This is a genomic window from Amycolatopsis sp. NPDC114503, assembly GCF_055633655.1.
In genome coordinates, this window is sequence record NZ_JBVKDT010000012.1 from 214,356 (window position 1) to 254,734 (window position 40,379).

At 70.5% G+C, this 40,379-nt stretch carries 38 protein-coding genes (1 of these 38 only partly in view); 22 read left to right on the plus strand and 16 right to left on the minus strand.

Translation table 11 applies throughout. The features are described 5' to 3' along the window. From ACZ7OI_RS38965 to ACZ7OI_RS38985, 5 genes are all read right to left on the minus strand, one after another. A protein-coding gene (locus ACZ7OI_RS38965; RefSeq protein WP_470269132.1) for a 3-methyladenine DNA glycosylase crosses the window boundary here: on the minus strand, positions 1-619 show its 5' portion. The gene continues 287 nt to the left of window position 1, outside the view; only the first 619 of its 906 coding nucleotides appear in the window; its start codon is at positions 617-619; its stop codon lies beyond the left edge, outside the window. Between the two features lie 82 nt (positions 620-701). Further along, the gene (locus ACZ7OI_RS38970; protein ID WP_470269133.1) at positions 702-1,745 is read right to left on the minus strand and encodes a hemolysin family protein; all 1,044 of its coding nucleotides are present in this window, start codon (positions 1,743-1,745) and stop codon (positions 702-704) included. Next, positions 1,742-3,064 carry a hemolysin family protein gene (locus ACZ7OI_RS38975; protein WP_470269170.1) on the minus strand — a complete coding sequence of 441 codons (1,323 nt, stop codon included), beginning with the start codon at positions 3,062-3,064 and terminating at the stop codon, positions 1,742-1,744. Before ACZ7OI_RS38975 ends, ACZ7OI_RS38970 begins: the two co-directional genes overlap by 4 nt. A gap of 365 nt (positions 3,065-3,429) precedes the next feature. Continuing rightward, entirely contained in the window at positions 3,430-3,996 is a 567-nt protein-coding gene (locus ACZ7OI_RS38980; protein ID WP_470269134.1) for a TIGR03086 family metal-binding protein, read from the minus strand. A 40-nt stretch (positions 3,997-4,036) separates the two neighbouring features. After that, positions 4,037-4,627, minus strand: a complete 591-nt coding sequence (locus tag ACZ7OI_RS38985; RefSeq protein ID WP_470269135.1) for a TetR/AcrR family transcriptional regulator — start codon at positions 4,625-4,627, stop codon at positions 4,037-4,039. Positions 4,628-4,824: 197 nt separating this feature from the next. Here ACZ7OI_RS38985 and ACZ7OI_RS38990 point away from each other — a divergent pair, with 197 nt between their 5' ends. Genes ACZ7OI_RS38990 through pip form a run of 4 tightly spaced genes read left to right on the plus strand, consistent with a single transcriptional unit; the run spans position 4,825 to position 7,712 of the window. Continuing rightward, a complete protein-coding gene (locus tag ACZ7OI_RS38990) occupies positions 4,825-5,157 on the plus strand; it encodes a hypothetical protein (protein WP_470269136.1) in 333 nt (110 codons plus the stop codon). A 33-nt stretch (positions 5,158-5,190) separates the two neighbouring features. Next, on the plus strand, positions 5,191-5,976 hold the full coding sequence (locus ACZ7OI_RS38995; RefSeq protein ID WP_470269137.1) for a WXG100 family type VII secretion target: 786 nt from the start codon (positions 5,191-5,193) through the stop codon (positions 5,974-5,976). Positions 5,977-6,000: 24 nt separating this feature from the next. Further along, complete coding sequence (locus ACZ7OI_RS39000) at positions 6,001-6,729, plus strand: ESX secretion-associated protein EspG (protein WP_470269171.1); 729 nt, start codon at positions 6,001-6,003, stop codon at positions 6,727-6,729. An 11-nt stretch (positions 6,730-6,740) separates the two neighbouring features. Continuing rightward, a complete protein-coding gene (gene pip / locus ACZ7OI_RS39005; RefSeq protein ID WP_470269138.1) occupies positions 6,741-7,712 on the plus strand; it encodes a prolyl aminopeptidase in 972 nt (323 codons plus the stop codon). A gap of 292 nt (positions 7,713-8,004) precedes the next feature. Here pip and ACZ7OI_RS39010 read toward each other — a convergent pair whose 3' ends face one another. Continuing rightward, a complete protein-coding gene (locus ACZ7OI_RS39010; protein WP_470269139.1) occupies positions 8,005-9,204 on the minus strand; it encodes a Glu/Leu/Phe/Val dehydrogenase dimerization domain-containing protein in 1,200 nt (399 codons plus the stop codon). Between the two features lie 120 nt (positions 9,205-9,324). Between ACZ7OI_RS39010 and ACZ7OI_RS39015 the strand changes: the two genes are divergently transcribed. The 10 genes from ACZ7OI_RS39015 to ACZ7OI_RS39060 all read left to right on the plus strand — a co-directional run bounded on the left by ACZ7OI_RS39015 (position 9,325) and on the right by ACZ7OI_RS39060 (position 21,501). After that, positions 9,325-10,251, plus strand: a complete 927-nt coding sequence (locus ACZ7OI_RS39015) for a LysR family transcriptional regulator (protein ID WP_470269140.1) — start codon at positions 9,325-9,327, stop codon at positions 10,249-10,251. Positions 10,252-10,577: 326 nt separating this feature from the next. After that, the gene (locus ACZ7OI_RS39020; protein WP_470269141.1) at positions 10,578-11,840 is read left to right on the plus strand and encodes a glutamate-cysteine ligase family protein; all 1,263 of its coding nucleotides are present in this window, start codon (positions 10,578-10,580) and stop codon (positions 11,838-11,840) included. A gap of 58 nt (positions 11,841-11,898) precedes the next feature. Then, the gene (gene egtB / locus ACZ7OI_RS39025; protein ID WP_470269142.1) at positions 11,899-13,248 is read left to right on the plus strand and encodes an ergothioneine biosynthesis protein EgtB; all 1,350 of its coding nucleotides are present in this window, start codon (positions 11,899-11,901) and stop codon (positions 13,246-13,248) included. Between the two features lie 4 nt (positions 13,249-13,252). Next, entirely contained in the window at positions 13,253-14,017 is a 765-nt protein-coding gene (gene egtC, locus ACZ7OI_RS39030) for an ergothioneine biosynthesis protein EgtC (RefSeq protein WP_470269143.1), read from the plus strand. After that, positions 14,014-14,985 carry an L-histidine N(alpha)-methyltransferase gene (gene egtD, locus ACZ7OI_RS39035; protein WP_470269144.1) on the plus strand — a complete coding sequence of 324 codons (972 nt, stop codon included), beginning with the start codon at positions 14,014-14,016 and terminating at the stop codon, positions 14,983-14,985. Before egtC ends, egtD begins: the two co-directional genes overlap by 4 nt. Beyond that, positions 14,978-15,448, plus strand: coding sequence for a nitroreductase family deazaflavin-dependent oxidoreductase (locus ACZ7OI_RS39040; RefSeq protein WP_470269145.1), 471 nt, complete (start codon positions 14,978-14,980; stop codon positions 15,446-15,448). The genes egtD and ACZ7OI_RS39040 overlap by 8 nt, the downstream gene beginning before the upstream one ends. A gap of 384 nt (positions 15,449-15,832) precedes the next feature. Next, a complete protein-coding gene (locus ACZ7OI_RS39045) occupies positions 15,833-17,467 on the plus strand; it encodes an alpha/beta hydrolase (protein WP_470269146.1) in 1,635 nt (544 codons plus the stop codon). A gap of 106 nt (positions 17,468-17,573) precedes the next feature. Further along, positions 17,574-18,722 carry an EfeM/EfeO family lipoprotein gene (locus ACZ7OI_RS39050; protein WP_470269147.1) on the plus strand — a complete coding sequence of 383 codons (1,149 nt, stop codon included), beginning with the start codon at positions 17,574-17,576 and terminating at the stop codon, positions 18,720-18,722. Then, complete coding sequence (locus ACZ7OI_RS39055; protein ID WP_470269148.1) at positions 18,719-19,879, plus strand: Dyp-type peroxidase; 1,161 nt, start codon at positions 18,719-18,721, stop codon at positions 19,877-19,879. The genes ACZ7OI_RS39050 and ACZ7OI_RS39055 overlap by 4 nt, the downstream gene beginning before the upstream one ends. Positions 19,880-19,896: 17 nt before the next feature. Then, a complete protein-coding gene (locus ACZ7OI_RS39060; RefSeq protein WP_470269149.1) occupies positions 19,897-21,501 on the plus strand; it encodes a phospholipase C in 1,605 nt (534 codons plus the stop codon). Here ACZ7OI_RS39060 and ACZ7OI_RS39065 read toward each other — a convergent pair. Both ACZ7OI_RS39065 and acnA read right to left on the minus strand, forming a co-directional pair. Then, a complete protein-coding gene (locus ACZ7OI_RS39065) occupies positions 21,498-22,286 on the minus strand; it encodes an alpha/beta fold hydrolase (RefSeq protein ID WP_470269150.1) in 789 nt (262 codons plus the stop codon). The genes ACZ7OI_RS39060 and ACZ7OI_RS39065 overlap by 4 nt on opposite strands. Before the next feature lie 104 nt (positions 22,287-22,390). Further along, entirely contained in the window at positions 22,391-25,198 is a 2,808-nt protein-coding gene (gene acnA / locus ACZ7OI_RS39070) for an aconitate hydratase AcnA (RefSeq protein ID WP_470269151.1), read from the minus strand. Positions 25,199-25,563: 365 nt separating this feature from the next. On the opposite strand from acnA, the gene ACZ7OI_RS39075 reads away from it, so the two are divergent. Continuing rightward, positions 25,564-26,952 (plus strand): NlpC/P60 family protein, encoded by a 1,389-nt coding sequence (locus tag ACZ7OI_RS39075; RefSeq protein ID WP_470269152.1) that lies wholly within the window; start codon positions 25,564-25,566, stop codon positions 26,950-26,952. Here ACZ7OI_RS39075 and ACZ7OI_RS39080 read toward each other — a convergent pair. Next, entirely contained in the window at positions 26,942-27,736 is a 795-nt protein-coding gene (locus tag ACZ7OI_RS39080; RefSeq protein ID WP_470269153.1) for a GNAT family N-acetyltransferase, read from the minus strand. The two genes, ACZ7OI_RS39075 and ACZ7OI_RS39080, sit on opposite strands and share 11 nt — an antisense overlap. A gap of 134 nt (positions 27,737-27,870) precedes the next feature. Between ACZ7OI_RS39080 and mobA the strand changes: the two genes are divergently transcribed. The 5 genes from mobA to ACZ7OI_RS39105 all read left to right on the plus strand — a co-directional run bounded on the left by mobA (position 27,871) and on the right by ACZ7OI_RS39105 (position 32,059). Beyond that, entirely contained in the window at positions 27,871-28,425 is a 555-nt protein-coding gene (gene mobA / locus ACZ7OI_RS39085; RefSeq protein ID WP_470269154.1) for a molybdenum cofactor guanylyltransferase, read from the plus strand. A gap of 112 nt (positions 28,426-28,537) precedes the next feature. Then, positions 28,538-29,602 carry an AAA family ATPase gene (locus tag ACZ7OI_RS39090; protein ID WP_037806526.1) on the plus strand — a complete coding sequence of 355 codons (1,065 nt, stop codon included), beginning with the start codon at positions 28,538-28,540 and terminating at the stop codon, positions 29,600-29,602. Between the two features lie 76 nt (positions 29,603-29,678). Then, positions 29,679-30,560, plus strand: a complete 882-nt coding sequence (locus ACZ7OI_RS39095) for a DUF58 domain-containing protein (RefSeq protein WP_470269172.1) — start codon at positions 29,679-29,681, stop codon at positions 30,558-30,560. A 55-nt stretch (positions 30,561-30,615) separates the two neighbouring features. Next, positions 30,616-31,596 carry a VWA domain-containing protein gene (locus ACZ7OI_RS39100; protein WP_470269155.1) on the plus strand — a complete coding sequence of 327 codons (981 nt, stop codon included), beginning with the start codon at positions 30,616-30,618 and terminating at the stop codon, positions 31,594-31,596. A gap of 208 nt (positions 31,597-31,804) precedes the next feature. Next, positions 31,805-32,059, plus strand: a complete 255-nt coding sequence (locus ACZ7OI_RS39105; RefSeq protein WP_470269156.1) for a hypothetical protein — start codon at positions 31,805-31,807, stop codon at positions 32,057-32,059. 12 nt (positions 32,060-32,071) lie between these two features. On the opposite strand, the gene ACZ7OI_RS39110 is transcribed toward ACZ7OI_RS39105, so the two are convergent. The 6 genes from ACZ7OI_RS39110 to ACZ7OI_RS39135 are packed head-to-tail and all read right to left on the minus strand — an operon-like array spanning position 32,072 to position 37,316. Then, positions 32,072-32,533 carry a tRNA (cytidine(34)-2'-O)-methyltransferase gene (locus ACZ7OI_RS39110; RefSeq protein ID WP_470269157.1) on the minus strand — a complete coding sequence of 154 codons (462 nt, stop codon included), beginning with the start codon at positions 32,531-32,533 and terminating at the stop codon, positions 32,072-32,074. Between the two features lie 8 nt (positions 32,534-32,541). Beyond that, on the minus strand, positions 32,542-32,967 hold the full coding sequence (locus ACZ7OI_RS39115; protein WP_470269158.1) for an acyl-CoA thioesterase: 426 nt from the start codon (positions 32,965-32,967) through the stop codon (positions 32,542-32,544). Positions 32,968-32,983: 16 nt separating this feature from the next. After that, positions 32,984-33,925 (minus strand): TAXI family TRAP transporter solute-binding subunit, encoded by a 942-nt coding sequence (locus tag ACZ7OI_RS39120; RefSeq protein WP_470269159.1) that lies wholly within the window; start codon positions 33,923-33,925, stop codon positions 32,984-32,986. After that, the gene (locus tag ACZ7OI_RS39125) at positions 33,922-35,310 is read right to left on the minus strand and encodes a sensor histidine kinase (protein WP_470269160.1); all 1,389 of its coding nucleotides are present in this window, start codon (positions 35,308-35,310) and stop codon (positions 33,922-33,924) included. Before ACZ7OI_RS39125 ends, ACZ7OI_RS39120 begins: the two co-directional genes overlap by 4 nt. A gap of 3 nt (positions 35,311-35,313) precedes the next feature. Next, a complete protein-coding gene (locus ACZ7OI_RS39130) occupies positions 35,314-35,979 on the minus strand; it encodes a response regulator transcription factor (RefSeq protein WP_470269161.1) in 666 nt (221 codons plus the stop codon). Between the two features lie 14 nt (positions 35,980-35,993). Further along, positions 35,994-37,316, minus strand: coding sequence for an MFS transporter (locus ACZ7OI_RS39135; RefSeq protein WP_470269162.1), 1,323 nt, complete (start codon positions 37,314-37,316; stop codon positions 35,994-35,996). A 167-nt stretch (positions 37,317-37,483) separates the two neighbouring features. Between ACZ7OI_RS39135 and fabG the strand changes: the two genes are divergently transcribed. Next, complete coding sequence (fabG, locus tag ACZ7OI_RS39140; protein WP_470269163.1) at positions 37,484-38,188, plus strand: 3-oxoacyl-ACP reductase FabG; 705 nt, start codon at positions 37,484-37,486, stop codon at positions 38,186-38,188. Positions 38,189-38,225: 37 nt separating this feature from the next. After that, positions 38,226-38,993, plus strand: a complete 768-nt coding sequence (fabI, locus tag ACZ7OI_RS39145) for an enoyl-ACP reductase FabI (protein WP_470269164.1) — start codon at positions 38,226-38,228, stop codon at positions 38,991-38,993. A gap of 51 nt (positions 38,994-39,044) precedes the next feature. Here fabI and ACZ7OI_RS39150 read toward each other — a convergent pair whose 3' ends face one another. After that, positions 39,045-40,214: a Cmx/CmrA family chloramphenicol efflux MFS transporter gene (locus tag ACZ7OI_RS39150; RefSeq protein ID WP_470269165.1), complete on the minus strand. Its 1,170-nt coding sequence runs from the start codon at positions 40,212-40,214 to the stop codon at positions 39,045-39,047. Positions 40,215-40,379: the final 165 nt, after the last annotated feature.

Below are 40,379 nucleotides of genomic sequence, written 5' to 3' on the forward strand. Positions count from 1 at the left end.
AAAGATCCATAGTGGCGTGCAAACAGCCCGGCTGCTCCAGCTCGACCTGCGATTCCCGCGTCGGCTCGAGCGTGTTGCGCGGGCGCGCCGGGCCGGTGAAGAACCGGAACGCGTCGTAGTGCCCGCACCGGATGTCCATCGATTCCACGACCTCGTCGGTCCCGGCCGACCCGAGCCGCAGCGGGACCTGGGCGTGCCGCACCGAGTCCGCGGGCTCGCGGTAGACCATGGCCCATTCGTGCAGCCCGAAGCAGCTCAGCCGCGGCGACCGGGACGCCGTGGCCGACAGCAGCTTCAGCACGAACTCGGCGGTGCGCGCCCGGCGCCCGGCGAAGGCCGCCGGGTCGAGCATCACCCCGGCGCCGGTCTCGAGGTAGGCCGGACGGTCGAGGAACCGCCTCGCGGACGCGCCCGCGAGCACCACGCCCGGACCCGGCTGCCAGCGTTCGAGATGCCCCGGCCGGTGCGAGTAGTAGGTGAACAGGAAATCCAGCACGGGATGCTTCTCGTCCCGCGCCCGGCGTTCCTGGTGCGGGACGGTCCACGCGCGCATCCGCTCGGCGTGCGCTCGCTCCCGGGCCTGCCAGTCCGCCTCGGCGAGCACGACCGGCGCACTCATGCCGCCGCCTCCTTGAAGAGTTTCACGCTGGTCATCCGGGAGGCGGCGGCATGAGTGCCGATGATTCGCTGGCAAGCTGCGCTCATGCCGCCACGTGGGTGCCGTCGCGAACGGTCCCCACGTATTCCTCGACGAGGTCCTCCAGCGCCACCACGCCGACGGCCGCGCCGGAAGCGTCGAGCGCCCGAGCGAGGTGGCTGCCTTCCTTGCGCATGGCCGAAAGCGCGACGTCGAGCCGCGCGTCCGACCGCAATTCGGTGAGCGGCCGCGTCTTGTCGTCCGGCACGACCGTGCCGGGGTCCTGGCCGACGAGGTCGAGGACGTCTTTCACGTGGATGTAGCCGGTCAGCGAACCGTCCTCAGTGCACACCGGGAACCGCGAGAACCCGGTGGTGGACACCGCTCGTTCGACGTCGCCGAGCGTCGGCCCGCAGGGGAGCGTCGTGAGTTCCGAGGTGGGCACCAAAACGTCCGCCACCGTCTTGGCGACCGACGACAGCGTCTGCGAAAGCCGCCGGTGCTCGGACTGGTCGAGAAGCCCTTCCTGGCGCGATTCGCTGAGCAGTTCGGCCAGCTCGTCGGAGCTGTACGCGGTCTCGAGTTCGTCCTTCGGCTCCACCTTCATCAGACGCAGCAAGGAATTCGCGACGAAGTTGAGGAACGCGATGATCGGGTTCGCCACCTTGACCCACGCCACGTGCACCGGCACGAGCCACAGCGCCAGCCGCTCCGGCTCGGCGATCGCGAGGTTCTTCGGCACCATCTCGCCGATCAGCACGTGCAGCATGGTGATGAACGCCAGCGCGATCGCGAACGAGATCGGGTGCAGCAGCTGGTCGGGGAGGCCGAGCAGGTCGAAGAACCCGGACAGCCGGTGCGCGACCGCGGGCTCGCCCAGCCGGCCGAGCAGCAGCGAGCAGATGGTGATCCCGAGCTGCGCCCCGGCGAGCATCTGGGACACGTGCTTGCTCGCGTTGATGACGGTCTGCGCGCGCGTCTTTCCCTGTTCCAGCAACGCTTCCAGCCGGTCGCGGCGCGAGGAGATCAGGGTGAATTCCGCACCCACGAAGAACGCGTTGGCCAGCAGCAGGACCACGACCAGTGCGATGTTCAGCCAGTCGCTCACGCGGTCACCTCGCGTTCGGCCGGGCGCACCTGGACCTCGGCGACGCGGTGCCGGTCCATGCTGGTGACCGCGAGCCGCCAGCCGTCGACCTCGACGGCGTCGCCCTCGGCCGGGATGGCACCGAGCCGCTCCAGGATCAGGCCGGCGATGGTTTCGTAGTCGCCTTCGGGCATCCGGAAGCCGGTGATGTCGCGGACCTCGTCCGCGCGCAGCTGCCCGGACACGAGCCAGCGGTCCGCGCCGAGCTGCTGCGCGGCCGGGGCCTCGCGGTCGTCGTGCTCGTCGCGGACGTCGCCGATGATCTCCTCGACCACGTCCTCCAGCGTGACCAGCCCGGCGGTGCCGCCGTACTCGTCCACCACGATCGCGAGCTGGTAGCGCGAATCGCGCAGCCGGTTCAGCAGATCGTCGCCGGGCAGCGACTCCGGCACCGTCGGCACCGGGCGCATCGCCGAGCGGATCCGGGTGGTCGCGCGGTCGGCCGCGGGGACCGCGAACGCCTGCTTGACGTGCACCGCGCCCTGGACGTCGTCGAGATCCTCGGTGTAGACCGGGAACCGCGAGAACCCGGTGCGCCGGGAGATGTCGATCAGGTCGTCGATCGTGTCGTCCACGGTGAGCGATTCGACCTGCACGCGCGGGGTCATCAGCTCGTCCGCGGTGCGGTCGCCGAAGCGCAGCGAGCGGTCCAGCAGCTCCGCGGTGGACGTGTCGAGCTTCCCGCTTTCCGCGCTGGAGCGGACGATCGAGCCCAGCTCCTGCGGCGACCGCGCGGACCGGAGCTCCTCCTGCGGTTCGATGCCGAACTTGCGGACGAGGAAGTTGGCGCTGTTGTTCATCAGCGTGATGAGCCAGCGGAACAGCGCGGAGAACCGGGCGTGGTAGCCGGAAACCGCGCGCGCGGTCGGCAGCGGCCGGGCGATCGCGATGTTCTTCGGCACCATCTCGCCGAGGATCATCGACAGGAACGTGGCCAGCACCAGCGCGACCGCCACCGCGACCCCGGACGCCGCCGAAGCGGGCAATCCCATGGCGTCGAGCAGCGGGCGGACCAGGTCGCCGATGAGCGGCTCGGCGAGGAAACCGGTGATCAGCGTGGTGAGCGTGATCGCGACCTGCGCGCCGGACAGCTGGAAGCTCAGCGTGCGGTGCGCTTTCTGCACGGTGCGCGAACGCTTGTCACCGACCTGGCGGACGTCCGCGTCGACGGTGCTGCGCTCGAGCGCGGTCAGCGAGAACTCGGCGGCCACGGCGAGGCCGGTGCCGATCGTGAGGAGAAGGAAGAGCAGCACGCCGAGCACGGAAAGCAGGACGTGGATCACGGCGCACCGTCCGGGACGGCGGAACGGACGGCGGGCGGGAAGCCGGGTCGGGCGGGACCCGGCCCGGTACTGTCACCGGGCGATGGCGCAGCGCGCACGGATGGAAGTCACTCCTCGGCATAACGGGTTTGTAGTGCGACGATGCCGACAATCGTACCGGGTCCGGGCAGCCGCGCCGCGACAGGACGCGAACCTGGCGTCGGATTTTCGCTCACGTCACAGCGGCGGCCGCTGCCCGGCCAGCGGTGTTTCGGCCCGGCGACGCGATGCTGGGCGGTGGCGACCTCAATGCCGCATCGGGTGCGTGCGAGGCACCGAACGCCGCATCGGGCGCCTGCCGGGCTCTGTCCACTGTGGCGGGTTCAGCGCGGCCGGCGCCCCAGCAAAGCCACGAGCCGGTCGGGAGCCGCGGCGGTGCGGCCCACCGCGACCGGCGGGTCGAACAGCCCGAGCCCCTGCCAGTCGTCGATCATCGGGCGCAGCACGTCGAGCAGCCGTCCGGCCAGCGGGCCCGGCACCGGGTTCGGCAGGCCCAGCGCGGTGGCGAGGTCCCAACCGTGCACGGCGAGGTCGAGCGTCATCTGCCAGCCGTACTCCTCGGCGGGCACCAGCCCGAACGAGACGTGCACGGTGCGGCGCAGCGCGCCGGGGGAGAGCCATGCTTCCCGCGCGGCGGCGGAGGCTTTCTCCCAGACCGGGAGCGGGTCGTCGCCGAGCACGTCGCCGTCGTAGCGGGTGCCGACCTCGTCGAGCGTCGCCCCGGCGAGCAGATGCGGCACCCAGAGCTGTTCGACGGCCAGATGGTTCACCAGATCGCGTACTGACCAGCCGGTGCACGGCGTGGCGCGGGTCCAGTCGCCGGAGCCGGCGGCGTGCACGGCCGCGTCGAACACGTCCAGTGCGCTGCCGTGGGCGGCGAGGAGATCCACGGGGCACATTGAACACGAACCCGGCCGATCGCGTCGGAACCTAGCTGCTCCGCGCGCCCGGCCGGTGCCGCCGCACGGTCTCCTCGACCAGGTCCAGCACCGGGCCGAGATCGTCGCCGGGAAGGCCCATCGCGAGGTGCGACACGAGCCCTTCGAGCACGAGTTCCAGGAACGCGGTCAGCACGCTGACGTCGACGTCGTCGCGCAGGTTGCCCGCCTTGCGCTGCCATTCGAGACGGTCGCGGGTCGCCTCGGTCAGCTGCTGCGAGCGTTCCGCCCACCGGCCGCGGAACTCCGGGTCGGTGCGCAGCCGCCGGGACACCTCCAGCCGAGTGCCGAGCCAGTCCGCCGGGTGCTCGCTGTTGCCGGCCAGCAGGTCGCGCATGACCTGGACCAGGCCCTGTTCGGCGACGACGTCGGCCATCCGCACCGCGTCGTCCTCGGCGAGGGCGAGGAAGAGCGACTCCTTGTCGCGGAAGTGGTGGAAGATCGCCCCGCGCGACAACCCGGTGGCTTCTTCCAGGCGGCGAACCGTGGCACCCTCGTAGCCGTAGCGTGCGAAACACACGCGCGAGCCGTCGAGGATCTGGCGCCGGCGTGCGTCGAGGTGATCCTGGCTGACCCGTGGCATCCTGAAATCCTGACATCGAGGACCGGGTTCTCGCAATCCGTACGTACGTACTGTGACGTGACGGCGGAACGCATGCGCGCGGTCACACTGCCGGGTTCTCGGCTGACACGACCGGGCCGGTTGACTACGCTGTGCACATTAGGATCGCACAGCACGACTGGCACCTCACGGCGTGCGCACCGGGAAAGGGAGCGGCCTTGGTCATCGGCGAGTCGGGCCGTGCGCGGGGCGGTTTCGCCATGGACGCGGCGGAGCTGACCGCCGTCATCCGGCTGTGGGAGGACCAGCTCGGCAAGATCGACGCCGACGGCCGCGCGATCGACGAGATCCTCGCGGTCTTCGCCGCCCCCGGGACCGACCCGGCGAGCGCGGAGTACGCCGCCGCCGGCGCGGATTCCCTGCGCACGCTGCGCGACCAGAACGAGGCGCTGCGCCGGTACGCCGCCGGATACCTCGACAAGCTGCGCACCGCGCGCGACCGGACGGCCGAGGCGGACCGGGCCGGCGCCGATCTCGGCCGCGGCCGGTAAGCGGACGACCCGGCTGCGCACGAAGGGAACCAGGTGGACGGCAAGCAGATCTTCGACAACTTCCGCGGCGGCGACACGTCCGGCCTGCGTGCCGCCGCGGCGAAGGTCCAGGAGCTTTCGGCGGCCTACCTGGAGCGCGCACAGAGCGTGAAAGACCTGCAGGAGCGGATGGCGCGCTCGTGGACCGGCGACTCCGCGGACGCGGCGAAAGCGGGCGCGGGGCCGGTCGAGGCCGGGTTCCGGGAGTCCGCCGACCCGCTCGACCTCACCAGCGCGTCGATGGACACCCAGGCCAGCAGCTTCGAAAGCTCCCGGCACGCGGTCGTCGACGTGCCGCCCCGCCCGGAGCGCCCGCAGCCGTGGGCCGGGCCGCTGCAGGCGGTGCTGCCCGCGTCGGCCGCGCCAGTGTCCTTTCAGGACGGAATCGACCGGTTCCACGGCGCGAACGAGAACAACGTCCGGGTGATGGAGCAGTACCACGGCGTCACCGCGAACACGAAACGCGTGCTGCCGAAGCAATACGGCCCGGTCGTCCCCGACAGCGCCGCGGTCCGCCGGACCTCTTCGGACAGCACCGCCACACAGGCCGCCGCGAGCCACGACCGGAACGGCCCCGGCACCGCGGTGCTGCCGACTCCGGTGAGCGAACCGTCGCAGCGCGGCTCGGGCGCGGCGATCGGCGGCGCCCCTGGCGGGCAGCGCGGCCCGGGCGACGGCTTGCACTGGCGGCCGGACTACCTCCTCGAGCCCGATCCGGAGGGCGCTTTCGGCGTGGACGGTTCGGCGACCCTGCCGGTTCTCGGCGACGAGGAGGAGTAGCCGGTGGCCGATCCGGCGGGACGAGTGGATGTCCCGGTCGAAGCGCTCGCGGCGCTGGCCGAACGCGAGCAGGTGGGCCGGCTGCACGTGACGCTGCGGCCGGATCCGGCGTGGCTGTCGGAAACCGAACGCGACGAAGCGGCCAAGCGGGTGGACGACGCGCTCGCGCTGGCGGGCCTGGTCGACTCGCGCGGCCGGGCCACAGTGGACTTCCTCGACTGGCTGCCGCTGCTCGTGCGCCCGGTAATCGAGTACTACGGCTGGGTCGCGACCGGCGAGCGAACCTATGGCGTGCTCGCCGCGGCCAGCGGAATGCAGGCGGTGCTCGCGGTGTCGGACGGCGAGCACGTCGGCGTCCAGGAGATCGACCGCGAACGCGTGCTGGAAACGCTCGTCGAACAGCTGCCCGCGGTCGGCCCGGGCGGCGGGTATGTGCGCAGCGTGCGCGTCGCGGACCTCACCGAAGCCGCGCGCCGCGGCGAGGACGCTTTTCCGTTGGACCCGGTGTTGTCGGACGTGCTAACCCTGGTGCAGCGTCCGGTGCACGGAAGCGGAGAGCTGTACGCGGGACGGCGCGACGACGTCGGCCGGTACGTCCGGCTGGAAGAACCATTGCACTACGCGGACACGGACTGGGGCCGGTACCTGAGCTACACCGTCGGGGCCGGGCCGGACGCGGAAATCCGGATCGGCCCGGCAGGCCCGGCTGAACTGTGCGGTGCGCTGCGGGCTCTGGAGCGCACCCTGAACTGAGGGGAACGTTCTTGCGCTATCCGGAAATCGAACCGTACGACAGCGGCCTGCTCGACGTCGGCGATGGCCACCAGGTGTACTGGGAAACCTGCGGAAACCCCGCCGGAAAACCAGTAGCGGTCCTCCACGGCGGCCCGGGAACCGGCTGCAGCGAAGGAATGCGGCAATTCTTCGACCCCGCGCGCTACCGGATCGTCCTGCTGGACCAACGCGGCTGCGGCCGCAGCACCCCGCACGCGGGCGACACCGTCGAAGCACTGAAGGCGAACACCGCCAGCCACCTGATCAGCGACTTCGAACTGTTGCGAGAAAAACTCGGAATCGACCGCTGGCAACTCTTCGGCGGCTCCTGGGGTTGTGTACTCGGCCTTGCTTACGCGGAGCGGCATCCCGAACGCGTGACGGAAATCGTCATGATGGGCCTGGCCACCGACCGCCAGATCGAAATTAACCTGCTCACCGGCGGCCTAGGCGGAATGTTCCCGGAGGCTTTCACCCGATTCCGTGAAGGAGCACCGGAAACCGACCGAGACGGCGACCTGGCAGCGGCCTACTACCGCCTGCTCACCGACCCGGACCCGGCAGTGCACGAGCCCGCCGCCCGAGCTTGGTGCGACTGGGAAGCCGCCATGATGCCCGGCGTCCCGCCCTCCCCGAAATTCGAAGACCCCCGCTTCCGCCTGGCCTTCGCCCGCCTGGTGACGCACTACTTCTCCCAAGGCTGTTTCCTGGAAGACGGCGCGATCCTCCGCGACGCGGGCAAACTGGCCGGAATCCCGGTAGTCCTGGTGCAAGGCGTACTGGACCTGAGCAACCTGGTCGGCACCCCCTGGCTGCTGGAACGCGCAATCCCAGCCGCAGAACTAATCCTGATCGGCGGCGCAGGCCACACCACCGCAGTCCCCGCCATGGAAAACGCCCTGATCGCCGCCACAGACAAATTCGCCGCCAATGTCCGTGAGGGGAACCCTGAAGGACTCTGATTCCCTCAGGGTTCCCCTCACGTCCCCTCGCCGGTCGTGAGGGGCCCCTTCACGTACTTAGATTCCCTCAAGGAGCCCTTCACGACCCGCACCACCCCGCAGCCCGCGCACCCAACTATCGAGGCACCCACACCCCCCCGCACCCCGATACGAAGCCTCCCTGCGGTCTGAGGGTGGTTGTCAAGGCATCTTTCCCGCCTTGACAACCACCCTCAGACCGTCAGCACAATCGGGCTTCGGGGCGCCCCACGCAACGCACCCGAGCGCAATGTCGCCGCCAGGCGACGAGCCCTCAAGGAATCATCAACACACCCGCTCCCACCGCCCCAGGCGATTCAGCCGTACGAACCTCCCGAACAGCCTCCGCCTGCCGCAACGCGGTAACCCGAGGCGGAACCCGATCCAAATGCCACTCCGCCAACACCAACGCGACCTTCGCCTGCATCTCCGTCCGCAACCGCAAGAACGAATCCGCCGGATCCGCCCCCACCTCGCCGAGCAACAGCCACCAAGCCCAAGCAGCAGCCCCGGCATTGGCGATGAAGTCCGGAATCACCGCGACCCCACGCGCAGACAACGCAGCCTCAGCCTCCGGCGTAGTAGCAGCGTTAGCCGCCTCCACCACAACCTTCGCCTTCACCAGATTCTCGTTGTCCACCCGCAACGCGTAGGAAATAGCCGCAGGCACGAAAATATCCGCCTCCGCCGACACCACAGCCTCGCGCGGCAACGACTGGACCCCGTCCGGCAACCGCCCCCGGTCGACCTCCCCGAACCGGTCCCGCAACTCCAGCAGCGCAGGCACGTCCAACCCCTCCGGGTCGTACAACGTCCCCGCGGCGTCCGCGACGGCCACGACCTTCATCCCCGCCTCGTGCAGGTACCAAGCCGCGCCGCCTCCCATCGTCCCGATGCCCTGGATCGCGACGGTCGTCTCAGGACCCCCCCAGCCCCACGTATTCGCCGCGCCGAGGCAAGCCTGCGCCACCCCGTAACCACCGATCACGTCGCCGAGCAGCTGCCCGCCGGGAACCGGCGCGTTGAGCCCGGCCTGAACCCGCCGGAGCGTCCGCGCCGGATCGGCCGACCGGCGGATCGCGGCGTGGTACGACTGCTCCAGCCCGAGCGTCGCGAAAACCTCGTCGATGAGGTGCTGCGGGACGCCGAGGTCTTCGGCGGTCACCCAGCTGGCGTCCAGCCACGGGCGCAGGAACTCGCAGAAGCGGGTGAGCACGCCGGTCGCGCGCGGGTCCTTCGGATCGAAGTCGATGCCGCCCTTCGCGCCCCCGACCGGGAGGTTGAACGCGGCCGTCTTGTTCGCCATGCCGCGCGCCAGGTCGGCCACCTCGTCGACCGTGCAGCCGGCGCGCATTCGCGTGCCGCCCGTGGCGACGCCGGAGACCAGGCTGTGCACGACCAGGTAGCCGCGCGCACCCGTGACCGTGTCCGTCCACGTGAGCTTCATCAGCGGTTCGGCGTTCCGCGTGTCCATCGAGCCACTCACCTCCTCGAGTCCTGGGCGGCGCGGTTCGCCGCCTGCTTTCGAGGGTGGGGCCACTTCGGGGCGCGCGTCTATTTACCGAACCTGCACGAAGTTGTTTAGGGTTTGTACATGGAGCTTTCGTTGCACCGCTTGAGGATGCTCCGCGAACTGCACCGCAGGGGCACGGTCACCGCGGCTGCCGCGGCGTTGCATTACACCGCTTCGGCGGTGTCGCAGCAACTCGCGCAGCTGGAACGCGACGTCGGCGCGAAGCTGTTCGAACGGCTCGGCCGCCGGGTCCAGCTGACCGAACTCGGCATTCTGCTCACGGAGCACGCCGAGGAGATCCTGGGGTCGGTCGAGCGCGCGACGCTCGCCCTGGAGGAGGCGCAGGGGTCGATGTCCGCGCGGCTCACCGCGGGAGTCTGGGCGTCCGTAGCGTCCGGTTTGCTGCCGACCGCGCTCACCGCATTGGCCGCGGATTACCCCGGAATCCAAGTGCGGACGAAGGAACTGGCCCCGGAGGCGACCGCGGATGCGGTGCGGGACGGCACCTTGGACTTGTCGTTCGTCATCGACTACTCCGATGCCCCGATGGAGTGGAGCGACGGACTGGAGCGCGCGGTCGTGGCGGTGGAGCGGCTGCACGCGGCGGTCCCGGCGGGCGCGCTGCCGTCGGCCACGGTGCCGCTCGACGCGCTCGCGGAGCACCCGTGGATCCTGGCGAGCCCTAAGTCCCATTTCGGCCGTGCGATCCGGATTGCCTGCCAGCGGCACGGTTTCCAGCCGAAAATCAATCACGAGGTCGAGGAACAGTCGACGGCGATGGCGATGGTGGGCGCGGGGCTGGGCGTCACCCTGGTGTCCGATCTCGGGCTGCGGTTGCTGCGCCCGCCGGGGATCGACGTTGTCGCGCTCGCCCCGCCGTTGCTGCGGACGGTGTCGATCGCCTACCGCCGCACGGAGATCCGGCGTCCGGCGTTGCACCTGGTGGTCGCCGCGGTGCAGAAGGCCGCGGCCGAGCTGGGGCTGGGCACGGAACCCGCCCTGCCGTGAACCGGGGCGCCGCGGTTTTGGCGTGACGCTGATGTCCGATCTCGGCTGGCGCGCTCCGGGATGGACGTTGCCGCGCTCGCCCCGCCTCTGCTGTGGACGGTGTCGGTCGCCTGCCGCCGAACCCGTCCCGCCGTGAGCGGGGGCGCCCCGGATGGAGCAGCGCGCGCCAGTCTGATCTTTTCGGTGAACTCCCAGGTCAACGCAGATTACGGGTTCCTTATCGATGGCCGCGGGGACTTCGCGGCCCTGTTTTTGTCAGACCCCGCGTGTAGCGTCGCGAAGCGACGAGGTCCGGCCCGCGGGCCTCCTGATCCGGACGGCGACAGATGACTGCAGTGCACGATTTTCCGGACAGATCCGGGAGTGCGGCGAACCTGACCGCGCGGGTCCTTGCCGACCGCGCGGAGGGGGAGCAGTACGTCGCGTCGGTGTGTTTCAAGCACGGACCGCCGAGACTGCTCGGGGTGGAACTGGAGTTCACCGTGCACCACACCGGCGACCCGGTCCGCCCTCTCGACCCCGACGTCCTTGCCACGGCGCTCGGTCCGCACACCCCGCGGACACTGCGCCCCGACAGCCCCGCGGTCCCGCTCCCGGCCGGTGCGCCGGTGAGCCTGGAGCCCGGGTGCCAGGTGGAGATCTCCGCTCCGCCGCAGGCCTCGCTGCGTGATCTGCACGCGGCTGTGGAGGCCGATCTCGCTCATCTCACCGGTCTTCTCGCCCGCCACGGCCTCGAACTCGGAGCCGCGGGCATCGACGAACACCGTCCGCCCCGGCGCATTCTGCGCACCCCCCGCTACGCCGCCATGGAACGCCGGTTCGCCCCGATCGGGGCGGGCGGGATCACCATGATGTGCAGCACCGCGGGCCTGCAGATCTGCGTGGACGCGGGCGAACCCCACGAGGTCGCCGCGCGCTGGGCCGCCGCGCACGCGATGGGCCCGCCGCTTCTCGCGCTGTTCGCGAACTCCCGCGTGCACGCCGGATCCGACACCGGATTCGCCTCGGCGCGCTGGCTCGCGGTGCTGGAAACCGAACCGGTCCGCACCCAGTCTCCCGAGCCCGGCGACGACCCGGCGCGCGAATGGGCCCGGCGGATGATGGACACGCCGCTGATGGTGTTCCCGCGCGGCGAACGGCCGTGGGACGCGCCGGAGGGGCTCACCTTCGCCGACTGGATCAGCGGCCGGGGCTCGGCCACCGTGCTGCGCCGCCCGACGGTCGCGGACCTCGACTACCACCTCACCACGATGTTCACCCCGGTGCGGCCGCAGGGCTATCTCGAACTGAGGTACCTGGACGGGCAGCCGCCGGGGGAATGGCTTCCGCCGGTAGCGCTGGTCACCGCGCTGCTGGCGAATCAGTCCACAGTGGACAAGGTGCGCGAGGTGTGCGCGCCGTCGGCGGGCCGGTGGGTCGACGCCGCCCGGCGCGGGATGGCCGACGCGCAGCTGGCGGCGGTCGCCAGGGAGCTGGTGGAGCTGGGCATCGCCGGGCTTCCGTCCACCGGGCTTCCCGGCGGCACCGCGGACCGGCTGGCCGCCGGGCTGCGCGCCCGGGCCGCCGGAGTGCCGCGCCAGGACCGATGAGCAGGACCGAGATCACCGCCGGGCCGCCCGGCGAACCGGACTCGAGGAGTCAGGACCGATGAGCACCATCCCCGAACAGAACCCGTTGCTGGAGCTGAGCCCGCAAGACCTGCGGGCGCACACGGCCGCCGCCCTCACCCGGGCGCGCGAGCGCAGCGTGGCCCTCACCGACGCGGTCGACGACGAGGACCTCGTGCGGCAGCATTCGAAACTGATGTCGCCGCTGGTGTGGGACCTCGCGCACATCGGCAGCCAGGAAGAGCTGTGGCTGGTCCGCGACGTCGGCGGCCGGGAGCCGCTGCGTCCGGACATCGACGACCTCTACGACGCCTTCCAGCACGCCCGCGCGGACCGCCCGGCGCTGCCGCTGCTCGGCCCGGCCGAGGCCCGCGCATATGTGAAGGAGGTTCGCGACAAAGCGTTCGACGTCTTGGAAACCGCCCCGCTGGACGGACGGCGGCTCACCGAGAGCGCGTTCGCGTTCGGCATGATCACCCAGCACGAGCAGCAGCACGACGAGACCATGCTGGCGACCCACCAGTTGCGCAAGGGCGAGCCCGTGCTGCACGCCCCGGAGCCGGCGCCCGCGCCCGCCCGCAGGCTGCCCGCCGAGGTGCTCGTGCCCGGCGGCCGCTTCACGATGGGCACCACCGCCGAACCGTGGGCGCTGGACAACGAACGGCCGGCACACGAGGTCGACGTGCCCGCGTTCTTTCTCGACACCACGCCGGTCACCTGCGGGCAGTACGTCGCGTTCCTGGAATCCGGCGGCTACCAGGAGCGGCGGTTCTGGAGCGAACCCGGCTGGACATACCTGCAAGAGCACGACATCACCGCGCCCCGGTTCTGGCGCCGCGAACCGGACGGCTGGTGGCGCACCCGCTTCGGCGTGCACGAGCGCGTTCCGGAGAACGAGCCGGTCGTGCACGTTTCGTATTACGAGGCCGAGGCGTACGCGCGCTGGGCGGGCAAGCGGCTGCCGACCGAAGCGGAGTGGGAGAAGGCCGCCCGGCACGACCCGGCGAGCGGCCGGTCTCGGCGATTCCCGTGGGGCGACGAGGAACCGACCGCCGAGCACGCCAACCTCGGGCAGCGCCACCTGCGCGCGGCCGAGGCGGGCGCGTATCCGGCCGGAGCGTCGCCGCTGGGCGTGCACCAGCTGATCGGCGACGTCTGGGAGTGGACGAGCACCGACTTCCACGGCTATCCGGGCTTCTCGGCGTTCCCCTACCGGGAGTACTCGGAGGTCTTCTTCGGACCGGAGTACAAGATCCTGCGCGGCGGGTCGTTCGGCACCGACGCGGCGGCGATCCGGGGCACGTTCCGCAACTGGGACTACCCGATCCGGCGGCAGATCTTCTCCGGCTTCCGGTGCGCGCGCGACCCGCGCCCGGGCGAGGCGGGCTAGCCGGATGTGCCGTCATCTCGCCTATCTCGGCGCGCCGGTCTCCCCGGCGGAGCTGATGTTCGCCGCGCCGCACGCGCTGCTCGTGCAGTCGTACGCGCCGCTCGACATGCGCGGCGGCGGTTCGGTGAACGCCGACGGCTTCGGCCTCGGCTGGTACCCGGAACCGGGCGCGCCGCCGCAGCGCTACCGCCGCCGCGAGCCGTTGTGGACCGACCAGACGCTGCCCGCGCTGGCCGCTTCGGTGCGCACCACGGCGTTCGTCGCAGCCGTGCGCAACGGCACCACCGGAACGCCGGTCACCGAGGCGGCCGCCGCGCCGTTCCTGGAGGACCGCTGGCTGTTCAGCCACAACGGCGTGGTGCGCGGCTGGCCCGGTTCGATGCGCGGGCTCGCCGGACGGCTGGACGTCACGGAGCTGTTCACGCTCGAAGCGCCGACGGACTCGGCGCTGCTGTGGGCCTTGCTGCGGGCTCGGCTGCGCGCGGGGGAGGAGCCGCTCGAAGCGGTGACCGGCCTCGTGCGCGAGGTCGAGGCGGTCGCTCCCGGCTCCCGGCTGAACCTTCTGCTCACCGACGGCGAACTGCTCGTCGGCACCGCCTGGACGCACGCGTTGTCCGTGCGCCGCACGGAAACCGGCGTGGTGCTGGCGTCCGAGCCGTGCGATCCGGACCCGGCCTGGACCGCCGTGCCCGACCACCACGCCGTGCGCGTCACCGCGGCCGGCGTCGACGTTCTTCCTCTGACCCTGGAACGGAGCACCGCCCGATGACCGAAGCGGACCTGGAGAGCCATCGCCGCGACGTGACCGCCGAACTGCGCGCGGACGTGCGCGAGGGGCTCACGGCCGACCAGAAGTGGTTGCCGCCCAAGTGGTTCTACGACGCCGAAGGCAGCAAGCTGTTCGAGAAGATCACCGCGCTGCCGGAGTACTACCCGACCCGCAGCGAGCGCGAGGTGCTCGCGCAGCGGGCGGCCGAGATCGCCGAAAGCACCGGCGCGCACACGCTCGTCGAGCTGGGTTCGGGGTCGAGCGAGAAGACCCGGCTGCTGCTCGACGCGCTCACCGCGCACGGGACGCTGGAGGCGTTCGTGCCGATGGACGTGTCGGAATCCGCGCTCGCCGAGGCCGCCGCGGCGATCACCGCGGACTATCCGAAGCTCGACGTGCGCGGGGTGGTCGGCGACTTCACCCAGCACCTGCGGCTGCTGCCCGGCACCGCGCCGCGCGTCGTCGCGTTCCTGGGCGGCACGATCGGCAACTTCCTCCCGGGCGAGCGCGCCGAGTTCCTGCGCTCGGTGCGGGAGGTGCTCGGCGAAGGCGAGTGGCTGCTGCTCGGCACGGACCTGGTGAAGGACCGGGAAACGCTGGAGCGCGCGTACGACGACGCGGCAGGCGTCACCGCGGAGTTCAACCGCAACGTGCTGCGCGTGATCAACGCTGAACTGGGCGCGGACTTCGACCCGGACGAGTTCGACCACGTCGCGCACTGGGACGCCGATCACGAGTGGATCGAAATGCGGCTGCGCGCGCGGAGCCGGACGGAGGTGCGCATCCCCGGCGCGGACTTGATCGTGCCGTTCGCCGAGGGCGAGCACATCCGCACCGAGGTGTCGGCGAAGTTCCGCACCGGCGGCGTCGAGGCGGAGCTGAACGCCGCCGGGTTCGCGCTGGAACAATGGTGGACAGACTCACAGCAGCGGTTCGGGGTGAGTTTGGCAAGATCAGTGCGTGCGTAACCCTCTCGCGGCGCTCGCCCGCAAGCTCGGCGCCCAGCCCCGGCTGATGGGCGCCTCGCGCGCCATCATCGCGACCGACCGGCAGCTGCACCGGTGGTTCGGCGGCCGGATCAGCCTGGTGGGCCTGGCCGGCCTGCCGTCGCTGCGGCTCACCACCACCGGACGGCGCAGCGGCCTGCCGAGGAGCACGAACTTGCTGTACTACCCGCACGGCAGCGAGTTCGTGCTCACCGGTTCCAACTGGGGCCGCCCGCAGAATCCGGCGTGGACGCACAACCTCCGCGAGAACCCGAAGGCGACGGTCGCGCTGCGCGGGCGCGAGATCGAGGTCAAGGCGCGGGAGCTGGAAGGCGCGGAGTACGACCGGATGTGGGCGGAACTGCTCGAATTCTGGCCGGGCTACCAAATGGAACGGGACGAGGCGCGGCGGGACTTCCCGGTGTTCGTGCTGTCCCGCTGCTGACCGCTCCGGGGATACGGGCCACGTCGCTTGGACGCTTCCCGGGTCGTGTCTCCCTGGGGCGCGGAGCGGGTCCGCTCTTGTCCTTCTGAGGCGCAGAGGCTGCCCGGGTTCACTCTTGTCCCGCTGGGGCGCAGAGGCCGTCCGGGCCGATTCTTGTCCCCCTGGGACGCGGAACCGCCCAGGCTCAGCGGGCGTCATGGCGCGGGGCGAACTGCCTTCCGGTTCGACCCGATCGAGTCCGTCGCCGAGGACCGTTCCCGAGCCGAGTTGTCGCTCGTCCGAACCCGCACTTCCTCCTTTTGGCCGGTGCCCGGCTTGGCCGGATTATGCCAGTCTCGGTGACGCCCCGTAATCAGACGGGTGCGCAACCAGGGGAGATTCCACGTGCGCGGATCGAAAAGAGCACGAACCGGAGCACTGGTCGCGGCGATCGCGACCGCGCTGACCGGATTGGCGGGCACTGCCGTCGCGGCGCCGGCCGACCCGGCGGCGCAGGCCCGACCGGCCAAACCCGCCGAAATCGCGCGCACCGCGCCGGTCAAGTGGGAGGACTGCACCAAAGAACAGCTGCGCGGCGTCCCGGAAGACCAAGTGAAGCTGTACAGCTGTTCGCGCTACCGCGTGCCGATCGACCACGACGACGAGTCGCTCGGCACCATCGACATCGCGCTGATGAAGCGCGCCGCCAAGGTTCCCGGGCAGCGGATCGGGTCGCTGTTCCTCAACCCGGGCGGCCCGGGCGGGTCCGGCCTCCGGATGCCGATCGCGGGCGACCGCTACTTCCGCCCGCAGGTGATGGACCGCTTCGACCTCGTCGGGTTCGATCCGCGCGGCGTCGGCGCCAGCAACCCGCTGCGCTGCTTCACCACGGCCGAGGACGCCCAGGACGTCCAGAGCCAGCTGCTGCCGGTTCCGTTGTCGCGCAAGGAAATCTCCGGCACGCTCGCCGGGTACCGCGACTACGGCCAGTTCTGCCGCCGCAACGCGGGCGCGCTGCTGGACCACATGTCCACCCGCGACGTCGTGCGCGACCTCGACCAGCTGCGCGCCGCGGTCGGCGACCAGCAGCTGACCTACACCGGGTTCTCCTACGGCACCCTCGTCGGATCCACCTACGCCGCGATGTTCCCGAAGCAGACGCGGGCGATCGTGATCGACGGGAACGTCGACCCGCAGCTGCGCACCAACGACGGCGTCACCTACGACCTGGCGCGGGCGCAGGGCTTCGAGATCGCGCTCGACGGTTTCCTCAAGCGCTGCGCACAGGCCGGCGACAAATGCGCGTTCAGCGCCGGCGACCCGCGGGCGAAGTTCGACGAGCTGCGCGAGCACGTGCGCACCGACCCGATCACGCTGCCCGGCGGCCAGAAGGTGGACCTGGGCACGCTGATCGGCGCGGCGTCGAGCGCGATGTATTCGCCGGATTCGTTCGGCGAGCTGGCCGAGGGCTTGCAGCAGGCGTACTCGGCGCTGCACCCGTCGCTGCAGGCCCAGTCCGCGCGCAAGGGCGCCCTGTCCGCGGGCCGCGGCGGTCTGCTCGACCTCGCCCCGGACAGCCCGTACGCCGGCGACGACTCGTATTTCGCGGTGAACTGCGCGGACAAGCCGATGCGGATCAAGCAGGAGCAGGTGCCGGGCATCGCGGGCAAGGCGGATCGGGAATCGCCGACGTTCGGCCGCTACCAGGTGTTCTCCGACATCGCCGCCTGCCCGGTGTGGCCTGCCGCGAAGACGTCCGACCCGTACCGCGGGCCGTGGCGCGCGAACACCGCGACGCCGGTGCTGGTGGTCAGCAACTTCTACGACCCGGCCACGCGGTACCGGTTCGGCCGGCGGATGGCCGAGGAGCTGGGCAACTCCCGGCTGCTGTCGGTCGACGCGTTCGGCCACTGCATCCTCGGCAAAGCGCGCGGCGTGGACGATGCGACCGCCGCGTACCTGATCGACCTGAAGGTGCCCGCCGAGGGCCAGGTGTTCCAGCCGGACCGGCAGCCCTTCACTTCGCCCGCGAAGGGCTGATCGGTTGATCTTCGGCCCGGAACCGGGCATAACGGCACAACCCTCTTGTCAGCGGTCGGCGGATCGGTGAAAGTGTCCGCCAGAAGTTCACCTGAGGGGAGTTGACGTGCGGCGCTGGGCGGGCGGGTTCGGCGCGGCCAGGTGGACGGCGGTCCTTGTCGGGACCGCGGTGCTCACCGGCTGCTCGGGCTCGCCCGCCCAGCCCGGTCCGGTCCAGGTTTCGCGCTCGGCCTGCGGCGACGGCTGGACCGCGCCGCCGGCCGGGCCGCAGACCCTCCAGGTCCGCAACGACGCCGCCGTCACGATGGAAATCGACCTCGTCGACCCGGCCACCGGCACGGTCTTCGGGGAACTGGAAGGCGTCGGCCCGGGCACGACGCGCGCGTTGCCGGTGAACTTCGCCAACGGCGCGTACGCCCTGCGTTGCGCGCCTGAAGACGGCACGCCGTTCGTCGGCCCGGCGGTCCAGGTCACCGGCGGCGCGGACCGGCCCGGACCGGCGGTGGTGCCGGTGACCAACGCCGATCTGCTCGGGCCGCTCAAGCAGTATCACGCGTATGTCGCCGACGGCCTCGGCACGCTCACCGGCCAGACCGCCGCGCTGGCGCAGGCCGTCCGTTCGGGGAATCGCGGTGCGGCGCAACAAGCCTGGCTCACCGCGCACCTCACGTACGAACGGCTCGGCGCCGCCTACAACGCCTTCGGCGATTCGGACGGGGCGATCAACGGCACGACTGCCGGGCTGCCGTCCGGAACCGCCGACCCGGGCTTCACCGGATTCCACCGGCTCGAGAACGGCCTGTGGCACAACGAATCGATGCCCGCTTTGAGCCCGGTCGCCGACCAGCTCGGCCAAGCCGTCCAGAAACTGCGCTCGTCGTTCGCCGACGCCCAGATCGACCAGAACGACCTCGGCCTGCGCGCGCACGAGATCATGGAGAACACCCTTCAGTTCGAGCTGACCGGCCGCACCGACTACGGCAGCGGCTCGAACCTCGCGACCGCGGGCGCGAACCTCGCCGGAACCCGCGCGGTGCTCGACGTGCTGCGTCCGCTGCTGACCACGCGGTTCCCCGGTCTGAAGGACCTTGACGCGTGGATCGCCCGCACTGATCGCGATCTCCAAGCAGTCGCCGGAAAACCGTTGTCCGCCCTCGACCGGAAGCAGCGGCTGCGGATCAACGCCGACGTCTCCGAGCTGACCGAACGCCTGGCTCCGGTCGCGGCGATCGCGGAGCCGAGGAGGACCTCGTGACCCTGGGGCGGCGCGCGTTCCTGCGCGGAGCGGCCGCCGCGGGTGCGGGCGCGGGCCTGATCGGCCTGTCCGGAAGCGCGACGGCAGCCGGGGGAGCGGTGCCGTTCCACGGTCCCCGCCAGACCGCCGTGCTGGCGGAACCCGCGAGACATTCGGTCGTCGCTGCGTTCGACGTCGTCGCGGAGAATCGCACTGAACTCACCGCGCTGCTCAAAGAACTCACCGCCCGCGCGCGGTTCCTCACCAGCGGCGGCGCTCCCGCGTCGGTCGGCATCACCGGGCCGCCCGCGGATTCCGGCGTCCTCGGCCCGGAAGTTCCGAAGGATCAGCTGTCAGTGCTCGTCGGCGCGGGAGCGTCGCTGTTCGACGACCGGTACGGGCTCGCCGCGCGCAAACCGCCGAAGCTCAAGCAGATGCCGATGTTCCCGGACGACGCGCTCGATCCGCAGTGGTGCCACGGAGATCTGAGTCTCGTGCTCAACGCGGCCGAACCGGACACCGTGCTGCACGCGTTGCGCGACATCGCCCGCGCGACCCGGGGCGGGATGCAGCTGCGCTGGAAGATCGACGGGTTCAGCTCGCCTCCGCGTCCGGCCGGGACGCCGCGCAACCTGCTCGGGTTCAAGGACGGCACCGCGAATCCGGGACCGTCCGAAGCGGACAGTCTCGTGTGGACGGACGACGGCGGCAGCTACCAGGTCGTCCGGCTCATCCGGATGCTGGTCGAATTCTGGGACCGGGTGTCGCTGTCGGAGCAGGAGAACATGATCGGCCGCCGCCGCGACACCGGCGCCCCGCTCGACGGCGCGGCCGAGCAGGACGTTCCGCGCTACGCCGAGGACCCGATCGGCACCGTCATCCCGCTGACCAGCCACATCCGGCTCGCGAACCCGCGCACGCCGCAGACGGACGGACAGCGGATCCTGCGCCGCGCGGTCAACTACGACCGCGGTGTCGATGCCAACGGCAACCTCGACATGGGTCTCGTCTTCGCCTGTTACCAGCGCGACCTCGAGCAGCAGTTCGAGGCCGTGCAGAAGCGGCTCGCCGGCGAGCCGCTCACCGACTACGTCTCGCCGTTCGGAGGTGGGTATTTCCACCTGTTCCCGGGCGTGACGGATCCGGCCGACCACTACGGCCGGGCAATGCTGGGCTGAGCGGAAGGAGTTCTGCAGTGAAGCGGACCAGGAAGCGGGCCACCGCGGCGGCCGCGCTGGCGGCGACCGCGGCGCTGGCCGCGGCGTGCGCGAGCAGCTCGGCGTCGACCTCGGCGCCGGCGCACGCGATCGCCGCGGAGACGTTCACGACTTCCACGCCGATCAAGCACGTCGTGGTGATCTTCGGCGAGAACATCTCCTTCGACCACTACTTCGGCACGTATCCGAACGCCACCAACGAAAACGGCACCCCGTTCCACGCCGCGCCCGGCACCCCGAAGGTCAACGGCCTCACCCCGGACCTGCTGCAGCACAACCCGAACGCCTACAACCCGAAGCGCCTCAGCCCGGACCAGGCGCTCACCTGCGACCAGGCGCACGACTACAAGAAGGAACAGGCCGCGTTCAACGGCGGCAAGATGGACAAGTTCGTCGAGTACACCGAGAAGGACAAGTGCACCGGCCAGCCCGTGCTGTTCGGCGAGCCCGGCCTGGTGATGAACTACTTCGACGGCAACACCGTCACCGCGATGTGGAACTACGCCCAGCACTACGCCCTGAACGACAACTCCTTCAACACCGTCTTCGGCCCGTCCAGCCCCGGCGCGATCAACCTCGTCTCCGGACAGACGCACGGCCTGCAGCCGGTGGATTCGGTCACCGGCGAGCCTAAGGTCGACCCGCACACCGCGGCTTCCCCGGATTCCCGCGGCGTCGGCACGATGATCACCGACCCGGATCCGGCGTTCGACGACTGTTCGGACAAGAACCACACCGCGAAGGACAACTTGGGCGCGTTCCAGGGCCGCAACGTCGGCGACCTGCTGAACGCGCGCGGCGTCACCTGGGGCTGGTTCGAAGGCGGCTTCCGGCCCACCGGCGAGGCGAACGGGTACGCCGTCTGCGGGACGAAGCACCCGAACGTCGGCGGCCAGGCGTCCGTCGACTACAGCCCGCACCACCAACCGTTCCAGTACTACCAGTCGACCGCGAACCGGAAGCACCTTCCGCCGACCTCGCTGCACGCCGTGGGCCAGCACGACCAGGCGAACCACCAGTACGACGTCCGCGACTTCAACGACGCCCTCGCCGCGGGCACGATGCCCGCGGTGAGCTTCCTGAAGGCGCCGGAGTACCAGGACGGGCACGCGGGCTACTCGGATCCGTTGGACGAGCAGGCTTTCGTGGCCGACGAGATCAACCGGATCCAGGCGTCGCCGCAGTGGAAGAACACCGCGATCGTGCTGGCGTATGACGATTCGGACGGCTGGTACGACCACGTCGCGCCGAAGATCCTCAACGGCTCGCACGACTCGGCGCAGGACGCTTCGGTGTGCACGTCGAAGCCGGTGAAGCTGGGCGGGTTCGCGGACCGCTGCGGGTACGGCCCGCGGCTGCCGCTGCTGGTGATTTCTCCGTACAGCAAGGTGAATCACGTCGACCACACGATGACCGACCAGACGTCGGTGCTGCGATTCATCGAGGACAACTGGCACCTGGGCCGCATCGGCGGCGGGTCGTTCGACGTGATGGCGGCTCCGTTGACCGGGATGTTCGATTTCTCGCACCCCAAGGCGAAACCGCTGAAACTGGACCCGAAGACGGGCGCGGTGATCGGCTAGCCGCGCAGGAATTCGTCGAGCAGATCGCCGAAGAGGCCCGGTTGTTCGAGGTTGACCGGGTGCCCGGCATCCGGCACGCGGATCCAGCGCGTGCCGGGTGCTTCGCGGTCGAGCAGTTCGGCGTTCCGCAGGATGTCGGAGGAATCCAGGTCGCCGGTGATCACGAGCGTGCGGGCGCGGATCTCGGCGACCCGGTCGACCGCGCGGAGTTCCTCGGCGGTCACCGGCGCGGAGTGCTCGCGCGCGATGTTGTCCCACACCATCGCACGGCACGCCTCCCGCACCGCCGGATCGACCTGATCCGCCCTCCGGTGCGGGCCGTCGACCCACGACCGGAGCAGGCATTCGACCACCTGCTCGCGGCTGGTCGCCGAAGCCATCTCCTGTTCGAGGCCCAGGATGTACGGATCGCGGAACTCCATCCCGCTGAGCCCGGGGGAGGAGAGGACCAGCGCGCGGACGCGATCCGGATGCGCGAGCGCGAAGTCGGCGAACACCCGGCTGCCGAACGAACAGCCGACCAGCACCGGTTGGCCGACATCGAGAGCGTCGAGCAGTTTTTCGGTGTCTTCGTAGTGGGAGAACGCGGATTCCGGCCTGGACGAACCGCCGTGGCCGCGTCCGTCGTACCGGATCACGCGAAAGCGTTCGGCGAACCGCGCGAACTGCACGTCCCACATCGCGCGGGTCATCGCGCCCGCGTGCAGGAACACCACCGGACGGCCGGAACCTCGTTCCTCGTAAGCGAGTTCGCCGTCGCCGAGACTGACCGTGCCGATCGTCATTCCGCGCCCCCCGTCGGAAAAGACCCACCGCCGAGCATAGCGCGGAAACGCCGAAGCCCGCCCCCGCGCGAACGCGGAAGCGGGCTTCGGAGCGGTTCAGACCGTCAGGACTGCGTCATCTTCCGCAGCACGTACTGCAGGATGCCGCCGTTGCGGTAGTAGTCCGCCTCGCCCGGGGTGTCGATGCGGACGACCGCGTCGAACTCCACCTTCGAGCCGTCTTCCTTGGTGGCGGTCACGTGCACCGTCCGCGGCGTCTCGCCCTCGTTCAGCTTCGTGATGCCCTCGATGTCGAACGTCTCGGTGCCGTCCAGCTTCAGCGACGACGCCGACTCGCCCGCCGGGAACTGCAGCGGGATGACGCCCATGCCGATCAGGTTGGACCGGTGGATGCGCTCGAACGACTCGGTGATGACCGCGCGCACGCCCAGCAGCGAGGTGCCCTTCGCCGCCCAGTCGCGCGAGGAGCCGGAGCCGTACTCCTTGCCGCCCAGCACGACCAGCGGGGTGCCCGCCGCCGCGTAGTTCTGGGCCGCGTCGTAGATGAACGCCTGCGGCGCGCCTTCCTGGGTGAAGTCGCGGGTGTAGCCGCCCTGCACGTCGTCCAGCAGCTGGTTGCGCAGCCGGATGTTCGCGAAGGTGCCGCGGATCATGACCTCGTGGTTGCCGCGGCGCGAGCCGTAGGAGTTGAAGTCCTTGCGCTCGATGCCGTGCTCGACCAGGTACTGCGCGGCCGGGGTGCCCGCCTTGATGGCGCCGGCGGGGGAGATGTGGTCGGTGGTGACCGAGTCGCCCAGCTTCGCCAGCACCCGGGCGCCGGAGATGTCCTGCACCGGAGCGGGTTCGGCGGCCATGCCGTCGAAGTACGGGGGCTTCCGGACGTAGGTGGACTCGGCGTCCCACTCGAAGGTCTTGCCCTCCGGGGTGGGCAGCGACTTCCAGCGCTCGCCGCCGTCGAAGACGTCGGCGTAGTCCTTGGTGAACATCTCCTGCGTGATCGCGTAGTCGATGGTCTCCTGGATCTCCTGCGCCGAGGGCCAGATGTCCTTCAGGAACACGTCGTTGCCGTCGGTGTCCTGGCCCAGCGGCTGGGTCGCGAAGTCGAAGTCCATCGTCCCGGCCAGCGCGTAGGCGATGACCAGCGGCGGCGAGGCCAGGTAGTTCATCTTGACGTCCGGGTTGATCCGGCCCTCGAAGTTCCGGTTGCCCGAGAGCACCGAGACCGCGGTGAGGTCGTTCTCCTGGATCGCGGCGGAGATCTCGTCCGAGAGCGGGCCGGAGTTGCCGATGCAGGTGGTGCAGCCGTAGCCGACCAGGTGGTAGCCCAGCTTCTCCAGGTACGGCCAGAGGCCGGCCTTGGTGTAGTAGTCGGTGACGACCTGCGAGCCCGGGGCCATCGACGTCTTGACCCACGGCTTGACCGACAGGCCCTTGTCGACCGCGTTGCGCGCGAGCAGCGCCGCGCCCAGCATGACCGACGGGTTGGAGGTGTTGGTGCACGAGGTGATCGAGGCGATCACCACGGCGCCGTGGTCGAGGATGAACTCGCCGCGGTCGGCGGTGGACACCTTGACCGGCTTGGTCGGCCGCCCGGTGGCCCCGTTCGCCGCGGACTGCACCGGCACGGCGGTCTCGTCCTTGAACGACAGCGCGGCCGGGTCGGAGGCCGGGAAGGTCTCCTCGACGGTCTCGTCGACGTTGGTGTGCGGGGTGGGCTGCTCGTCCTCGGCGTAGTCGTGCACCGATTTGCGGAACGAGGACTTCGCGTCGGTCAGCTCGATGCGGTCCTGCGGGCGCTTCGGGCCGGCGATCGACGGGACGACCGTCGACAGGTCCAGCTCGAGGTACTCGGAGTACTGCGCCTCGTGCGACGGGTCGTGCCAGAGGCCCTGCTCCTTGGCGTACGCCTCGACCAGCGCGACCTGCTCGGCCGAACGGCCGGTGAGCTTGAGGTAGCGGACGGTCTCGTCGTCGATCGGGAAGATCGCCGCGGTGGAGCCGAACTCCGGGCTCATGTTGCCGATGGTGGCGCGGTTGGCCAGCGGCACCTGGGCGACGCTCTCGCCGTAGAACTCGACGAACTTGCCGACCACGCCGTGGCGGCGCAGCATCTCGGTGATCGTGAGGACGACGTCGGTCGCGGTGACGCCGGCCGGGATCTCGCCGGTCAGCTTGAAGCCGACGACGCGCGGGATCAGCATGGAGACCGGCTGGCCCAGCATGGCCGCCTCGGCCTCGATGCCGCCGACGCCCCAGCCCAGCACGCCGAGGCCGTTGACCATGGTGGTGTGGGAGTCGGTGCCGACGCAGGAGTCGGGGTAAGCCTGGCCGTTCCGGGCCATCACCGTGCGGGCCAGGTGCTCGATGTTGACCTGGTGCACGATGCCGGTGCCCGGCGGGACGACCTTGAACTCGTCGAAGGCGCCCTGGCCCCAGCGCAGGAACTGGTAGCGCTCGCGGTTGCGCTCGTATTCGATCTCCACGTTGCGCTCGAAGGCGTCCGCGCGGCCGAACACGTCGATGATCACCGAGTGGTCGATGACCATCTCGGCCGGGGCGAGCGGGTTGACCTTGTCCGGGTCGCCGCCGAGGGCGGTCACGGCCTCGCGCATGGTGGCCAGGTCGACCACGCAGGGCACGCCGGTGAAGTCCTGCATGATCACCCGGGCGGGCGTGAACTGGATCTCGATCGACGGGTCCGCGTTCGGATCCCAGCCGCCGAGCGCGCGGATGTGGTCGGCGGTGATGTTCGCGCCGTCCTCGGTGCGCAGCAGGTTCTCGAGGAGGATCTTCAGGCTGTAGGGCAGCCGGGCGGCGCCTTCGACCTTGTCCAGGCGGAAGATCTCGTACGAGTTCTCTTCCACCTGCAAGGTGTCTTTGGCGCCGAAGCTGTCCTTGCTAGGTGCAGTCACGTCTAACTCCAGTGGCATGGATTCCACGCCGCCGCCGGCGTGTCCTCCCGGGTCAGTTCGGTGTCGTTCTCCGGGTCGTCGGGTCGACCCAGGCGAGTCTTGCGCACCCCCACCGTAGAACCGGAACCGGGAGGGCACACCTCGTCCGTCGCCGCAAACAGTACGCGTGTCCTGTATTTCGTTCAAGACGACACGCGGAGTGACGTGCGCCATCCGGACACGCCGCTCCGGCAGGTCCCCCGAACAGGGGAAATGATCTCCGCGGTGTGTAAGTTCTTGCTGTTGCTTGTGATAGTGGTGTGACTGCAGTGGTACGCGGTGTGCTCGCGGACCCTGCGGCCAGTGAGCGGAGGTGGCGGGGCTTGATGGTCCGACGGGGACGGTCCGGGTCGGCGGATGCGCTGGTGCGCGGCGCCGGAGCCCGGCGCGGCCTGACGGTTGCGACGGTCGCCCTGGTCGCGCTGCTCGGCGCGGCCGGCACCGGGCTCGCGGTGCCTCCGCCGCCGCCGAACCCGAGCGATTCGGCGATCACCGACGCCAAGGGCGACGCCAACGCGAAAGCGGGCGAGGTCGGGCGGCTCACCAACCAGCTCGCGCAGGCCGAGCAGAAGCTCAGCGCGCTGCAGGACAACGTCGAGCTGAAGCAGGAACAGGCCATGAAGGCCCTGGTCGACCTGCAGACCGCGCAGGACGAGGCCACCCAGGCGCAGAACGACGCGAAGTCCGCGCGCCAGGAGGCGGACGCGGCGGTCGGCGCGATCGAGAAGGCCCGCGCGGACGCGAAGAAGTTCGCCGCCGCGAGCTTCGAGCAGGGCAGCACGATCGGGTCGGTCTCGGCGTATCTCACCTCGGACAGCCCGAAGGACCTGCTCGCCCGCGCCCAGCTGCTCAACGCCATCGGCGGCTCGCGGATCAACGCGATGGACCGGCTCCAGCAGGCCCAGACCGACAAGGCCAACAAGGACTCCGCCGCGCGCAAGGCGCTGGAACTCGCGCAGCAGAAGCAGGACGCGGCCACCCGGGCGAAGGGCGCCGCGGACTCCGCGCAGTCCGCCGCCGTGTCCGCGCAACAGGCCCAGGCCGCGCAGAACACACAGCTGGAAGCCAGCAAGAGTTCCGTCGAGCAGCAGCTGTACGCCGCGCAGGCGAAGGTCAACGGCCTGCAGGGGCAGCGCCAGCGCTACCAGGACTGGGTCGCGCAGAAGCAGCGCGAGGACGAGGAGCGCGCGCGGCAGGCCGCGCTGCGGGCAGCCGCGGCAGCCAACAACAACGACGACGACGGCGGGGACGACAACGGCGGCGGAAGCCGCGGCCGTCCCTCCCCGGCAGCGGGAAGCTCGATCGAAGCCGTGATCGCGCGGGCGCTGTCCAAAGTGGGCATGCCGTACGCGTGGGGCGGCGGCAACGGCAGCGGGCCGACCCGCGGCATCCGCGACGGCGGCGTGGCCGACCAGTACGGCGACTACCGCAAGATCGGCTTCGACTGCTCCGGCCTGATGATCTACGCCTTCGCTGGCGTGCAGGGGCTGCCGCACTTCAGCGGTTACCAGTACACCTCGGGCCGCCGGGTGCCGCTGTCGCAGATGCGCCGCGGCGACATGCTCTTCTGGGGCGGCTCGGGCGGTATCCACCACGTCGCGCTGTACCTGGGCAACGGGCAGATGGTCGAAGCCCCGCAGTCGGGTTCGTACGTGCGCGTGGCTTCGGTCCGCTACGGCGGCATCATGCCGTACGCGACCCGCCTCATCGGCTGAGCGGGCTCCATACATAGGGCGTCGTTTCGGTGACCGCGGTGAAGCCGAGCCGTTCGAGGATCGGACGGCTGGTGGGCAGCGCGTCGACCTGGAGGTAGTTCACGCCGCGAGCCCGCGCCGCGCCGACCCGGTGCGCCACGAGCGCGCGGTAGAGGCCGCGTCCGCGCCATTCGGGCAGCGTCGCGCCGCCCCAGAGCCCGGCGAATCCGGTGCCGGGCACCAGTTCCAGGCGGGACGCGGCGACGAACAGGCCGTCGGCTTCGGCGACGACGTGCGTGGTGGTCCCGGAATCGGCGCGGGCCCGGGCGAGCAGATCCGCGGCGACCGCGGCCTCGTCGTGGCCGAACACCGACGCCGAGAGCGTCGCGATGCGCAGCAGGTCGTCGTGGCCGTCGGCTTCCCGCACGACGATGTCGGCGGACGGCGGGGCCGAGGCGGCGACCGCGTCCAGCGGCGCGATCAGGACGGTTTCGGTTTCCTCCGGCGCGAATCCGGCGGCCAGCAAGCGTTCGGGAAGCTCTGCGGGCCGGTCGTGGCTGCGGGTCTTCCACTCGAACTCCTCGCCGCGGGCGGCGAAAAACGCGCGCTGGCGGGCGATCAAGTCGTCGAGCGCGTCGCCGGTCACGCCGAGGTCGGGCGGGCCGGAGACGAAGCCCCGGCGGCCGCCGGTGAGGCGGGCGAGCGGGCCGTCGACAGTGAGCTGTTGTCCGGGTTCGGCCTGCGTGAGTTCGGCTTGACGGACTTCGCGGTCGTAAGCGGCGAGCAGCCGCGCGGCGTCGGGCACGTCGGCAACCTAACCCGCCCGGCCCCGGAGCGCGCGCGGGTTTTCTCGTGAGCGGCGACGCCGGTTCCAACCGGCATCGCCGCTCACGAGGCCCCCAGGCGCGCGCGGGTTTCCGGGGCGGGCACGCTGGGCGCATGACTGAGAGCCCCCGGTTCGCGGGGATCGTGCTGGCCGGCGGGTCCGCGCGCCGGCTGTCCGGAGTGGACAAGCCCGAGCTGCGGGTCGGCGGGATCTCCTTGCTGGGCCGGGCGGTCGAGGCGCTGTCCGGAGCGGATCCGGTCGTGGTCTGCGGTCCTCAGCGGCCGGGATACGACACGGTCGTCTGGACCCGCGAGGCCGTTCCTGGCGCGGGGCCGGTCGCGGCGCTGGCCGCCGGGCTCGAGGCGGTCGACGCGGAAATCGTCGTGCTGCTCGCCGCCGATCTCCCCGGAATCCGGCGCTCCACAGTGGACCGGCTGCGGTCCACTGTGGTCAGCGGTGACGGGGCGGTGCTCGTGGACGCGGCGGGGGAGCGGCAATGGCTGGTCAGCGCGTGGCGTACCGCGGCGTTGCGCGAGGCGTTGCCGGAGCATCCGGAGAACGCGTCGCTGCGCCGGACCCTCGGCGGGCTGCGGATCGCGGAGGTCGCGGCGGAACCCGGCGAGAGCGACGACATCGACACGCCGGAGGACCTGGAAAAGCACCGCTGACAGGGGCTTCACAGCTGTCACACCGGTAATGCGATTGGCTACCGTCGCGGGAAGTTCTCGACCCAGTAGGGTCGCGGACGAGCACGCAGACGCGGAAACCCCTGGAGGAAGAGTGACCGAGCCCGGCTTCGCCGAGGGAGCGAACGGGCAGCAGCCCGGCACCCCGGCGCGGGACGCCCAGCTGCTGGAACGCACCGTGTTCGAGGTGAAGCGCGTCATCGTCGGACAGGACCGGCTGGTGGAGCGCATGCTCGTCGGGCTGCTGGCGAAGGGGCACCTGCTGCTCGAAGGCGTGCCCGGGGTCGCGAAGACGCTGGCGGTCGAGACGTTCGCGCGCGTCGTGGGCGGTTCGTTCTCCCGCGTGCAGTTCACCCCCGACCTGGTGCCCGCCGACATCCTCGGCACGCGCATCTACCGCCAGGGCGCGGAGCGCTTCGACGTCGAACTCGGCCCGGTGGTCGCGAACTTCGTGCTCGCCGACGAGATCAACCGCGCCCCGGCGAAGGTGCAGTCGGCGATGCTGGAGGTGATGGCCGAGCGGCACGTGTCGATCGGCGGCAAGACCTTCCCGATGCCCGACCCGTTCCTCGTGCTGGCCACGCAGAACCCGATCGAGAACGAGGGCGTCTACCCGCTGCCGGAAGCCCAGCGCGACCGGTTCCTGTTCAAGATCCTCGTCGAGTACCCCTCGGCCGAGGAGGAGCGCGAGATCATCTACCGGATGGGCGTCACGCCGCCGGAGCCGCACGAGGTGCTGAGCCCGGCCGAGCTGGTCCGGCTGCAGGGCGTCGCGTCGCAGGTGTTCGTGCACCACGCGCTGGTCGACTACGTCGTGCGGCTGGTGCTCACCACGCGGACCCCGAACGACCACGGCCTGTCCGATGTCGCGGGCTGGGTGTCCTACGGCGCCTCGCCGCGCGCGAGCCTCGGCATCATCGCCGCGGCGCGGGCGCTGGCGCTCGTGCGCGGCCGGGACTACGTGCTTCCGCAGGACGTCGTCGACGTTGTGCCGGACGTGCTGCGCCACCGGCTCGTGCTGTCCTATGACGCGCTGGCCGACGGCGTGCCGGTGGACCACATCGTCACCCGCGTGCTGCAGACCGTGCCGCTGCCGCAGGTATCGGCCCGGCCGCAGGGCGGCGCCGGCCCGGTGCCGGCGGGCGCGCCCGTCAGGTAGCGGCGTGGCTGGCACATCCTCGAAACACCCGGGCGAACGCCCGGCCTGGGCGCCGCCGATCCTGCGCGGCGACCGGATGGAAGCGGGACTGCGCACCCTCGAACTCGAAGTGCGCCGCCGCCTCGACGGCTTGCTCCAGGGCAACCACCTCGGCCTCGTTCCGGGTCCGGGTTCGGAACCCGGCGAGGCGCGGCCGTACCAGCCCGGCGACGACGTGCGCCGGATGGACTGGGCGGTCACCGCGCGCACGACGACGCCGCACATCCGCGAGACGGTGGCGGACCGCGAGCTGGAGACGTGGGTCGTCGCGGACATGTCGGCGAGCCTCGATTTCGGCACCGCGCTGTGCGAGAAGCGCGACCTGGTGGTCTGCGCGACCGCCGCTGTCGCGCATCTGACCGGCGGCGGCGGAAACCGGATCGGCGCGCTCGTGTCCAACGGCGAAGGCATCACCCGGCTCCCGGCACGCGGCGGGCTTCCGCACGCCCGCGGGCTCGTCCGGCGGCTGGCCGAGACGCCCCGCGCCGCCGGAGGCGTCCGCGGCGACCTCGCCGAGGCGCTGGAAAAGCTGCGCCGTCCGCCGCGGCGGCGAGGGCTGGCGGTGGTGATCTCCGATTTCCTCGGCCCGATGGACTGGGAGCGCCCGTTGCGCGCGCTCGCCGGACGGCACGAGCTGATCGCCATCGAGATCATCGACCCGCGCGACGTGGACCTGCCGGACGTCGGCACCGTCGTGCTGGCCGACCCGGAGACCGGACGGCAGCGCGAGGTGCACGCTTCGGCGTTGCTGCGCAAGGAATTCGGCGCGGCGGCGAACGCGCACCGGCAGGCGGTCGCGTCCGGTCTGCGCCGGGCCGGGGCCGCGCATCTGGTGCTGCGCACGGATTCCGACTGGATCGCGGACATGGTGCGGTTCGTGGTCGCCCGCAAGCGTCGCTGGTCCGGGGGTGTCGCATGAGCGCCGTCCCCCTTCACGCGGCCGCCGCCCGGGCAACCAGTAAGGAGGCGAAGCCGTGAGCCTCGCCGGTTTCAGTTCGCCGTGGTGGTTCCTGCTGCTGCTCGCGGTCGCCGCCGTGGCGGGCGCGTACGTGCTGTCGCAGCGGCAGCGCCGTCGCCGGGTGATGCGGTTCGCGAATCTCGAGCTGCTGGAGAAGGTCGCGCCCAAGGCGCAGGGCTGGATCCGGCACGTGCCCGCGGTGCTGATCGTGCTGTCGCTGCTGTTCCTGACGGTTTCGCTGGCGGGCCCGACGGCCGAGCAGAAGGTGCCGCGCAACCGGGCGACGGTCATGCTGGTGATCGACGTGTCGTTGTCGATGGAAGCCACCGACGTCGCGCCGACGCGGCTGAAGGCGGCGCAGGACGCGGCGAAACAGTTCGCGCAGAACATGACGCCGGGCGTCAACCTGGGCCTGATCTCGTTCGCCGGAACCGCGACGGTCCTCGTCAACCCGACGACGGACCGGGCGGGCGTGTCGAAGGCGATCGACAACCTGAAGCTCGCCCAGTCCACCGCCACCGGCGAGGGCATTTACGCGGCGATGCAGTCGATCCAGAGCTTCTCGGCGGTGGTCGGCGGCGCGGACGGCCCGCCGCCCGCGCGGATCGTGCTGATGAGCGACGGCAAGCAGACCGTGCCGGAAGACCTGTACGCCCCGCGCGGCGCGTACACCGCGGCGCAGGCGGCGAAGCAGGCGCAGATGCCGATCTCGTCGATCTCGTTCGGCACCGAGCACGGCTCGGTCGACATCGAGGGCAAGCAGCAGGACGTCCGCGTGGACGACGAATCGCTGCGCGAGATCGCCCGGCTGTCCGGCGGCGAGTTCTACAAGGCGGCGAGTGCGGACGAGCTGAAACGCGTGTACGCCGACTTGGGCGAGCAGATCGGGTACGAGCTGAAGAACGCCGACGCGAGCAAGCCGTGGGTGGTGCTGGGGACGATCATCCTGATGGCCGGGGCTGCCACTGCGCTGCTGTTCGGCCAGAGATTGCCGTAGGTCCGCGACCTAGGCGGCTTCTCGGGACCGGTCCCGAGAAGCCGCCTTTACGGTGTCCGCCTTGGACGTTCAAGGCAAAGGAGACCGGACAGACATGCGGTGGCCGTTCAGGAAGAAGCCGGTGCCCGAACCCGCCGGCGGTGGGCTTCGCACGGCCGCCGGCGTCTTTCGCTGCGTAGTCCAAGTCGGCGACTCAAGCAGTCGGCGGATGGTGTCCGGCGAAGTCCTGGACCGGCTCCTCCTGGCCACGAAGCAGCCCGCGCTGGACGCGCTGGACCGGCGGTTCGGCACCGAGTCGTGGTGTTCCCGGATCAGCACGAACGCGAGCCTCGAAGGACCGGGCGCTTATTTCGCCTTGGACGTGACCGTTCAGCCCGGCGAGACGATGGTCAGCATGAGCGACCTCGTCAACGACGAGTTCGCGCGCCGCTGGCATGCAGCCGCCCAGCGGTTCTTGAGCTGAGACCCGCTGATCTCACGGCGTTGCGAAGCCGTTCTGCCGCCAGCCCTCGTAGACGGCGATGGCGGCGGTGTTGGCCAGGTTCAACGACCGGTTGTTCGGCAGCATCGGCAACCTCAGCCGATCAGTGACCTCCGGCGCGCGCTGGACCTCGTCCGGCAATCCGGCGGACTCCGGCCCGAACATCAGCACATCCCCGGCCGCGTAAGAGACATCGGTGTAAAGACGCGTCGCAGTCGCACTGAACGCATACACCTTCGCCGGCAGCAAAGCCTCCCACGCCGCAGCCAGATCGGCATGGACGTGGACCCGCGCGAGGTCGTGGTAATCGAGCCCGGCGCGGCGAAGCTGCTTGTCCTCCAAGGTGAATCCCAACGGCTCGACCAGATGCAGCTCGCACCCGGTGTTCGCGGCGAGCCGGATCGCGTTGCCGGTGTTAGGCGGGATTTCGGGGCGGTAGAAGAGCACTCGGAACACGGGGGACCTCACGCTGCCTCGGGGAGGTACTGCGCGTAGGCCTCGCGCACCTCCGGCGGCGGCTCGGCCTTGCGGTAGTTCTCGGTGTCGACGAACACGTACCGCAGCCGGATCTCGGTCGTCACTGTGTCGCCGCGACGGACTTCCAGCTCGAACTGCATCGAGGTGGTGCCCAGGTGCACGAGGTACACCGCGACGACCAGCTCGTCGTCGAAGCGGCACGGCGCGAAATACCGCAGGTTCGACTCGGCGACCACCACGTCGACCCCGGTGGCGAGCAGCGCGTCGTGCGAGCCGAAGAGCGCTCTCTCGACCTCGAACGCCGCCATGTCCGCGTAGGCCAGGTAGTGCGCGTTGAAGACGATGCCCTGCGCATCGCATTCGTGATAGCGCACGCGGAGGGGCATTTCGGCGAGAGGGCGGCGTTCGGTCACCCGACCAATCTAGCGATCACCCGTGGAGCGCGCGGTAGGTGTCGGCGGCGCCGCGGTGCAGGGGGACCGGCTGGGTGCCGATGAGCGTCCGCACGTCCAGGAACTGCGTGCCGACGGCCTGCGCCGGCACGAGTTCGGCGGCCCGTTCGACCAGCACCCGGACCACCGCCGCGGCGACGTCGAAGGGCAGCGCGGGAGAGCAGACCAGCAGATTCGCGACCCCGATCGTCGGCAGCGAACCCACCCCGCGGTACGCCCCGGCGGGCACCTGAACCTGCTCGTACAGCGGCCCGTACGCCTTGCGCAGCTGGGGGAGCACCGACGTCAGCGGCAGGAGCGCGAGCGGCGTCGTGCGGTTGAGGTCGGCGAGCGCAGGCGTCGGAATCCCGCCGGACCACAGGAACGCGTCGATCCGGCGGTCGTGCAACGCGGCGACCGCGTCGTTCAACGGAAGGTGCTGTGCCTGGACCGGGACGCCGTTCGCGGCGAAGACCCGTTCGCCCAGCTGCGCGGCGCCGGAGCGGCTCGCGCCGACCGAGACGGGGCGTCCGGCCAGCTCGCGGAGGTCGGTGATGCGGTCCTCGGCGCGGACGACCAGCTGCAGGTAGTTCTCGTAAACGCGGCCGAGTGCTTGCAGCGGAACAGGTTTCCCGAACGGCGTGCCGCCGGAGACGGCGGATTGCGCGATGTCAGCGAGCACCAGACCGAAATCGGCGGTCCCGTCGCGGACCCGTTCGACGTTCTCGACACTCGCCTCGGTGCGCAGCGCGCTGCAGTGCAGCCGCGGCTCGGCGCGCGACAGTTCGGCGGCCAAGACCTCGGCGAAGGCCAGGTAGAAGCCGCCGGGTTCGCCGGACGCGATGGTGATCTGCCGCTCCGGGCCGCGGTAGGTGTCGTCGCAGGCGGCGAGCGCGAGGGCGAGGCCGCCGAGGAGCGCGGCGCGGCGGGTGACGGTCATGGCGTCACCTCGGCGGGCAGCGTGATCCGGACCTGCAGACCGTGCGGTTCGACCGCACGCAGCTCCAGAACTCCGCCGCGGGCGCGGGTCTGCTCCCGGGCGATGGCGAGCCCGAGGCCGGTCCCGCGCGGAGCGCCGTCGCCGCCGGCCCGCCAGAACCGTTCGGTCGCGCGGGCGAGATCCTCCGGCGGGAGGCCGGGACCGTCGTCGGTGACGATGAGCGTGACAGTGTCCGAAGTGGACTCCCAAGCGGCGGTGATGGTCGCTCCCCGACCGGCGTGATGGACGGCGTTGTCCAGCAATACATCGAGAATCTGCGCGAGCTCGCTCTCCGGCGTGCGCACCAGCAGCGGCTCGGTGTGGCCCGCGCACGGAACGAGGGTCGCGCCCGCTTCGTCGGCGGACAACCGCCACGCGTCGACCCGTTCCGCCACGACAGCGGCCAGGTCGGCGGGTTCGTCGTCGGCGCGCGCGGCCAGCCGGGTCGCCGTGCTTTCCGCGGTGGCGAGAGCGAGCAGGCCGTCGAGAATCCGTTCCAGCCGTTCGACTTCCGCGACCGTGGCGTCGTAAGCGGGCCGGTTTTCGACCTCGGTGCCGAGCAGGTCGAGCCGAAGGCGCAAGGCGGCCATGGGGTTGCGCAGCTGATGCGAGGTGTCCGCGACGAGCCGCTGCTGCTGGTTCGCCGATTCGACGATCGCGTCGGACATCCGGTTCACCGACGCCGCGAGCGACCGCAGCTCGCGCGGCCCGGACCGTTCGGGCACCTGCGCCCGGCGTCCGCCCGCCACCGCCAGCACGCCGGTTTCCAGCTCCACCAACGGCCGCACCATCCACCGCGACAGCAGAACCGCCAGCAACACGAACAGCGCCGCGACCACCATCGCCCCGGCTGCGATGGCGCTCCACGCGGCTCCGACGTCCGCGGCCGCAGCGGTCACCGAAGCCCGCAGCAGGACCACTCCGGACACCCGCGTCCCGGTGCCGACCGGGCGGGCGAAGAGCACCGGAGCGTCCGACCAGGGCCGGATCCGCTCGACCGGTGCTTCCGGCTCATTCCGGAGCGTCGCCTCGATGACGGACCGCGCTGCGGGATCGCTGCTGGTCAGGCCGCCGGTTTCGACCAGCGGCCGCCGCTGCGCGTCGACGATCAGCACGCCCTCGCTGTATAACGACGAATACTGCCGGGCATCGGCGTTCAACGCGGTCGCGTCGCCGGAATCGACGGCCTGTTGCGCGAGCACCACGAAGCGGTCGACGTCGCTGCTGCGCGAAATCACGAGCTGCTGGGTCCGCTGATCGGCGGTCGCGGACAGCAACGGCACCGCGAACGCCGCCACGACGGCGAGCGCGAGCGTGACGAGAACGGCCAGCAGGCGAGTGCGCACCGCTCAGCTCCGGCCGAGCCGGTAGCCGAAGCCGCGGATCGTGGTGAGCAGGCCGGGCCGGTCGAGCTTCGCGCGCAGCTGCGTCATGTGGACGTCGAGCGAGCGCGAGACGGCGAGGTACGCGTCGCCCCACACCTCGTCCATCAGCTGCTGCCGGCTCACCGCGGTGCCGGGACGCGCGGCGAGCACCGCCAGCACCGCGAATTCCTTGGTGGTCAGCCCGATGTCCCGGCCGTCGACCAGGACCCGGCGCGCGCCGAGGTCGATCTCGACGTCCTCGATGTGCACGACCGGGTCTTTCGGGGCAGGGGAGGAATGGCTCGCCCGCCGCGCCACGGCGTCCATCCGGGCCAGCAATTCGGCCATCCGCACCGGTTTCGCCAGGTAGTCGTCCGCGCCGAAGCGCAGCGCGCGGACCACGGAACGCTCGTCGTCGCGCGCGGTCAGCACGATCACCGGGACCGGCGAGACCTGGCGGATCTTGCGCAGCACGTCGAGACCGTCGAGGTCCGGAAGGCCGAGGTCGAGCAGCAGAAGGTCCGCGTCCCGGTGCCGGGTGAGGGCGTCCGAGCCGCGGCCGACAGCGGTGACGGGGTGGCCGTGCGCGTGCAGCGTTTCGGCGAGTGCCCGGGCGACCCCGGTGTCGTCCTCGACGAGCAGCACGCGCACGGCCGTCCTCCTGGTCAGTCCTCGCCGCGTTCGAGAGCGGACGAACGCGAAGTTTCCCGCATTGTCGCGTACACGACGAGCGACACGAGGACGCAACCCGCGACGTACCAGAAGAAGAGCGATTCGTGACCCGCCTTCTTCAGCGCCTGGGCGATCAGTTCGGCGGTCCCGCCGAAGATCGCGACGGTGAGCGCATACGGGAGGCCGACGCCGATCGCGCGGATCCGCGTCGGGAACAGCTCGGCCTTCACGATCGCGTTGATCGAGGTGTAGCCGGTCACGATCACCAGCGCGCCGAGCAGCAGCAGGAACGCGAGGAACGGCTGGCTGGTGCGCGCCATCAGCGTCATGATCGGCACGGTCAGCAGGGTGCCGGCGATGCCGAAGAACATCAGCAGCTTCCGGCGGCCGATCCTGTCGGACAGCTTTCCGGCCAGCGGCTGCAGGATCGCGAAGACCAGCAGCGCCAGGAACATGATGACGGTGACCGTGCGCCGCGGGATGTGCGCGGTGTTCTCCAGGAACTTCTGCGTGTAGGTGGCGTAGGTGTAGAACGCGACCGTGCCGCCGAGCGTCAGGCCGACGACGAGCAGGATCTCCCGCGGGTACTTCACGAGCTGGCGCAGCGTGCCGCGCTCGCCCTTGCCGGTCTCCGCGTTTTCGGTCACCCGCTGGTAGCTCTCGGATTCGTCCATCGACCGCCGCAGCGCCATCACGATCACCGCCGCGAGCGCGCCGACCACGAACGCGATCCGCCAGCCCCAGTCGCCCATCTGCTTGTCGGTGAGCACGCTCTGCAGGATCAGCTGCAGCCCCAGCGCGAGCAGCTGCCCTCCGACGAGGGTCACGTACTGGAAGCTGGAGTAGAAGCCGCGCTTGCCGGGGGTGGCCACTTCGGACAGATACGTCGCCGAGGTGGAGTACTCGCCGCCGACCGAAAGCCCTTGCAGCAGCCGCGAAAACACCAGCAGGATCGGGGCCGCGATGCCGATCGTCGAGTAGCCCGGCGTCACCGCGATGAGCAGCGAACCGCACGCCATCATCGAAACCGAGAGCACGAGCGCGGACCGGCGTCCGTAGCGGTCGGCGAAGCGGCCGAGCAGCCAGCCGCCCAGCGGGCGCATGAGGAATCCGACGGCGAACACCGCCGCGGTGTTGAGGAACTGCGCCGTGGCATCGCCGCCAGGGAAGAACGCCTTCGCGAAGTAGACGGTGAACGCCGAATAGGCGTACCAGTCGTACCACTCGACGAGGTTTCCGATCGAGCCGCGCAGCACGTTGCCGACCACGCGCCGCTCGTCCCGCGCCGAGCCGGCGTCCTGGATCCGGGTAGTCATCCTTGACCTCCTGTGTCGCGACTCACGGTGACCAACCGGGGAGTAACCATCAAGGTCGAGGCGCGGTTCCTTACCGTCGCTTAGGACGGGAGTGCCGGGTGCGCCGCCGGTCAGCGCAGCCGATAGCCTCAGGCGGGCGCAACCGCTTAGACGACGAGGAGAACGCAGTGGGACGGTCGGTCTTGGTCACCGGCGGCAACCGGGGCATCGGGCTGGCGATCGCCCGGGACCTCGCCGAGCAGGGCCACCGGGTCGCGGTCACGCACCGCGGGTCCGGCGCGCCGGAGGGGCTTTTCGGCGTGCAGGCCGACGTCACCGACGCCGAGCAGGTGGACGCGGCGTTCAAGCTCGTGGAGGAGCACCAGGGGCCGGTCGAGGTGCTGGTGTCCAACGCCGGGCTCACCGACGACACGCTGCTCATGCGGATGTCGGAGGAGCAGTTCGAGCGCGTGCTGAACGCGAACCTCACCGGGGCGTTCCGCGTCGCCAAGCGGGCTTCGCGCGGCATGCTGCGCGCCCGCTGGGGCCGGTTCGTGTTCATCTCGTCCGTGGTCGGCCTTTCCGGCTCGGCCGGGCAGGCGAACTACGCCGCCTCGAAGGCGGGCCTGGTCGGCTTCGCGCGTTCGCTCGCGCGGGAGCTGGGCTCGCGCAACATCACCGCGAACGTGGTCGCGCCCGGCTTCGTGCACACCGACATGACCGACGCGCTGCCCGAGGACCGGCGCAAGGAGATCATCGCCAGCGTCCCGTCCGGCCGCTACGCCGAGCCGGCCGAGATCGCCGCCGCCGTGCGGTACCTGTCCTCGGACGAGGCGGGCTACGTCAACGGCGCGGTGCTGCCCGTCGACGGCGGCCTCGGCCTCGGCCACTGACCTTCCCGAGAAGAACACCCACGACCTGGAGGACGTGTTGCCCGGATTGCTCGAAGGCAAGCGGCTGCTGATCACCGGCGTCATCACCGACGCCTCGCTCGCGTTCCACGCGGCCCGCATCGCCCAGCAGGAGGGCGCGAAGGTCGTGCTCACCGGCTTCGGACGGCTGTCACTGGTGGAGCGCATCGCCAAGCGGCTGCCCGAGCCCGCCCCGGTGCTCGAGCTGGACGTGACCAACCAGGAGCACCTCGACTCGCTCGCCGACCGCGTCCGCGAGCACGTCGACGGCCTCGACGGCGTGCTGCACTCGATCGGCTTCGCGCCGCAGAGCTGCCTCGGCGCGCCGTTCCTCGACGCCCCCAGCGACGACGTCAAGGTCGCGGTGGACGTCTCGGCGTTCTCGTTCAAGTCGCTCGCGGTCGCGACGCTGCCGCTGCTCAGCTCCGGCGCGTCGATCGTCGGCATGGACTTCGACGCGCGCGTCGCGTGGCCGGTCTACAACTGGATGGGCGTCGCGAAGGCCGCGCTGGAGTCGGTGAACCGGTACCTGGCCAAGGAACTCGGCCCGCAGGGCATCCGGGTCAACCTGGTCAGCGCGGGCCCGATGAAGACGATGGCCGCGAAGTCCATCCCCGGCTTCGGCGAACTCGAAGCCGGCTGGGGCGACCGCGCGCCGCTCGGCTGGGACTCGACGGACCCGGAGCCCACCGCGAAGACGGTGTGCGCGGTGCTGTCCGACTGGCTGCCTGCCACGACCGGTTCGATGATCATGGTCGACGGCGGAGTGCACGCGCTCGGGATTTGAGCTGGTTCTTGGAACGGCCCTGCGGGAATGCTCCCGCAGGGCCGTTTTCTTTCAGGCGGTCACCAGTTGCGGTGCGGTGTCGCGCTGGTGCAGGCGCAGCGCGAATGTGAGAGCCGCCAGGGCGAGTGTTCCGAGTGCGACGCTTACCCACGCCACGCTGGAGAAGCCCATTCCCGCGCTGATCGTCGTTCCGCCAAGCCACGGGCCGACGGTGTTTCCGACGTTGAACGCGGATGTTGTGCTTGCGCCGACGAGCGTCGAGGTTCCGCCCGCCGCGGCATAAGCCCGCACATTAAGTGCCGGGTTCGCCGCGAATCCAGCCGCGCCGAGGACGAGTACTGCGGCCACCGCGACGACCGGGTTGGTAGCGAAGGCAAGCGCGACGAGAGCGGCGACGGCGATCCCGAGGCTGCCGTAAAGCGTCGCGAACGGGTATGCGTCCGCTAGTTTGCCGCCTGCGAAAATTCCGATCACGGCGCCGCCGCCGAACAGTGCGAGCACCACCGGTACGCCGGATTCGGGCAGGCCTGCGACGGAGACCAGCAGAGGAGCTAGGTAGCTGAACGTCGCGAAAACCATCGCCTGCAGGAGGGCGATCACGCCGAGTGCGAGCCATAACCGGCTGCGGCGGAACACTCGGAGTTCTTCGGCTATCCGTGGGGCTTCGGTTTCCTTTGTGGTGCGCGGGACTGACAGCAGCACGGCGAGGGCGGCGATTACGGTCAGTGCGGCTACGGCCCAGAACGCGCTGCGCCAGCCTGCGTGTTGCCCTAGCAGGGTGCCTGCTGGGACGCCGACGACGTTGGCGACGGTGAGTCCGCCGACTAGGACCGCGAGGGCTTGTCCGCGTCGGGCTTCCGGTACGAGGTTGACGGTGGTTGCGGCGGCTACGGCCCAGAATCCGGCGCAGGCCACGGCGCTGATGATGCGGGTGGTGAAGAGGAGGCCGTAGCCGTCGGAGACTGCGCCGATGATGTGCGCTGCGCTGAATACGGTGAGCAGGCCGAGGAGGGTGGCTCGGCGGGGGAGGCGGATTGTGGTTACGGCGAGGAGGGGTGCGCCGACGACCATGCCTACGGCGAAGGCGGAGATCAGGAGGCCTGCGTCGGGGATGGTGACGTGCAGGTCGGCGGCCATTCCGGGGAGGAGGCCGGTGATCATGAACTCGGAGGTGCCCAGGGCGAAGATGCTCAGGCCGAGGATGTAGACGGCTAGGGGCACGGGGGTCTCTCTTTCTGGAACCGGTGGTACAAAATTGGGGCGGGCTTGTGGGGGCGGCTCGTCGCCTGGCGGCGACGTTGCGCCCGGGGTGGTTGCGTGGGGCACCCCGAAGCTTGATTGTGCTGACGGTTCGGGGGTGCTTGTCAAGGCGGGAAAGATGCCTTG

Coding starts and splice junctions, on each gene's coding strand:
- ACZ7OI_RS38985 (WP_470269135.1), bottom strand. CDS start 4,627: ATGCCACGGGTCAGCCAGGATCACCTCGACGCACGCCGGCGCCAGATC.
- ACZ7OI_RS39010 (WP_470269139.1), bottom strand. CDS start 9,204: ATGGACACGCGGAACGCCGAACCGCTGATGAAGCTCACGTGGACGGAC.
- egtC (WP_470269143.1), top strand. CDS start 13,253: ATGTGCCGTCATCTCGCCTATCTCGGCGCGCCGGTCTCCCCGGCGGAG.
- ACZ7OI_RS39020 (WP_470269141.1), top strand. CDS start 10,578: ATGACTGCAGTGCACGATTTTCCGGACAGATCCGGGAGTGCGGCGAAC.
- ACZ7OI_RS39135 (WP_470269162.1), bottom strand. CDS start 37,316: ATGACTACCCGGATCCAGGACGCCGGCTCGGCGCGGGACGAGCGGCGC.
- ACZ7OI_RS39105 (WP_470269156.1), top strand. CDS start 31,805: ATGGTGTCCGGCGAAGTCCTGGACCGGCTCCTCCTGGCCACGAAGCAG.
- ACZ7OI_RS39120 (WP_470269159.1), bottom strand. CDS start 33,925: ATGACCGTCACCCGCCGCGCCGCGCTCCTCGGCGGCCTCGCCCTCGCG.
- ACZ7OI_RS39095 (WP_470269172.1), top strand. CDS start 29,679: ATGGAAGCGGGACTGCGCACCCTCGAACTCGAAGTGCGCCGCCGCCTC.
- ACZ7OI_RS39065 (WP_470269150.1), bottom strand. CDS start 22,286: ATGACGATCGGCACGGTCAGTCTCGGCGACGGCGAACTCGCTTACGAG.
- egtB (WP_470269142.1), top strand. CDS start 11,899: ATGAGCACCATCCCCGAACAGAACCCGTTGCTGGAGCTGAGCCCGCAA.
- mobA (WP_470269154.1), top strand. CDS start 27,871: ATGACTGAGAGCCCCCGGTTCGCGGGGATCGTGCTGGCCGGCGGGTCC.
- egtD (WP_470269144.1), top strand. CDS start 14,014: ATGACCGAAGCGGACCTGGAGAGCCATCGCCGCGACGTGACCGCCGAA.
- ACZ7OI_RS39075 (WP_470269152.1), top strand. CDS start 25,564: ATGGTCCGACGGGGACGGTCCGGGTCGGCGGATGCGCTGGTGCGCGGC.
- ACZ7OI_RS39015 (WP_470269140.1), top strand. CDS start 9,325: ATGGAGCTTTCGTTGCACCGCTTGAGGATGCTCCGCGAACTGCACCGC.